General features: G+C 71.4%; 57 protein-coding genes and 1 pseudogene (2 of these 58 running past the window's edge). 41 read left to right on the top strand and 17 right to left on the bottom strand.

The window, feature by feature from the left end; translation table 11 throughout:
* The 3 genes from FY030_RS08080 to FY030_RS08070 all read left to right on the top strand — a co-directional run.
* Window positions 1-297: the 3' portion of an SRPBCC family protein gene (locus FY030_RS08080; RefSeq protein WP_158061065.1), read on the top strand. Its footprint begins 153 nt before the window's first position; only the last 297 of its 450 coding nucleotides appear in the window; its start codon lies beyond the left edge, outside the window; it ends in the stop codon at window positions 295-297.
* Window positions 298-467: 170 nt separating this feature from the next.
* Window positions 468-1,256 (top strand): DUF2029 domain-containing protein, encoded by a 789-nt coding sequence (locus tag FY030_RS08075; protein WP_202879681.1) that lies wholly within the window; start codon window positions 468-470, stop codon window positions 1,254-1,256.
* Window positions 1,257-1,326: 70 nt separating this feature from the next.
* On the top strand, window positions 1,327-2,676 hold the full coding sequence (locus FY030_RS08070) for a M20/M25/M40 family metallo-hydrolase (RefSeq protein ID WP_158061064.1): 1,350 nt from the start codon (window positions 1,327-1,329) through the stop codon (window positions 2,674-2,676).
* Between the two features lie 24 nt (window positions 2,677-2,700).
* Here FY030_RS08070 and FY030_RS08065 read toward each other — a convergent pair whose 3' ends face one another.
* Window positions 2,701-2,886 (bottom strand): DUF5703 family protein, encoded by a 186-nt coding sequence (locus FY030_RS08065; RefSeq protein WP_158061063.1) that lies wholly within the window; start codon window positions 2,884-2,886, stop codon window positions 2,701-2,703.
* Between the two features lie 126 nt (window positions 2,887-3,012).
* On the opposite strand from FY030_RS08065, the gene FY030_RS08060 reads away from it, so the two are divergent.
* The 7 genes and pseudogenes from FY030_RS08060 (at window position 3,013) to mshC (ending at window position 8,175) form a co-directional block, all read left to right on the top strand.
* A complete protein-coding gene (locus tag FY030_RS08060; protein ID WP_192498771.1) occupies window positions 3,013-3,438 on the top strand; it encodes a hypothetical protein in 426 nt (141 codons plus the stop codon).
* Window positions 3,439-3,441: 3 nt separating this feature from the next.
* Window positions 3,442-4,388, top strand: a pseudogene (locus tag FY030_RS16835) (LLM class flavin-dependent oxidoreductase).
* Complete coding sequence (locus tag FY030_RS16830; RefSeq protein WP_238348617.1) at window positions 4,340-4,483, top strand: hypothetical protein; 144 nt, start codon at window positions 4,340-4,342, stop codon at window positions 4,481-4,483. The pseudogene FY030_RS16835 and the gene FY030_RS16830 overlap by 49 nt, the downstream one beginning before the upstream one ends.
* Window positions 4,483-5,241 carry an MSMEG_4193 family putative phosphomutase gene (locus FY030_RS08045; protein WP_158061062.1) on the top strand — a complete coding sequence of 253 codons (759 nt, stop codon included), beginning with the start codon at window positions 4,483-4,485 and terminating at the stop codon, window positions 5,239-5,241. The genes FY030_RS16830 and FY030_RS08045 overlap by 1 nt, the downstream gene beginning before the upstream one ends.
* Window positions 5,242-5,245: 4 nt before the next feature.
* A complete protein-coding gene (locus FY030_RS08040) occupies window positions 5,246-5,803 on the top strand; it encodes a DUF3090 family protein (protein WP_158061061.1) in 558 nt (185 codons plus the stop codon).
* 4 nt (window positions 5,804-5,807) lie between these two features.
* Window positions 5,808-6,683 carry an SCO1664 family protein gene (locus tag FY030_RS08035; RefSeq protein ID WP_158061060.1) on the top strand — a complete coding sequence of 292 codons (876 nt, stop codon included), beginning with the start codon at window positions 5,808-5,810 and terminating at the stop codon, window positions 6,681-6,683.
* Between the two features lie 163 nt (window positions 6,684-6,846).
* Window positions 6,847-8,175: a cysteine--1-D-myo-inosityl 2-amino-2-deoxy-alpha-D-glucopyranoside ligase gene (gene mshC, locus FY030_RS08030; RefSeq protein ID WP_158061059.1), complete on the top strand. Its 1,329-nt coding sequence runs from the start codon at window positions 6,847-6,849 to the stop codon at window positions 8,173-8,175.
* Here the strand turns inward: mshC and FY030_RS08025 are convergent.
* Window positions 8,165-8,884: an HAD family hydrolase gene (locus tag FY030_RS08025; RefSeq protein ID WP_238348616.1), complete on the bottom strand. Its 720-nt coding sequence runs from the start codon at window positions 8,882-8,884 to the stop codon at window positions 8,165-8,167. The two genes, mshC and FY030_RS08025, sit on opposite strands and share 11 nt — an antisense overlap.
* Before the next feature lie 124 nt (window positions 8,885-9,008).
* On the opposite strand from FY030_RS08025, the gene FY030_RS08020 reads away from it, so the two are divergent.
* A complete protein-coding gene (locus FY030_RS08020) occupies window positions 9,009-9,863 on the top strand; it encodes a PAC2 family protein (protein ID WP_158061058.1) in 855 nt (284 codons plus the stop codon).
* 77 nt (window positions 9,864-9,940) lie between these two features.
* Here FY030_RS08020 and FY030_RS08015 read toward each other — a convergent pair whose 3' ends face one another.
* Window positions 9,941-10,741, bottom strand: a complete 801-nt coding sequence (locus FY030_RS08015) for a RecB family exonuclease (protein ID WP_238348656.1) — start codon at window positions 10,739-10,741, stop codon at window positions 9,941-9,943.
* A gap of 221 nt (window positions 10,742-10,962) precedes the next feature.
* Here FY030_RS08015 and FY030_RS08010 point away from each other — a divergent pair, with 221 nt between their 5' ends.
* The 3 genes from FY030_RS08010 to FY030_RS08000 all read left to right on the top strand — a co-directional run bounded on the left by FY030_RS08010 (window position 10,963) and on the right by FY030_RS08000 (window position 16,110).
* The gene (locus tag FY030_RS08010) at window positions 10,963-12,093 is read left to right on the top strand and encodes a site-2 protease family protein (protein WP_158061056.1); all 1,131 of its coding nucleotides are present in this window, start codon (window positions 10,963-10,965) and stop codon (window positions 12,091-12,093) included.
* A 9-nt stretch (window positions 12,094-12,102) separates the two neighbouring features.
* A complete protein-coding gene (locus tag FY030_RS08005) occupies window positions 12,103-13,125 on the top strand; it encodes a tRNA (adenine-N1)-methyltransferase (RefSeq protein ID WP_238348615.1) in 1,023 nt (340 codons plus the stop codon).
* Between the two features lie 168 nt (window positions 13,126-13,293).
* Complete coding sequence (locus FY030_RS08000) at window positions 13,294-16,110, top strand: M36 family metallopeptidase (protein WP_158061055.1); 2,817 nt, start codon at window positions 13,294-13,296, stop codon at window positions 16,108-16,110.
* A 94-nt stretch (window positions 16,111-16,204) separates the two neighbouring features.
* Here FY030_RS08000 and FY030_RS07995 read toward each other — a convergent pair whose 3' ends face one another.
* Window positions 16,205-16,693, bottom strand: a complete 489-nt coding sequence (locus FY030_RS07995; protein ID WP_158061054.1) for a pilus assembly protein N-terminal domain-containing protein — start codon at window positions 16,691-16,693, stop codon at window positions 16,205-16,207.
* Window positions 16,694-16,728: 35 nt separating this feature from the next.
* Here FY030_RS07995 and arc point away from each other — a divergent pair, with 35 nt between their 5' ends.
* Entirely contained in the window at window positions 16,729-18,405 is a 1,677-nt protein-coding gene (gene arc, locus FY030_RS07990) for a proteasome ATPase (protein ID WP_158061053.1), read from the top strand.
* Window positions 18,406-18,513: 108 nt separating this feature from the next.
* Here arc and FY030_RS07985 read toward each other — a convergent pair whose 3' ends face one another.
* Window positions 18,514-18,912, bottom strand: coding sequence for a DUF3054 domain-containing protein (locus FY030_RS07985; protein ID WP_202879785.1), 399 nt, complete (start codon window positions 18,910-18,912; stop codon window positions 18,514-18,516).
* Here FY030_RS07985 and FY030_RS07980 point away from each other — a divergent pair.
* The 7 genes from FY030_RS07980 (at window position 18,911) to FY030_RS07950 (ending at window position 26,320) form a co-directional block, all read left to right on the top strand.
* A complete protein-coding gene (locus tag FY030_RS07980) occupies window positions 18,911-20,968 on the top strand; it encodes an MFS transporter (protein WP_158061052.1) in 2,058 nt (685 codons plus the stop codon). The genes FY030_RS07985 and FY030_RS07980 overlap by 2 nt on opposite strands.
* The gene (locus FY030_RS07975) at window positions 20,958-21,497 is read left to right on the top strand and encodes a TetR/AcrR family transcriptional regulator (RefSeq protein ID WP_192498770.1); all 540 of its coding nucleotides are present in this window, start codon (window positions 20,958-20,960) and stop codon (window positions 21,495-21,497) included. The genes FY030_RS07980 and FY030_RS07975 overlap by 11 nt, the downstream gene beginning before the upstream one ends.
* Window positions 21,494-23,098: a depupylase/deamidase Dop gene (dop, locus tag FY030_RS07970; protein WP_337692496.1), complete on the top strand. Its 1,605-nt coding sequence runs from the start codon at window positions 21,494-21,496 to the stop codon at window positions 23,096-23,098. The genes FY030_RS07975 and dop overlap by 4 nt, the downstream gene beginning before the upstream one ends.
* Window positions 23,099-23,140: 42 nt before the next feature.
* Complete coding sequence (locus tag FY030_RS07965; protein ID WP_158061049.1) at window positions 23,141-23,341, top strand: ubiquitin-like protein Pup; 201 nt, start codon at window positions 23,141-23,143, stop codon at window positions 23,339-23,341.
* 6 nt (window positions 23,342-23,347) lie between these two features.
* On the top strand, window positions 23,348-24,745 hold the full coding sequence (pafA, locus tag FY030_RS07960) for a Pup--protein ligase (protein WP_158061048.1): 1,398 nt from the start codon (window positions 23,348-23,350) through the stop codon (window positions 24,743-24,745).
* A gap of 120 nt (window positions 24,746-24,865) precedes the next feature.
* A complete protein-coding gene (locus FY030_RS07955; protein WP_192498769.1) occupies window positions 24,866-25,873 on the top strand; it encodes an FKBP-type peptidyl-prolyl cis-trans isomerase in 1,008 nt (335 codons plus the stop codon).
* A 48-nt stretch (window positions 25,874-25,921) separates the two neighbouring features.
* Window positions 25,922-26,320, top strand: coding sequence for an FKBP-type peptidyl-prolyl cis-trans isomerase (locus tag FY030_RS07950; protein WP_158061046.1), 399 nt, complete (start codon window positions 25,922-25,924; stop codon window positions 26,318-26,320).
* 58 nt (window positions 26,321-26,378) lie between these two features.
* On the opposite strand, the gene glsA is transcribed toward FY030_RS07950, so the two are convergent.
* Window positions 26,379-27,317, bottom strand: coding sequence for a glutaminase A (gene glsA / locus FY030_RS07945; RefSeq protein ID WP_158061045.1), 939 nt, complete (start codon window positions 27,315-27,317; stop codon window positions 26,379-26,381).
* Between the two features lie 4 nt (window positions 27,318-27,321).
* The gene (locus FY030_RS07940; RefSeq protein ID WP_158061044.1) at window positions 27,322-28,479 is read right to left on the bottom strand and encodes a DUF3866 family protein; all 1,158 of its coding nucleotides are present in this window, start codon (window positions 28,477-28,479) and stop codon (window positions 27,322-27,324) included.
* 33 nt (window positions 28,480-28,512) lie between these two features.
* On the opposite strand from FY030_RS07940, the gene FY030_RS07935 reads away from it, so the two are divergent.
* The 7 genes from FY030_RS07935 (at window position 28,513) to FY030_RS07905 (ending at window position 36,588) form a co-directional block, all read left to right on the top strand.
* Window positions 28,513-29,622 carry a helix-turn-helix transcriptional regulator gene (locus FY030_RS07935; protein WP_158061043.1) on the top strand — a complete coding sequence of 370 codons (1,110 nt, stop codon included), beginning with the start codon at window positions 28,513-28,515 and terminating at the stop codon, window positions 29,620-29,622.
* Window positions 29,622-30,599, top strand: coding sequence for a helix-turn-helix transcriptional regulator (locus FY030_RS07930; RefSeq protein WP_158061042.1), 978 nt, complete (start codon window positions 29,622-29,624; stop codon window positions 30,597-30,599). Before FY030_RS07935 ends, FY030_RS07930 begins: the two co-directional genes overlap by 1 nt.
* A gap of 79 nt (window positions 30,600-30,678) precedes the next feature.
* Complete coding sequence (tatA, locus tag FY030_RS07925; protein WP_158061041.1) at window positions 30,679-30,987, top strand: Sec-independent protein translocase subunit TatA; 309 nt, start codon at window positions 30,679-30,681, stop codon at window positions 30,985-30,987.
* Window positions 30,988-31,062: 75 nt separating this feature from the next.
* Window positions 31,063-31,848, top strand: a complete 786-nt coding sequence (tatC, locus tag FY030_RS07920; RefSeq protein WP_158061040.1) for a twin-arginine translocase subunit TatC — start codon at window positions 31,063-31,065, stop codon at window positions 31,846-31,848.
* On the top strand, window positions 31,845-32,741 hold the full coding sequence (locus FY030_RS07915) for a diacylglycerol/lipid kinase family protein (RefSeq protein WP_158061039.1): 897 nt from the start codon (window positions 31,845-31,847) through the stop codon (window positions 32,739-32,741). Before tatC ends, FY030_RS07915 begins: the two co-directional genes overlap by 4 nt.
* Window positions 32,742-32,750: 9 nt before the next feature.
* On the top strand, window positions 32,751-35,756 hold the full coding sequence (locus FY030_RS07910) for a DEAD/DEAH box helicase (protein WP_158061038.1): 3,006 nt from the start codon (window positions 32,751-32,753) through the stop codon (window positions 35,754-35,756).
* A gap of 130 nt (window positions 35,757-35,886) precedes the next feature.
* Window positions 35,887-36,588: a phosphatase PAP2 family protein gene (locus FY030_RS07905; RefSeq protein WP_158061037.1), complete on the top strand. Its 702-nt coding sequence runs from the start codon at window positions 35,887-35,889 to the stop codon at window positions 36,586-36,588.
* Here the strand turns inward: FY030_RS07905 and FY030_RS07900 are convergent.
* Together FY030_RS07900 and FY030_RS07895 are read right to left on the bottom strand one after the other, a co-directional pair.
* On the bottom strand, window positions 36,513-37,061 hold the full coding sequence (locus tag FY030_RS07900) for a PH domain-containing protein (RefSeq protein ID WP_158061036.1): 549 nt from the start codon (window positions 37,059-37,061) through the stop codon (window positions 36,513-36,515). The two genes, FY030_RS07905 and FY030_RS07900, sit on opposite strands and share 76 nt — an antisense overlap.
* A gap of 46 nt (window positions 37,062-37,107) precedes the next feature.
* The gene (locus FY030_RS07895; RefSeq protein ID WP_158061035.1) at window positions 37,108-38,052 is read right to left on the bottom strand and encodes a 5'-3' exonuclease; all 945 of its coding nucleotides are present in this window, start codon (window positions 38,050-38,052) and stop codon (window positions 37,108-37,110) included.
* Window positions 38,053-38,089: 37 nt separating this feature from the next.
* On the opposite strand from FY030_RS07895, the gene FY030_RS07890 reads away from it, so the two are divergent.
* Window positions 38,090-38,494, top strand: a complete 405-nt coding sequence (locus FY030_RS07890; RefSeq protein WP_158061034.1) for a hypothetical protein — start codon at window positions 38,090-38,092, stop codon at window positions 38,492-38,494.
* An 18-nt stretch (window positions 38,495-38,512) separates the two neighbouring features.
* Window positions 38,513-38,974, top strand: a complete 462-nt coding sequence (locus FY030_RS07885) for an Lrp/AsnC family transcriptional regulator (protein WP_158062709.1) — start codon at window positions 38,513-38,515, stop codon at window positions 38,972-38,974.
* A gap of 25 nt (window positions 38,975-38,999) precedes the next feature.
* On the opposite strand, the gene FY030_RS07880 is transcribed toward FY030_RS07885, so the two are convergent.
* On the bottom strand, window positions 39,000-40,046 hold the full coding sequence (locus FY030_RS07880) for a S66 family peptidase (RefSeq protein WP_158061033.1): 1,047 nt from the start codon (window positions 40,044-40,046) through the stop codon (window positions 39,000-39,002).
* A gap of 66 nt (window positions 40,047-40,112) precedes the next feature.
* On the opposite strand from FY030_RS07880, the gene ybaK reads away from it, so the two are divergent.
* The gene (gene ybaK / locus FY030_RS07875; protein ID WP_158061032.1) at window positions 40,113-40,610 is read left to right on the top strand and encodes a Cys-tRNA(Pro) deacylase; all 498 of its coding nucleotides are present in this window, start codon (window positions 40,113-40,115) and stop codon (window positions 40,608-40,610) included.
* 56 nt (window positions 40,611-40,666) lie between these two features.
* On the opposite strand, the gene FY030_RS07870 is transcribed toward ybaK, so the two are convergent.
* A complete protein-coding gene (locus FY030_RS07870) occupies window positions 40,667-42,139 on the bottom strand; it encodes a KamA family radical SAM protein (protein WP_158061031.1) in 1,473 nt (490 codons plus the stop codon).
* Between the two features lie 82 nt (window positions 42,140-42,221).
* Between FY030_RS07870 and kdd the strand changes: the two genes are divergently transcribed.
* The 9 genes from kdd (at window position 42,222) to FY030_RS07825 (ending at window position 50,491) form a co-directional block, all read left to right on the top strand.
* A complete protein-coding gene (kdd, locus tag FY030_RS07865) occupies window positions 42,222-43,382 on the top strand; it encodes an L-erythro-3,5-diaminohexanoate dehydrogenase (protein ID WP_238348614.1) in 1,161 nt (386 codons plus the stop codon).
* A gap of 2 nt (window positions 43,383-43,384) precedes the next feature.
* Window positions 43,385-45,037, top strand: coding sequence for a lysine 5,6-aminomutase subunit alpha (gene kamD, locus FY030_RS07860; RefSeq protein WP_158061030.1), 1,653 nt, complete (start codon window positions 43,385-43,387; stop codon window positions 45,035-45,037).
* On the top strand, window positions 45,034-45,855 hold the full coding sequence (kamE, locus tag FY030_RS07855) for a lysine 5,6-aminomutase subunit beta (RefSeq protein ID WP_158061029.1): 822 nt from the start codon (window positions 45,034-45,036) through the stop codon (window positions 45,853-45,855). Before kamD ends, kamE begins: the two co-directional genes overlap by 4 nt.
* Window positions 45,852-46,268 (top strand): 3-aminobutyryl-CoA ammonia lyase, encoded by a 417-nt coding sequence (gene kal / locus FY030_RS07850; protein ID WP_158061028.1) that lies wholly within the window; start codon window positions 45,852-45,854, stop codon window positions 46,266-46,268. The genes kamE and kal overlap by 4 nt, the downstream gene beginning before the upstream one ends.
* 383 nt (window positions 46,269-46,651) lie before the next feature.
* A complete protein-coding gene (gene lnt, locus FY030_RS07845) occupies window positions 46,652-48,160 on the top strand; it encodes an apolipoprotein N-acyltransferase (RefSeq protein WP_158061027.1) in 1,509 nt (502 codons plus the stop codon).
* A gap of 16 nt (window positions 48,161-48,176) precedes the next feature.
* Entirely contained in the window at window positions 48,177-49,004 is an 828-nt protein-coding gene (locus FY030_RS07840; protein WP_238348613.1) for a polyprenol monophosphomannose synthase, read from the top strand.
* Window positions 49,001-49,552, top strand: a complete 552-nt coding sequence (locus FY030_RS07835) for an FxsA family protein (protein WP_158061026.1) — start codon at window positions 49,001-49,003, stop codon at window positions 49,550-49,552. Before FY030_RS07840 ends, FY030_RS07835 begins: the two co-directional genes overlap by 4 nt.
* Window positions 49,553-49,813: 261 nt before the next feature.
* The gene (locus FY030_RS07830; protein ID WP_158061025.1) at window positions 49,814-50,173 is read left to right on the top strand and encodes an RNA polymerase-binding protein RbpA; all 360 of its coding nucleotides are present in this window, start codon (window positions 49,814-49,816) and stop codon (window positions 50,171-50,173) included.
* Between the two features lie 135 nt (window positions 50,174-50,308).
* On the top strand, window positions 50,309-50,491 hold the full coding sequence (locus FY030_RS07825; protein WP_158061024.1) for a CsbD family protein: 183 nt from the start codon (window positions 50,309-50,311) through the stop codon (window positions 50,489-50,491).
* Between the two features lie 96 nt (window positions 50,492-50,587).
* On the opposite strand, the gene FY030_RS07820 is transcribed toward FY030_RS07825, so the two are convergent.
* The 6 genes from FY030_RS07820 to FY030_RS07795 all read right to left on the bottom strand — a co-directional run.
* Entirely contained in the window at window positions 50,588-52,258 is a 1,671-nt protein-coding gene (locus FY030_RS07820; protein WP_158061023.1) for an AI-2E family transporter, read from the bottom strand.
* A gap of 16 nt (window positions 52,259-52,274) precedes the next feature.
* Window positions 52,275-53,126 carry a D-hexose-6-phosphate mutarotase gene (locus tag FY030_RS07815; RefSeq protein ID WP_158061022.1) on the bottom strand — a complete coding sequence of 284 codons (852 nt, stop codon included), beginning with the start codon at window positions 53,124-53,126 and terminating at the stop codon, window positions 52,275-52,277.
* Window positions 53,127-53,135: 9 nt separating this feature from the next.
* A complete protein-coding gene (locus FY030_RS07810; RefSeq protein ID WP_238348612.1) occupies window positions 53,136-54,260 on the bottom strand; it encodes a YihY/virulence factor BrkB family protein in 1,125 nt (374 codons plus the stop codon).
* 104 nt (window positions 54,261-54,364) lie between these two features.
* The gene (locus FY030_RS07805) at window positions 54,365-54,760 is read right to left on the bottom strand and encodes a single-stranded DNA-binding protein (protein ID WP_158061021.1); all 396 of its coding nucleotides are present in this window, start codon (window positions 54,758-54,760) and stop codon (window positions 54,365-54,367) included.
* Between the two features lie 188 nt (window positions 54,761-54,948).
* Window positions 54,949-55,773, bottom strand: coding sequence for an aldo/keto reductase (locus tag FY030_RS07800; RefSeq protein WP_158061020.1), 825 nt, complete (start codon window positions 55,771-55,773; stop codon window positions 54,949-54,951).
* 37 nt (window positions 55,774-55,810) lie between these two features.
* A protein-coding gene (locus FY030_RS07795; protein ID WP_158061019.1) for an alpha/beta hydrolase crosses the window boundary here: on the bottom strand, window positions 55,811-55,922 show its 3' portion. It continues 779 nt past the right edge of the window; 112 of the gene's 891 nt are visible here — the last part of the coding sequence; its start codon lies off the right edge, out of view; the stop codon is at window positions 55,811-55,813.

Below are 55,922 nucleotides of genomic sequence, written 5' to 3'. Positions count from 1 at the left end.
GGTCCCATCGCGGTGACCTATCAGGGCAAGGGTCGCTTCTTGGAACGGGACGACGAGGCACGCCACGCCAAGATTGAAGGTGTCGGTCGCGGCCTGCGGGGCCTCGGCAACGCCACCGCAGTGGCTACGCTCGACCTGAGCGGTGAAGGAGAGGGCACCAAGGTCGACGTCATCACCGACCTGTCCATCACCGGCAAACCGGCCCAGTTCGGCCGGGGCGTCATGCAGTCGGTATCGGACAAGCTGCTCGGCCAGTTCGTCGCGTGCCTGGAGTCCAAGCTGACCGAGGGGGCCTGAGCAGGCTGCATTCGGGCGTAAGGTGTCATAAGTCCCCCGGAGTGCATCTCCGGGATGGGCCCCTACGGGTGGGGGGACGGGTTCACTCTGCGACGGAGCAGTAGCAGTGTGACGGTTGATGATAAGAGCCTGCTTTTCTGCAGGCTATTTCTCATCAGGACGGATCTCCCATGGACCAGACCAACGATAAGCCCGAGCAGCAGACGGGAGGGGGCGGCAAGGCCACCTCCGCGCGGGCAGGGGCTGGTTCCACGACCGCCCACGAGGGTGCCAGCGCAGTCGACGTGCGCACCGCACATGACGACCACTCGACCCAAGAGGCCTTCATCGGCACCGACCGCAGCCGCCGCTCCTCCAACGTGTCCTGGGGCGCCATCTTCGCTGGTGTCGTCACCTTCCTTGCCCTGACCGTGCTGTTGGGCATCGCGGCCGCCGCGATGGGGCTGCAGGGCTCGTCCGGGACGGCTGCCGGCATCTGGAGCGTCATCGCTCTGGTGGTCGCGCTGGCCGCTGCCGGTTATGTCGCCGGAGCACTGGCTGTCCGCGCGGGGCTGCTGCACGGTTTCCTCACCTGGGCCACCTCGATGCTGGCGGTGCTCGTCCTGGCCGGGTGGCTTGGCTCGAGCCTGCTCGGCGCGGTCGGCAACGTGGCTGGAACGGTCGCCGAGACCGTCTCCCAGGGCACCACGGTGACCAGCGAGGACGCCCAGGACGCCGCTGGTTCTGTGGACGAGCAGGACGTGGACGAAGCTCAGCAGCAGGCGGAGGACACTGCGCAGGACGCTCAGGACACCGTGGCCGAGTCCACCGACGACATCGCTGAGGGCGCATGGTGGGCCTTCGCCGGTGCGCTGCTCGGGGCGCTGATCGCCGCCTTCGCCGGCATGGCCGGGGCGCGCAGTGTCATCAACCGCGAGGAAGAGGCAGTGGTCGAGCACCGCGAGGTCTCTCGCAGCTGACCATCAGCCACTCCCTACGAGGGCCCGGACCGCGCACGCGGGCCGGGCCCTCACGGCATACCCTGACGGGATGAGCAGCGACGACGACCTGACCATGTCCACCACCGTCGAGGAGGAGGCGGTGCGGATCTGCAAGGAGCTCATCCGCATCGACACCAGCAACTACGGTGACGGCAGCGGGCCGGGGGAGCGGGAGGCGGCCGAGTATGTCGCTGGGCTGCTGCGGGAGGTCGGGCTGGAGCCACAGCTGACCGAGCCGGCCGACCATCCTGGCCGGACCAGCGTCGTGGTGCGCACGGAGGGGCGGGACCGCTCCCGGCCCGGCCTGGTGCTGCACGGCCATCTCGATGTCGTCCCTGCCGAGGCCAAGGACTGGTCGGTCGATCCGTTCGCGGCGGAGGAGAAGGACGGGATGATCTGGGGGCGCGGCGCCGTCGACATGAAGGACATGGTGGCGATGCTCATCGCCACCCTGCGCCAGCTGGCCCGGTCGGGCGAGAAGCCCCCGCGCGACATCGTGTGGGCATTCTTCGCCGACGAGGAGGCCGGGGGGATGAAGGGAGCCGGGCACGTCGTCGCCGAGCACCCCGAGTGGTTCGAGGGGTGCAGCGAGGCGATCAGCGAGGTGGGCGGCTTCTCGGTCACCCTGCCCGACCACGCGACCGGTGGGCCGACCCGGGCCTACCTGCTGCAGACCGCGGAGAAGGGGATCGCCTGGCTGCGTCTGCACGCGCACGGCCGCGCCGGTCACGGCTCGGTCCCGAACCCGGAGAACGCCATCGTCCGGCTCGCCGAGGCGATCGCCCGGATCAACGCCCACGAGTGGCCGCGGACCTACATCGCCTCGGTGCGCGAGCTCTTCGACGGCGTCGCCGGGATCACCGGGGAGGAATGGAGCGAGGAGACGCTCGAGCAGCTGCTCGGCAGGCTCGGCGGAGCGCGGCGCTTCGTCGAGGGCACGCTGCGGGACACCTCGAACTTCTCCATGCTCAACTCTGGTTACAAGATGAACGTCATCCCGCAGACCGCCTCGGCTTCGCTGGACTGCCGCTTCCTGCCCGGCCACGAGGAAGAGCTGCTCGCGACCATCCGGGAGCTGGCCGGGGAGCACGTCGAGGTGGAGATCGAGCACAAGGACGTCGCGCTGGAGGCGCCGACCAGCGGTGAGCTGGTGGACTCGATGAAGCGGGCGCTGCTCAAGGAGGACCCGGGCGCGCACGTGCTGCCCTACTGCCTGTCCGGCGGCACCGACAACAAGCACCTGTCGCGGCTGGGGATCACCGGTTATGGCTTCGCCCCGCTGCGGCTGCCCGAGGAGCTGGACTTCGTCGGGATGTTCCACGGCGTGGATGAGCGCGTGCCGGTGGACGCGATCCGGTTCGGCACCCGGGTGCTCGGACAGCTGATCGCGGACTGCTGAGCGCGCGGACCCCAGGGACTGCGTTTACGCGGTGCGCTGGACCCGGATGATCTTGCGGCGCAGGATCACCTTGCGCATGCCGCCCCAGAAGAGGCGCACGCGGAACAGCTCCCACCGCCCATACTCAGCGTGCTCGGTCAGGGCCTGGCGCACCTCCCCGCGACTCTGGTCGCGCTGGAAGGTGAGCTCCCGGTACTCGTACTCCACCATCGTGGCGCCAGCATAGGCATCTGCACCGGTTCTGGCAGCAGGCAGGCCGTGCGGGTATGCGGTGGCGTTGCGACATGGCTGGTAGGTGGCCTCCCACGGCCTGGCCAGAGGCGCTACGGTTCCAGCATGACCGACGACCCGCGCGCCGCCCTGTCCGCCCTCGTCGCCGCCCTGGAGACGCACCTGGAGACCGCAGCGGTGCGCCGCGGGGACAACGACCCGTCGGTGCTGGCCGCCTACGACCGGATCGTCGAGGCCTTCTCCGCCTACGACGACGCCCTCATGGACGCCTACGGCGAGGTCACCCCGCTGGTGGTCTACGGGGAGGATGAGGACGGGGGAGAGGTCGACCTCGACGACGAAGACGACGACGACCTCGACGACGAGGACGAAGACGACGAGGACGATGACCTCGACGACGAGGACGACGAGGATTTCGATGATGCTGACGAGGACGACGACGAGGATGACGACGATTTCGATGATGCTGACGAGGATGACGACGAGGAGTCCGATGACGAGGGCGACGTCGACGGCTCGGCGCGGGGCTGACCGGTGCGTCTAGGGCTGAGCTGCGGGTTCTGGGGTCAGGGCAGGGACGAGGAGAACCTCGAGCTTGTCCAGCGCGCCGACGAGCTGGGCGTGGACGTCGTCTGGGTGGCGGAAGCATACGGCCCGGACGCGGTGAGCATCCTCGCCTTCATCGCCGCACGGACGAGGCGGATCCAGATCGGCGCCGGCGTGCTGCAGATCCCGGCGCGCTCCCCAGCCGCGACCGCCATGGCGGCAGTCAGCCTGGACAGCCTCTCCGGCGGCCGCTTCCGCCTGGGCCTCGGGTCAGCGGCCCGCAGGTGTCCGAAGGGTGGCACGGGGTGCGCTTCGGCAGACCGCTGGGGCGCACGCGGGAGTACGTGCAGATCGTCCGCACGGCGCTCGCGCGGGAGTCGCTCACGCACGAGGGTGAGTTCTTCACCCTGCCCCTGCCCGACGGGCCCGGCAAGGCGCTCCGGCTGACCCACACCCATCGCGCCGACGTGCCGATCTACCTGGCCGCGGTCGGCCCGAAAAACCTCGAGCTGGCCGGGGCGATCGCCGACGGTTGGCTCGGCGTCTTCGTCGCACCCGGTTTCTTCCCCGAGCAGAAGGCGCACCTGGACGCGGGGCTGGCCGCCCGGCATACCCCGCCCTCCCGTCCGTTCCAGCGAGACGCGGTGGTGGCCCTGGCCGTCGGCGACGACGTGGAGGCGTGCGCGCGCGCCGTCAGTCCCTACCCCGCCCTTTACGTCGGGGGCATGGGCAGCCGGGAGCACAACTTCTACAACCAGCTCGCCTGCCGCATGGGCTACGAGGAGGAGGCGACGCGGGTGCAGCAGCTCTACCTGGAGCGCCGGTATGCCGATGCGGCCGCCGCCCTGCCCCCCAGTTCGTCGACGACACCAGCCTGCTCGGCGACGTGGACCGGATCGCCGACCGGATGCGGCGCTACCGCGACGCTGGCCTGACCACCCTGACCGTCTCACCATGGGGCGCCGACCTGGACGCGCGGATGGCCGGCCTTGAGGCGGCCGTCGAGGCGCACCGGCGGCTCGACGACTGATGGCCATCTGCATCTTGCTGCGGCACGGCCGCACCCGGGCCAACGCCGACGGCACCCTGGCCGGGTGGACCCCGGGCGTGGGGCTCGACGAGACGGGTCTGCAGCAGGCTCGGCGCGTGGGGGAGCGGCTCGCCGAGACCGCCCTGGCCGCGGTCGTCTCCAGCCCGCTGCAGCGCTGCGCCGAGACGGCCGCCGCGGTCGTCGCGGCCCAGCCTGCAGACCGGGTGGTGGCACGGCATACCGACGACCGGCTGGGGGAGGCGAGGTATGGGGCGTGGACCGGACGCCCCCTCGCCGAGCTGGCCACAGAGCCGCTGTGGCGACAGGTCCAGGATGCACCGTCCCAGGTGACCTTCCCTGGGCACGAGGAGTTCGAGCACGAGGCGATGGCGGATATGCAGGCTCGCGCCGTCGCCGCAGTGCAGGAGTGGGACGCCCGGCTGGAGGCTGAGCACGGGCCGGGCGCCGTCTGGGGGGCGGTCAGCCACGGCGACGTGATCAAGGCCATCCTGGCCCACACCCTGGCCACGTCCCTGGACGACTTCCAGCGCATCGTCGTTGACCCGGCGTCGCTGAGCATCGTGCACCGGACCAGCGCCCGGCCGTTCGTGCTGAGGATGAACGACACGGGCAGCGACCCCGTTGACCTGGCGGGCCTGGTGGCCCGGATCGCCGCCGGGGCCAGCGGTGACGCGGAGGTGGGCGGCGGCTCTGGTGGCTTGGGTCGTGGGGAGCAGTCCGCGGGCGACGTAGGCTGACGGTATGTCCCTGCACGTCTTCGACCCGCCGGACCGCTTCGTCGCCGGGAGTGTCGGGCCCCCTGGTGAGCGGACCTTCTTCCTGCAGGCCAGCGCGGACGGGCGGGTGGTGACCGTCTCCTTGGAGAAGGAGCAGGTGCGCCTGCTCGGCGAGTCGTTGGTGGAAATGCTCGACCAGGTGGCCGGGCCGGAGGGCAGCCCGGAGGCGGGGGAGCCGTTCGTGGACAACGCGCCGCTGGACACGCCATTCGACGACGACTTCCGGGTCCAGCGACTCTCCGTCGCCTGGGACGACGAGGTTGACCGAGTGGTCCTGGAGGCGCACGACCGGCCGGACCCCGAAGAGCTGGCGGCGCTCGAGGCCGAGGGGGAGGCGGAGCTGCCCTGGGGAGCACTGCCGCCGCAGTCGGTACGGGTCGTCCTGGCCCCTGCTGTCGCCCGCGCCTTCGCCGAGCGGTGCGCCAAGTCCATCGAGGGCGGGCGTCCGAACTGCCCCTTCTGCGGCCAGCCGCTGGACCCGCGCGGTCACATCTGCCCGCGCGCCAACGGCTACCGTCGCTGACGACGTGTCGGCCGACGACCACCCCCAGGAGTCGACAGAGTCCGAGGCGCTCGACGCCGCCGGCGTCTCGGATGAGGAGGCGCTGGACCTCCTGCGCTCGGCGACGATCGAGCCGGTCGGGGTCCTGACCCAAGCGTCGAACCTGACCCTGCTGGTCGACGTGCACGACGCGTTGGGGACCGCCACCGGCCACCGAGCTGTCTACAAGCCAATCCGGGGGGAACGACCCCTGCGTGACTTCCCGCTGGGCACCCTCGCGGCCCGGGAGGTGGCGGCATACCTTGTCTCCTGCACGGGCAGGTTCGAGATCGTGCCACCGACGGTGCTGCGGGACGGGCCACTGGGGGAGGGGTCGCTGCAGTGGTGGGTCGACCAGGACCCGGAGCGCTTGGCGGATCCTTCAGCTGGGTTGGTGGAGGTGCTACCGCCGGGGGACCTCGAGCCCGGGTGGCTGCCGGTCGTCACCGGGTCCGACGAGGAGGGGCACGAGGTCGTCGTCGCCCACGCCGACGACCCGCGGCTGCGCCGGATGGCTGTCCTGGACGCCCTGCTCAGCAACGCGGACCGCAAGGCCGCCCACCTGACGCTGGACCCGCGGGGCCGGTTGCGTGGGTTCGACCATGGCCTGTCGCTGCACGTGGAGGACAAGCTGCGCACGGTGCTGTGGGGATGGGCGGGCCAGCCGTTGGCCGCCGACGAAATGCGGGCCGTGGAAGCAGTGCTCGAGGGACTGAATGGCCAGCTGGGGGCTGAGCTGGCGCAGCTGCTGTCCGTGCCCGAGGTGGAGGCCCTGCGGGCGCGAGGTCTGGCCCTGACGGAAAGCGGTGCCTTCCCCGACCCGCCGGGGGACCGCTACCCCTTGCCGTGGCCCCTGTGGTGAGGCGACGCCAACAGGTTTGGCATGTTGCCCTCAGACGATCGGGCCCACCCGCACAGCACCCCATGCCCGGACACCCCGGCTGACACGACCCGAGACGACCCACCACCGTTCTAGACCAAGCCCGTTGGGTCACGACCAGCGGGACGAACTAGGCTCCCGGCTTGTGAAGAAGTGGTCGCCTACCGAGGTCTTGTCGCTGCCCGTCCCGCACCCCGGCACCGTGGTCCAGGTGCGCGACACCGCGCGAGGCGAGAAGGTGCCGGTCGGGGAGGGCAAGGAGGTGCGACTCTTCGTCTGCGGCATCACCCCCTACGACGCCACGCACATGGGCCATGCCGCGACCTACGTCACCTTCGACGTGCTCCAGCGGGTCTGGCGGGACGCCGGCCGCGAGGTGGTCTATGTGCAGAACGTCACCGACATTGACGAGCCGCTGCTCGAGCGGGCCGCGCGCGACGGCATCAACTGGGAGGACTTGGCCCACCGGGAGATCGAGCTGTTCTTCCGTGACATGGAGGCACTGCGGGTCCTGCCGCCGGCCCACTACGTCGGGGCGGTCGAGGGCATCCCGGACGACGTGGCCGCGGTGGAGCAGCTGGTGGCGGCAGGTGCGGCATACCCGGTCGAGGTGCCGGACACCGAGGCGACGGTGGACGGCGCTGCCCGCGTCGACCTCTATCTCGACCTGGCCCGGCAGCCCACCTTCGGTGCGGTCTCGGGGTGGACCCGCGCAGAGATGATGGAGGTCTTTGGTGACCGCGGCGGTGACCCCGACCGTGCCGGGAAGCGCCAGGCCCTGGACCCGCTGCTCTGGCGCGCGGGCCGTGCGGGCGAGCCGCACTGGCAGGGTGGCAGCCTGGGACGCGGCCGGCCGGGGTGGCACATCGAATGTTCGACGATCGCGCTGCGCTACCTGGGACCCGACTTCGACGTTCAGGGCGGGGGGACCGATCTGATCTTCCCGCATCACGAGATGAGTGCCGTCCAGGCCGAGGCCATCCACGGCCACGCCAGCTTCGCCAAGGCCTACGTGCACCAGGCCATGGTTGGCCTGGACGGCGAGAAGATGAGCAAGTCCAAGGGCAACCTGGTGCTCGTGTCCACGCTGCGGGCGGCGGGGGTCGATTCCATGGCGATCCGGTTGGCCCTGCTCGACCGGCACTACGGCGCGCCGTGGGACTGGACCGACGACCTGTTGGCCCAGGCACAGGACCGCCTCCGGGTATGGCGTGCCGCCGCCGGTCAGAGTGCAGCCGCTGGCGCGCAGGATGCCGGGGCCGTCGTCCGGGACGCCGCGCCGGCGGGCTCGGAACCGTCGGAGTTGGAGCTGACGACGCTGGCGCGGATGCGCGAGCGGCTGGCCGACGACCTGGACGCCCCGGGCGCCCTGGTGGCGGTGGACCGGTGGGCCCAGTGGGCCCACGAGGCGGACGTCCCCGGAAGCGGGCTGGTGCCGCTGGCGGTCGACTCGCTGCTCGGCGTCAGCCTCTGACGGTGAGGTGGCCGGTCGCCAGCCGGACCAGGTCCATGGCGCTGACCCCCGCCAAGCTGTCCAGCTGACGCGCTCCCGTCATCTGCGGGACCGCGACCGTGTGTGGGACGACGAGCGTCGGGACCCCTGCCGCCGTCGCAGACGCAGCGCCCGTGGGGGAGTCCTCGACCGCGATGCACTGCTCGGGGGCCACGCCGAGGCGAGCGGCCGCCTCGAGGTAGGGATCCGGGTGTGGCTTGCCCCGCGTCACCTGATCTCCAGTCACGACCGCGGTGAACGTGCCCTCCGGCAGGTGCTCGACGAGCACCTCCGCCAGAGGTGCCCACGACATCGTCACCAGGGCTGACGGCACCTGGGCCTGGGCCAGCTCGGTCAGCAGCGCGCGCGCCCCGGGCCGCCACGGCATGTGCTCCCGGGTGCGTCGCACGACGCCGGCAAGCAGCAGGTGCACGATCTCGTCGACGGTCCCGGTCACGGGGGTGCGGTCGAGGATCATCCGCGCCGACACGCGCAGGTCCTGGCCGACCAGGTCGTGAGCGTCCTCTTCGGTCCACACGCCCCCGGCCGCCTCGACGAGCGCATATTCCTCGGCGATCCAGTAGGGCTCGGTGTCGACGAGGGTCCCGTCCATGTCCCACAGCACCGCGGCCGGCAGACGGTCGGGGACGGGCTGGGCGGCAGGAGGCAGGTCTGGGCGGGGATGGCTCACGCAGCCACTCTAGGTGGAGTGCACCTCGCCGAAGTCGCCGCGGTCGGTGGCTGCACTGCTGTATCAGCCGGTGGTCGACGTAGGGTGGGGCCACCGGCACCGGCCGGTCCTGAAAGAGGTGCGGATGATCGAGCTGCAGGAGATCGGTGAGCTGCGGGACCCCATCGTGATCGCCGCGTTCGAAGGGTGGAACGACGCGGGGGAGTGCGCCTCCGCCGTGGTTGAGCACCTCGCCGAGGTGTGGGACGCAGAGGTGGTCGCCGCGATCGACCCTGAGGACTTCTACGACTTCCAGGTCAACCGGCCCCAGGTTGTCGCCGTCGACGGCCGCAGGATGATCCGCTGGCCCACCACCCGCATCCTGCTCGCCCGCAACACCCCCGTGGGGCGGGACATCCTCCTCGTGCGCGGTATCGAGCCGTCGGTGCGGTGGCGGACCTTCGCCGGAGACCTGCTGTCCTACCTCCTCGACCAGGGAGCACAGATGTTGATCGTGCTGGGTGGCCTGCTCGCCGACGTGCCGCATACCCGGCCGATCCCGGTCGGCCTGACCTCGGACGACGAGGACCTGCTCGAGGGCAGCGACGACATCGAGCGCAGCTCCTACGAGGGCCCCACGGGGATCGTCGGGGTGCTCGCCGACGAGGCCCGCCACCAGCACCTGCCCACTCTGTCGTGCTGGGCGGCCGTGCCGCACTACGCCGGCGGGGCCCCGTCGCCGAAAGCCTCGCTTGCCCTCCTCGGGCAGCTCGAGGAGATCCTCGACTGCGTCGTCGACGACGCCGCGATCAGCGAGGCCGCCCAGGCGTGGGAGCACGGGGTGGACCAGCTGGCCGACTCCGATGAGGAGGTCGCGGACTACGTCCGGCAGCTCGAGGAGGCCCAGGACACGGCCGACCTGCCAGAAGCCTCCGGCGACGCGATCGCTCGGGAGTTCGAGCGCTACCTGCGGCGTCGGGACGACGGAGCCGGGGGGTAGGTCGCGTAGAAGGTGACCGCGTCCTTGGGCGCAAGATCACGGGCGAGCAACCCGCCCCCGGCCTAGGGCCTGCAGACCTACTGGGGGCCGTCCTCCAACACTGCCACTGCCACGCGCCCGGCGGCGCGCGGGTCCAGCGCGCGCGACGAGGCGTCGGCCGGGAGCGGGGGAGGGGTGCCGCCGTAGGCCGGGCACGCGGCCTGGTGTGCACACCAGCGGCAGGCCCAGCTGGTCCGGGGCCTCCAGTCGCCGGTGGTCGCGGCCTGCTCGATCGCGGCCCACAGCGCGAGCACCTTGCGCTCCGTCGCCAGCAGCTCGGCCTCGGTCGGGTCGATCCACAACACCGTCTTGTCACGGGGGTAGACCAGCTGCAGCCGCGAGGGCATCACGCCCCGGCTGCGCCACAGGGCGAGGGCGTAGAACTTCAGCTGGAACAGCGCCCGGCCCTCGAACGTCTCCGACGGGGCCCGCCCGGTCTTGTAGTCCACCACCCGCAGGCGTCCGTCGGCCGCGACGTCCAACCGGTCGACGACCCCGCGGATGATCAACCCGTCCAGGTCGGCCTCCACATACAGCTCGGTCTCCTCCGGCTCGAGCAGAGTCGGGTCCTCGAGCTTGAACCAGTCCTGCACCAGGGTGTCCGCTGCCTCGACCGTCTCCTTCCGGATCAGCTCCGCCCACTCCGGGGACTCCAGGATCAGCCGCTCCCACTCGCCCGGGACCAACGCGACGGCGGCCTCGACGGTGCGCTCCGACGCGGGCAGGTCGAAGACTCGCTCCAGCACCGCGTGCACCAGCGTCCCCCTGGCCGCGGCGGAGCTGACCGGCTCGGGCAGCTGGTCGACGACCCGGAAGCGGTAGAGCAGCGGGCACTGCATGAAGTCCGCTGCGCGCGACGGCGAGAGGGCGCGGGCGACTCCGTCGCCGGACCCGCGGGTGGTGGCCTTGTCCTCGGCCTGGCCAGTGGTCTCCTCGTCGTCAGCCGCTCGGGTGGCGGACCCCGCACCGTCCACGACCACCTCCAGCTCCATATCTCGAGCCTAACCCGGGCGTCTGACACGGACGGGGAGAGCGGCGCGGGCGCTTAGGCTAGCGACCCATGAACACCACCCCGGGCTGGCGCATGGGCACCCTCTCCGGCATCCCGGTCTACTTGGGCCGCAGCTGGGTGCTCGTCGCACTGCTGCTGGTCGCCCTCTTCGGGCCGACCGTGCAACAGCTGCTGCCCGCGCTGGGGTGGTGGGCGTATGTCGTGGCCCTCGCCTTCGCGGTGCTGCTGCTCGTCTCCGTCCTGATCCACGAGGCGGCCCATGCCCTGGTCGCGCAGCGGGTCGGCTTTGGGGTGTCCCGGGTCGTGGCGGACTTCTGGGGCGGGCACACCGCACACGACGGGGCAGGAGGCACTCCTGCGCGCAGTGCCGCCGTCGCGGTCGTCGGACCCTTGTCCAACGCCATGCTGGCCGTTCTCGGCTGGTGGGGGGTGGCCGCCTTGACCAGCGGCTCCGGGCCCGGACTGCTGCCCGGGTCGGGCACGGGGGTCCTGGTGCTCCTGACGTATGCCTTCGCCTGGTCCAACACCTTCGTGGCGGTCTTCAACCTCGTCCCCTGCCTGCCCCTGGACGGGGGCTTCTTGCTGGAGGCGCTCGTCTGGAGGCTGTCGGGCAGCCGCCACCTGGGCACCCTCGTCGCGGGCTGGGCCGGGCGTCTGCTGGTGGTGCTGGTGGTCATCTGGGGGCTCTCACCGGTGCTGCAGGGGGAGCAGGTCGGCCTGCTGCGCATCGTCTGGGTGCTGCTCATCGGCGGCTTCCTGTGGCAAGGGGCGAGCCAGGCCATCCGCAGCGGGCGGCACGGTGCGGCGGCGGCCCGCCGCACGGTTGGTGAGGCCGCGCACCCTGTTGGCGTGGTCGGCTCCCGGTCCACCTTGGCGTCGGTGCCCTGGCACGAGCAGCGGCTGTGGGTGGTCCTGGACGGCCAGGGCCGGCCGGACGGCGTGGTGGACCCACCGAGCCTGCAGCGGGTCCCGCGGGCGGCCTGGCCCGACACCTCCGCCTCGGCGGTCGCGATCCGGCTGCCGGAAGGGTGGGCGGTCCCGCTCACCCCCGAGACCCGCCTGGACACCGTCATTGAGGTGATGCGCTCCACCGGCAGCGGCGTCATCGGCCTGCTCGACGAGCAGGGCCACCCCTGGGGCGTGGTGGTGGCCGACGACCTGGTGGGCACCCGCTCGTAGACTGTCCCGGTGACCCAGCCCACCGGAGCCGACCTGCGGCGCGGGCCTTTCCGGCCCGGAGACCGCGTCCAACTGACCGACCCCAAGGGGCGGCTGCACACCATCACCCTCGAGGCGGGCAAGAACTTCCACACCCACCGCGGACACCTGCGGCACGACGACCTCATCGGCGCCCCCGATGGCACGGTCGTGCGCCACTCCTCCGGCGCGGACTACCTGGCGCTGCGGCCACTGCTGTCCGACTATGTGCTGTCGATGCCACGTGGTGCCCAGGTCATCTACCCCAAGGACGCCGGTCAGATCGTCACCTACGCCGACATCTTCCCCGGGGCCACGGTCGTCGAGGCGGGGGTCGGGTCCGGGGCGCTGTCGCTGTCTCTGCTGCGCGCGGTCGGGGACGGCGGCCGGTTGCTGTCCTTCGAGCGGCGTGAGGACTTCGCCGACATCGCCAGGGCCAACGCTCGCGCCTTCTTCGGGCAGGACCACCCGGCCTGGACGGTGACCGTCGGTGACCTCGTCGAGGCACTCCCGCAGACCGTCGAGCCGGGCACCGTCGACCGTGTCGTGCTGGACATGCTCGCGCCCTGGGACTGTCTGGACGTGGTCGGGGACGCGCTGGTCCCCGGCGGCGTACTGATCTGCTACGTCGCCACCACCACCCAGCTCTCGCGCGTCGCCGAGACCGCGCGCCGCGTCGGTGGCTGGACCGAGCCACAGGCCTGGGAGTCGCTGGTGCGCGGGTGGCACCTCGAGGGTCTGTCCGTGCGTCCCGAGCACCGCATGCACGGGCACACCGGCTTCCTGCTCACCCTGCGCCGGCTCGCGCCCGACACCGAGGCCCCGCTGCGCAGGCGCAGGCCGGCGCCGGGTGCGTACGGTGAGGACTACACCCCGGTCGAGGACCAGGAGTGGAGCGCCGAGGACCTGGGGGAGCGGGCGGTGTCGGACAAGCGGCTGCGGCGCACCCGCCGCGATGCGGAGGCCACCGCGGCTCAGCGCGTGGACCCCGGACCCTCCCTGACCGACTCCTGACCAAACCCTGACCGACTCTTGACCCTTTTCTGACCTACCCGCTCGGCACGGACGCTACGGTCGAGAGACCCGGCAGCGCCCGCCGCCCCTGCTGATCGTCCCCCCGGGCTCTCCCCCTGAGCTGCCCTGGTGGGGCGGTGTCGCGCTGCCCCTCGAAAAGGAGCCTCTGTGCATCGTCGCACACCACTTCTTGCCGCAGCGCTCGGCATACCCATCTCGATGGCCATGCTCATCCCCGGTGGGGCGGTGGCCCTCCCGCAGCTGGAGCAGGAACAGCGCCTGCCCTCCTCGAGCGACTTCTTCCAGACCGAGCCCAGCGCGGACGCGGCGGAGAAGATCGCCTTCGACTTCCTGCGGCTCAAGGCGACCGACTACGGCGTGGCCGCTGCCGACCTGGCCGACCTGCAGGTCATGTCGCAGCACACCTCGGACCACAACGGCGTGACCTACGTCAACGTGGTGCAGCACCACCAGGGCCGTGAGGTCCTGGGCGGCGTCGCCACGGTGAGCGTCACGCAGGACGGGGTCGTCCTGCACGTCGCCGAGAACCTCGTCGGCGGCCTGCGGGAGGCCTCGGGCCGCGCCTCCCTGGACGCGCCCGCTGCCCTCGACGCTGCTGCGGAGGAGGTCGACCTGGCGCCGGAGGGCGCGCGGGTCGTCACCCAGAGCAGGGACGCGTCGCGGGCGACCACGATGTCCGGTGCTGGGATCTCCGAGGAGGAGATCCCCGCCCGTCTGGTCTGGCAGCCCACCGACGAGGGCCTGCGGCTGGCCTGGGAGGTCGTCATCGACGACGAGGAGTCCGCTCACCTGTGGCAGGTCACCGTCGACGCGCAGTCCGGTGAGGCCCTCGCCGTGGAGGACTGGACCGACCACGACCACGCCGGCCACCTGCACGGCCTGGCGCGCGACCCGATGGCCTTCGACGCCGCACACGCCCACCGGCTACCCGCCAGCGTCACCAACCCGGACGAGTACGGCACCCCGACGCCGGTCGAGGACGGCTCCAGCTACCGCGTCTTCGCCTTCCCCAAGGAGAGCCCGAACGACGGTGACCGTTCCATGGTGACCAACCCGGCCGACTCCGTCGGCTCGCCGTTCGGCTGGCACGACGTCACCGGCACCCCAGGCCCTGACTACACCACGACCCGTGGCAACAACGTCCACGCCTACACCGACCGGGACGCCAACAACGTGCCCGACCCAGGCAGCGACGCCGACGGTGGTCCCTCGCTGACCTTCGACTTCCCGTTGGATCTGGACGAGCACGCGATCAACTACGCCGACGCGGCCACGACCAACCTGTTCTACGCCAACAACGTCATCCACGACGTCCTCTTCCGCTACGGCTTCGACGAGGCCGCCGGCAACTTCCAGGTGACCAACTACACCGGCGAGGGCGTCGGTGGTGACGACGTGCGCGCCGAGGCCATGGACGCAGGTGGCGTGAACAACGCCAACTTCTCCACCCCGGCCATGGACGGAGGCCGCCCGCGGATGCAGATGTACCTGTGGCCCGGCGCCCAGTTCGGTATGCCGAACGGCGTCACCGTGGGCACGGGCGAGGACGCGACGACCTACGACGCGAACTTCGCCTTCTTCACGCCGGCCCCGACCAACGCCGGCCTGCCGGGGACCCCGGTCGTGATCGACGACACCTGCCTCCCCTTCGAGGCGCCGGGTGCCGTCGTGGTGACCGCGCGGACCACCGCGTGCGCGCCATACACGCAGGTCCGCCATGCGGAGGAGGGCGGCGCGCTGGCGGTGGTCATCAGCCATAACGCGGCCACGCCCGAGGGTGGGACGGCCCCGCGGCTATCCGGCTCGATGAACGAGCCGGTGGGCATCCCTGCCGTCTCGATCACCCAGGAGGACGGTGAGGCTCTTCGCGCCCAGCTCGCGAGCGGCGCCACCTCGGCCTCGGTGCACAAGATGGCCACCCACCCGGGCATCCGGGACGGTGACTACGAGAACGGCATCATCATCCACGAATACGGCCACGGGGTCTCCAACCGGCTGACCGGCGGTCCCAACATCAACTGCCTCTCCGGGCAGGAGCAGATGGGTGAGGGCTGGAGCGACTACCTGGCCATCACCATGCTGATGGACCCGACCGTGGACCGGCCGGAGGAGGCCCGCGGCATGGGCCCCTACGCCCTCTTCCAGGACGACCGCTCCGGCGGCGGCATCCGCCCGCGACCCTACTCGCGCAACATGGAGATCCAGCCGTTCACCTACGACCGGATCCAGACCGGTGGCTGGCTCGATGGCGCCACCCTGGCAACTCCGCACGGGGTCGGCCACGGCTGGGCCGCGGTCCTGTGGGACCTCAACTGGGACCTGGTCGACAAGCACGGTTTCGTCCCGAACCTCTACACCGAGTGGGACGCGGCCGGTAACACCCGCGGGCTGCAGTACGTCATGGACGGCATGAAGATGCAGGGCTGCCGACCTGGCTTCGTCGACGGCCGCAACGGCATCCTGGCCGCGACCGAGGCTCTCGGTGGCGAGGACACCTGCAACGTCTGGTCCACCTTCGCCCGCCGCGGACTGGGCTACAGCGCGGTCCAGGGCACCTCGGCCAACCGCGACGACAACGTCGAGGCCTTCGACGTGCCGCCGGCCTGCGAGGCCCCCGGCAGCGGCTTCGTCAGCCCGCTGTCCAACACGGAGCTGAACACCATCAAGGCCGGCAGCACCACCCCGGTGCGGTTCAGCCTTGACGGCTACCGGGGCGAGGACCCGCTGCGGGCCGCGCACTCGCCGATGATCCAGCAGATCGACTGCGACACCCGCGAGCCGCTGCAGTATGCGATCACGGTGCCGACCGAGACGACCGGCAACCGCGGGCTGAGCTACAGCCGGGGCCAGGACCGCTACCAGTACAACTGGAAGCCGTCCGCCAACCTCGCCGGCAGCTGCCAGCAGATGATCATCACCCTGGAGGACGGCACGCAGCACCGCGCCGACTTCCGCCTCCGGTGATCATCGGCTCGTCACGCTGAGGTTGCCTCAGGCCCCGTCCCGCCACCCGGCGGGGCGGGGCCTCTCGGTGTCCGCCCGATCGGACGGCTGCCGCTCAGTCCTCGACCGTCACGGCGAACTGGACCAGCTCGCCGTCGGGTCCCTCCACGGTGATGGTGGTCTCGCCCGCAGTGTGCGCGAGCACGGTGTACTCGGCGTAGCCGGGGTCGGCGAAGTGATCGACCGGCACCAGCTCCACGACTGCCGGGTCGGCCACCTCGGCGACGGCGTCCTGCCAGGGCGGGGTCAGGTGCATCGAGGCCTCGTCGCCGGGGGCCAGCCGCAGCACGGCACCGGCGTCATCGGGGGTGAGCACCTCACCCGGGCCCAGCGTGCGGGCCTCGTCGTCGGGCGAGGTAGCCCCTTGCCTGCTCGGGTCTTCCGGGGTCGTCGGGTCAGGGCTCTGGTCCACGCTGCCTCCTGCGGTGGCGTCGGGGGTGGCGTCCGGTGCGCCCCGCTCCCCGCCGCACCCGGAGAGCAGCGCGACGGCCAGCATCCCGGCGGTGAGGGCGGCCGGAGGTCGGAACTGGCGGCGACGCGTCATACCCTGGGAATCTACCCGTCCACTGAAGGAGCACGGTGAGCCTGTCGTCGCAGTCCACGAGCCCCGGCTCGTCCCCCCGCGAGCGCCATCTGCAGCAGCAGGTGCAGACGCTCACCACACGGCTGTCCGAGCTCAAGGCGCACAGCGACCAGCTTGGCACCACGCTGCAGTCCGCCCGGGACCAGATCCTCGGCCTGCGGGAAGATCTCGACGCCCTGGCCAGCCCGCCCCTGAGCATCGCCCAGGTGGTGGGCCTGGTCGGCGACGGCACCGTCGACGTGACGGTGGCAGGGCGGCGGATCCGCACCCGCATCTCCTCCGAGGTCGACACCGAAGAGCTGCGGCCGGGCCGCGAGGTGCTGCTCAACGAGGCCCAGTCCGTGGTCGGGGTGGGCAACTACGAGCGGGGCGGTGACGTGGTCGTCTGCAAGGAGCTGCTCGGGTCCGACCGGGTGGTCGTCCTGGTGCGGGGCGAGGACGAGCGGGTATGCCGTCGGGCCGGCTCCCTGCGGGAGGAGCCGGTGCGGGCGGGGGACGCGCTGCTGCTGGACCCGCGGACTGGGTTCGTCACCGAGCGGATCCCGCGCCCGGAGGTGGCCGAGCTGGTGCTGGAGGAGGTGCCGGACATCTCCTACGCCGACATCGGCGGGCTGTCGGGCCAGATCGAGCAGATCCAGGACGCGGTCGAGCTGCCGTTCCTGCACGCCGAGCTCTACGCCTCCCACCAGCTGCGCCCGCCCAAGGGCGTGCTGCTCTACGGCCCGCCCGGGTGCGGCAAGACGCTCATCGCCAAGGCCGTCGCCGCCTCGCTGGCCCGGCAGGCCGCCCAGCGGCGGGGGGAGGAGAACTCCCGCAGCTACTTCCTCAACATCAAGGGCCCCGAGCTGCTCAACAAATACGTCGGCGAGACCGAGCGGCACATCCGCCTCATCTTCCAGCGGGCGCGGGAGAAGTCGGCCGGCGGTGACCCGGTGGTGGTCTTCTTCGACGAGATGGAGTCACTCTTCCGCACCCGCGGATCCGGCGTCTCTTCCGACGTCGAGACCACGATCGTGCCGCAGCTGCTGGCCGAGATCGATGGCGTCGAGCGGCTGGACAACGTCATCGTCATCGGCGCCTCCAACCGCGAGGACATGATCGACCCGGCGATCCTGCGCCCGGGCCGGTTGGACGTGAAGATCAAGATCGAGCGGCCCGACGCCGAGGCTGCCCGCGACATCTTCGGCAAGTACCTCACCCCGGACGTGCCGCTGCACACCGCTGAGCTGGCCCGGCACGGCGGCGACCGGCAGGCGACGGTGGAGGCACTGATGGACGGCGTCGTGGAGCGGATGTACGCCGTCACCCCCGAGAACGCCTTCCTGGAGGTCACCTACGCCGGGGGCGACCGGGAGGTCCTCTACTTCAAGGACTTCGCCTCCGGGGCGATGATCCACAACATCGTCGACCGGGCCAAGAAGCTGGCGATCAAGGACCTGCTCACCACCGGGGAGGAGGGGCTGCGCGAGAGCCACCTGGAGCGGGCCTACCTCGATGAGTTCAAGGAGAACGAGGACCTGCCCAACACCACCAACCCCGATGACTGGGCCCGGATCTCCGGGCGCAAGGGCGAGCGGATCACCTACATCCGGACCCTTGTCGGCGACAGCTCCGGCACCCACCCCGGTCGCTCCGTGGACCCCGACGCGCGAGGCACGGGCCACTACCTCTAGATCTGGTTCGGGTACACACCCACCTGAACGCCCCCTCTCGCCCTGCCCGCGGGTCCGAGGTAGATCGGTGTCGCCATCGCGGCACTGGCCTACCTCACTTTGACCCGGTCATCCGGCCGAGCTCGCACGGCGGCGGAGGATGAGAGCCTCGACGGCACGCCAGCCGAGGAGACCGGCAAGCAGGACACCCGTGGCGACCAGCACGAAGGGGGCTGCCGTGCCCTCACCGGTGATCCAGCGCAGCAGCATGCCGATGACCAGAGCGCACGTGGCCACGATGAGGCCGTCGACCCACCAGCGGCGCATTGCAGGCGTATTCCGGAGCAGACAGAGCCAGCCCACGACGGTCCCGACGAGGAACGGCCACGCCGTCGTCAGGACCCCCACCGGCCCGAGCTCGAGATCGTGACTGGCCCGCCCGAGCGTGGCGAAGACGAGGACGACGAGCACATCGAGGCCGAGCTTGGTCATGTCGGCATCGTCGCACGCCGTACACTCGGTGAACATGCGTTCACCCCAGCCGGAGGCAACCCGGTCCGGCCCCTCCACCGGCCTCATCATCACGGTGCTGGCGCTGTGCGGCACCTTGGTCTCCCTCCAGCAGACCCTCGTCCTGCCCCTCCTGCCCGACTTCCCGGAGATCCTGGGGACGACGAGCGACAACGCCTCCTGGCTGGTCACCGTTACCCTGCTCACCGCTGCCGTGGGCACCCCGATCGTCTCGCGTCTGGCCGACATGTTCGGCAAGCGGCTCATGCTCATCGTCTGCATGTGGGCGGTGATCGTCGGCTCCCTGGTCGCCGCGCTGTCCGACAGCCTCTTCACCGTCATCCTGGGCCGCGGCCTGACCGGGCTGGGAGCCTGTCTGGTCCCCGTGGGGATCAGCATCATGCGCGACCACCTGCCCTCAGACCGGGTTGGTTCCGGCGTGGCGCTGATGTCGGCCACCCTGGGGATCGGGGGAGCGGTCGGGATGCCGCTGGCCGGGGTGATCTACGAGCGCTGGGACTGGCACACCCTCTTCTACGTCTCCGGTGGCTTCGCGGTCATCATGCTGGTCGCGGTCCACCTGGTCGTCCCCGAGTCGACGGTCAAGACCCGAGGTCGGTTCGACTACACCGGAGCGCTGCTGCTCTCCGTCGCCCTGACCTGCTTCCTGCTTGCGGTGAGCAAGGCTGGCACCTGGGGCTGGTTCTCGCCGCTGACGTTGACCCTGCTGGCGGTCGCCGGCCTCGTCCTGGCTGCCTGGGTGCCCTGGGAGCTGCGCACCGGCCAGCCGCTGGTCGACATCCGCACCTCCATCCGCCGCACGGTGCTGCTGACCAATGCCGCCTCGGTCCTCATCGGCTTCGCGATGTTCGCCAACTTCCTCACCTCCGCCCAGCAGGTGCAGATGCCGGTGGACACCGGCTACGGCTTCGGGATGTCGGTGACGGCGACCGGGCTGGCGCTCCTGCCGGCCGGTGTCCTGATGGTGGCCATGTCACCGGTCGCGGCGTCGATGATCCGGCGCTATGGACCCCGGGCGATCCTCATCGCCGGCGCCCTCATCATGGCGGTGGGCTTCATCGGCCGTGCGCTGCTGCACGGCTCCGTCCTGCAGGTCATGGTCACCTCGGGCATCGCCTCGCTCGGCACCGCGCTGGCCTTCGCCGCGATGCCGACGCTGATCATGCGGGCCGTCCCGATCACCGAGACCGCCTCCGCCAACGGGCTCAACACCTTGCTGCGCTCGATCGGCACCTCCTCGGCCTCGGCCATGGTGGCCGCTGTCTTCGCCGCCTCGATGATGACGACGGCCAGTGGTCAGATGGCGCCTTCGTTCAGCGCCTACCAGCTGGTGTTCTGGGCGGGAGCCGCAGCCTCCCTTGGGGGTGGGCTCATCGCGGCCTTCATCCGGCGGCCCGTGCGGGTGCGCGAGGAGCCGGGCTCCGGCCGCGAGCTGCCGGGACCCACCGGGGAGCGGGCCCAGGTCAAGCACGAGGGTCAGCTGCCCGAGCTGCTCGTGCGGGGCCGGGTCGTCGGTCCGCAGGGCCGGCCGCTGCGGCAGGCCGTGGCCACCGTCCTGCACCCCGACGGGCAGCACGTCGACTGGGGCCGCACCGACAACGACGGCAGCTACGTCCTGGCCCTGCCGGCGCCGGGCCGCTACCTGCTCGTGGTCTCGGCGGACGGCTGGGGCCCGCAGTCCAGCCTGTGTGACCTGGACGCCGGGGAGACCGACCCGATCACGATGACCCGGCGGCTGCTGCTCTCCGGCCACGTCATGGACAACGGCATGCCTCTTGGCGGGGTGCTGGTCTCGCTCATCCGCCACTCCGGGGAGTACGTCGCCACCACGCACGCCGATGAGACCGGTGCCTACGAGGTCGGCCTGCCCCCGCCCGGGCGCTACGTGCTCACGGTGGTCGACCACGCCTCGGGGCGCACTCGATCCCGCGCAGTCAACGTCTTCTCTACCTCGACCTCCCTCGACATCGACATCGAGACCGGCATTCCGCGTCCTGTCGAACGGACGGCCGCCGAGATCCCCGTGCCCGCCGGGGGCTCCCGTGGGCAGTGAGGAGCACGTCCTGCGCGAGGCCCGGCGGCTCTTCGGAGAGCGCGGGTATGCGGCGGTGACGATCCGGGAGGTGGCCCGGCGCGCCGGGGTCTCGCCCGCGCTGGTGATGAAGATCGCCGGCACCAAGGAACAGCTCTACGCCCTGGCTACTCCCTCCGAGCCCACGCCGCTGCCCGAGGGCGTGCCCATGGAGGGGCTGGGGGAGAAGCTCGTCAGCCGCATGCTCGACCGCCGCGACGAGGACACCGCCGAGCCGTGGCTGCGCGCGCTCTACCTGATCCAGGACGCGCCCGACCCGGCGACCGCCCGCGCCGAGTTCCGCGAGCGCTTTCTGGGCCGCTTCGACATGGAGACCGAGGATGACCGGCGGCACGCGGACCAGATGGCCTGCCTGCTCATCGGGCTGGCGGCCGGGCTGCGCTCCTTCGGGCTGCTCGAGCCGGGCACCACCGACCAGGAGGCGGTGGTGCGGGAGTACGGCGCCCTCGTCCAGAGCCTGCTCGACCGGATGGCAGGATCGAGGCTGTGAGCGTGCGCCGGGTGATGGGGATCGAGACCGAGTTCGGGATCACCAGCACCCAGCTGGACCGGCGCGGCACGCCGCTCTCGCCCATGCTGCTCTCGGCGCAGGTGGTGCGCGCGTATGCCGCAGGCTCCGCCGCGGGGGACGCGCTGCCCACCAGCGCCGGCTGGGACTACGCCGACGAGACCCCGCTGCGGGACGCCCGCGGGTTTGAGATGGCTCGCGCGCTGGCGGACCGGTCCCAGCTGACCGACGTTGATGACCCGGCGATCGCCAACACCGTGCTGTCCAACGGGGCCCGGTTCTACGTCGACCACGCGCATCCCGAGTACTCCGCGCCTGAGGTCACCTCTCCGCTGGCCGCCGTCCGCTTCGACCGGGCCGGGGAGCTGGTGGCCCTCCGCGCTCTGGAGACGCTGGCCGCCGACGGCCAGGAGGTGCGGCTCTACAAGAACAACGTGGACGGTAAGGGCGCCTCCTACGGCACCCATGAGAACTACCTGGTCCCGCGCTCGGTGCCCTTCGACCGCCTGGCCCGCCTGCTCATCCCCTTCCTCGTCGCCCGCCCGGTCATCGCCGGGGCCGGCCGGGTGGGGCTGGGCCAGGCCAGCGAGACCCCGGGCTTCCAGCTCTCCCAGCGGGCGGACTACCTCGAGGCCGAAGTCGGCCTGGAGACGACCCTGCGCCGGCCGATCGTCAACACCCGCGACGAGCCGCACGCCACCCCGCACCTGCATCGGCGCCTGCACGTCATCGTCGGCGACGCCACGATGGCCGACGTCACCACCTACCTGGCCATGGGCTCGCTCTCCCTCGTACTGCGGGTGATCGAGACCCACCCCGAGCTGCTGGAGGGTATGACGCTCGCCCACCCGGTCCGCTCAGCGCAGGTGGTCTCGCACGACCCGAGCCTGCGGGCCACGGTGCCGCTGGCCGACGGTCGGGAGCTGACCGGGCTGGACCTCGTCGAGGCGCACCTGCAGGCCGTCGAGCAGGCCCGTGACCAGGCCCTCGCGTCGGGGGATGAGCGATGGGCCGAGGAGCCGGGGCAGGGGAGCGCCTCGACTGACACCCAGACCACGTCTCAGGCCGGTACTGACGGCGTGCTGGCGCGCTGGCGAGAGGTGGTCGACGCCCTGCGGCGCGACCCGGCCGAGGCCGCCGGCCAGGTGGAGTGGGTCGCCAAGCACTCTTTGCTCGGCCGCTTCCGCCAGCGTGCCGGGGTGGGCTGGGATGACCCCAGGCTGGCCGCGATGGACATCCAGTGGCACGACCTGGACCCCGCCCGGGGGCTGGCCCAGAAGCTGCGCGCGGCCGGGCACCTGGAGCGGCTGGTCGAGGACGAGCAGATCACCACCGCGGTCACCGCACCCCCGGAGGACACCCGCGCTTGGTTCCGCGGTGAGTGCGTGCGCCGCTTCGGCCCACAGGGCGACGTGCGCGGCGCCTCGTGGGACTCGGTGACGCTGCTGGATGAGCGCCGACACGCCCGCCGGGTCCGGATCGACGAGCCGACCTCCGGCACGCGGGCCCAGGTCGGGCCGGTGCTGGCACGGCATACCCACACCGCCACCCTGTTGGGGGAACTGGCGAGCGAGGACGCCTAAGACCAGGCTGACCGCGGCCGGGTGGTCTGAGAGGATCGGGTCATGTCACAACAGCAGTTCGACCGTCGCCGCGACGACGCAGGGGGCGAGGCCCCGGAGCCGGAGGCACCGCCCGCCGCGCCTGCGGCACAGACCCAGGAGCGGGACGCCGCACTGGACTCCCTGCTCGATGAGATCGACGGGGTGCTGGAGAAGAACGCCTCGGAGTTCGTGCACGGCTTCGTGCAAAAGGGCGGGCAGTAGCCCTCCATGGACCGGCGCATCTTCGGGCTGGAGACCGAGTTCGGGGTCAACGCCACCTTTCGCTCCGGTGGCCGGCTCTCCCCGGAGGAGGTGGCCCGCTACCTGTTCCGCAAGGTGGTCGCCTGGGGCCGCTCCTCCAACGTCTTCTTGGCCAACGGGTCCCGGCTCTACCTCGACGTGGGCTCCCACCCGGAGTACGCCACGGCTGAGTGCGCGGACCTGCTCGACCTGGTCGCCCACGACCGGGCAGGTGAGCTGGTCGTCCAGGACCTCGCCGAGGATGCGGAGCGGCGGCTGGCCGAGGAGGGCATGCAGGCCAGCGTCTACGTGCTGAAGAACAACGTGGACTCCCGCGGCAACTCCTACGGTTCCCACGAGAACTACCTCATCGAGCGGACCGGGCGGCTGGAGCGGATCACCGACACCCTGGTGCCCTTCCTCGTCACCCGCCAGCTGGTCACCGGCGCCGGCCGGCTGCACGTGGTGGGGGAGCGGGCCACCTACCTGGTCTCCCAGCGGGCCGACCACATGTGGGAAGGGCTGTCCTCCGCGACGACCCGGTCCCGGCCGATCATCAACACCCGCGACGAGCCGCACGCCGACCCCGAGCGGTACCGTCGCCTGCACGTGATCGTCGGCGACTCCACGATGAGCCAGACCACCACCCTGCTGCGCGCGGGGACCACCGACCTGGTGCTGCGGATGCTCGAGGCGGGCACCATCGTCCCCGACTTCGCCCTGGCCAACCCGGTCCAGGCGATCCGAGACATCAGCCGGGACCCGACCGGTCGGGTCGCCGTCCCGCTCGCGTCGGGAGGGACGATCACCGCGCTGGGTATGCAGTCCACCCTGCTGGAGCTGGCCCGGCGCCACGCGCAGGGGGCCGGGATCGCCGACCAGAGCCCCCATCGCGAGGTGCTCGAGCTGTGGGAGCGTGGGCTGCACGCGATCGAGAGCGACCAGCTGCGCCTGGTCGACACCGAGATCGAGTGGGTGATGAAGCGGCGGCTGCTGGCTGAGTATGCCGACAAGCACGGCCTAGCCCCGCACGACGAGCGGCTGCAGCAGCTGGACCTGGTCTGGCACGACGTGCACCCGCAACGCGGTCTGGTGCGGATGCTGGAGCGCTCTGGCCGAGCCCGGACCGTGGTGTCCGATGAGCGGATCGCCCAGGCGATGGTCTCTCCCCCGCAGACGCGAGCGCGGCTGCGGGGCGACTTCGTCCGCGCAGCTCAGGACCACCGTCGCGACTTCACCGTCGACTGGGTGCACCTTAAGCTCAACGACGCCGCCCAGCGCACCCTGGTCTGCAAGGACCCCTTCGCCGCCGTCGACGCCCGCGTCGACCAGCTCATCGAGCACATCGCCACCTCTGAGTTGCCCGGCACGCCCCGCGGCGTGTGACCGAAGGGCTGACGCCACATACCGGCGCCTGCCCCTCCGGATGAGGCACGCACACGCAACGCCCAGATGCACGGGTTAGGCTTGCCCGGTTTGAGTCCCCCAGAAGCAAAGGATGCGCGCGTGCGCTCACCCCGACTCCGATTCCTCGCGGCTGCGGCTGCGCCGCTGGCCTTCCTGGCCGTGGCTGCCTGCAGCCCGGACTCCGGCGGTGCCGACGACTCCACGGCCACCTCGTCGCCCGAGGACGCCGCTGCGACCTCGGCCGGCCCGTCCCACGACCTGAACGACGTCGCGGTCGAGCAGCAGGACGGCGAGCCCGTGCTGAACTGGCACGGCGAGCCGCTGGCGGACGGCGACCTGCCCTTCGTGACCCAGCAGACGCAGTCCGAGCAGCTGCAGGCTGGGGACGGCGAGGAGATCGGTGCCGAGGACGATGTCCAGGTCCGCTACCTGGCCGTCAACGGCACCACCGGCGAGCAGATCGTCAGCACCTTCAGCACCGACGAGACGGTCACCCTCGACCTGACCGACGAGACCCTCCTCCCGGCGTTCCGGGACAACCTGCCGGGCACCACCGAGGGCGACAGCGTGCTCATGGCGCTGCCCGCGGAGGACGCCTTCGGTGAGTTCGGCAGCCAGGAGCTCGGGGTCGGCCCCGAGGACACGCTGCTGTTCTACATGGAGATCGTCGATTCCTATCCCATCGCCGGCGAGCCGGTCGACCCGGTCGAGGGCCTGCCGACGGTGGAGTCCGACGGCGAGACGCCGGCGGTCATCGACGTCGAGGGCGTCGAGGCACCCGATGAGCTCGTCGTCCAGCCGCTGGTCCAGGGCCAGGGGGCCGAGGTGGGGGAGGGCCAGACGGTCTTCGTCCACTACACCGGCGTCACGCTCTCCGACGGCGAGCAGTTCGACACCTCCTACAACCGCGGCCAACCGTTCAGCTTCCAGGTCGGCGCCGGTCAGGTCATCGACGGCTGGGACCAGGGCCTGATCGGGCAGAACGTCCGCTCCCAGGTGCTGCTGGTCATTCCGGCCGAGCAGGCCTACGGACCCAACCCGGAGGACCACCCGGAGCTCGGCGGTGAAGACCTCGTCTTCGTGGTCGACATCATTGCCGCGTATTGATCAACCCACCTCACCCCTTACCCTCACCAGAGCAGGAGAACACCAGCCATGACCGACTCCCCCTTCGGCCGCGTCCAGAAGGCCAAGCCCGAGATCGACTTCCCCGGTGACACCCCGCCCAGCGAGCTGGTCACGGAGGACATCGAGGTCGGCGAGGGCGCCGAGGCCACGGCCGGTGCGCAGATCTCGGCCCACTACGTCGGCGTCGCCTGGTCCACCGGCGAGGAGTTCGACGCGTCCTGGAACCGCGGGGAGCCGCTCGCCTTCACCGTCGGCGTCGGCCAGGTCATCCAGGGCTGGGACCAAGGCCTTCTCGGGATGAAGGTCGGCGGCCGGCGCAAGATCGTCATCCCGCCGCACCTGGGCTACGGCGACCGTGGGGCCGGTGGCGCCATCAAGGGCGGCGAGACGCTGATCTTCGTCGTGGACCTGATGGACGTGCGCTGACCGCCTGACCCGCCGGCGCCCCGCCCACGCGGCGGCCCCGCGCAGCCCGCGCCCCCCGTCACTCGTCCCGGTGGCGCGGGCGCAGGACGTGCAGGTCCAGGTCGACCGCGAGGTGCTCGAAGGCGACCTGGCCGCGGGTGGAGTTGCCGTGCTTGTCCAGCCGGGGGGAGTAGGTGGCGATCCCGCCCCGCCCCGGCACGGCGCCGACGATGCCGCCGCTGACACCGCTCTTGGCCGGGATGCCGACGGAGGAGACCCAGTCGCCGGCGGAGTCGTACATCCCGCACGTCAGCATCACCGACAGGACGTGCCGGGTGGCCTGCCGGGAGAGCACCCGCTCCTCGGTGCCCGGAACGACGCCGTCGTTGGCCAGCGTGGCGGCGATCCGGGCCAGCTCGACGGTGGACACGCGCAGGGCGCACTGCCGCGAGTAGCCGTCGACCACGTCGTGCGGGTCATCTGGCAACTCCGACAACGCCTTGACCATGTGCGCGATCCCCAGGTTGCGGTGCGCGTCGTCCATCTCCTGCCGATAGCTGTCCTCGTCCATCTCCAGCTCCCGGCCGGCCATCGCCGAGAGCAGTTCCCGGATCCGTGCGAAGCGGTGCTCGGCGTCATGACCGTCCACGAGGGAGTGTGCGGTGAGCGCCCCGGCGTTGATCATCGGGTTGGCCGGGCGGTTCTGGCCACCCTCCAGGCTGATCCGGTTGAACGCGTCCCCGGAGGGCTCGACGTCGATGTGGCGCAGCACCTCCTCCATGCCCACACAGTCGATCGCCAGTCCGTAGACCACGGCCTTGCTCAGCGACTGGATGGGGTAGTAGAACTCCGCGTCGCCGGCGGTGCAGACCTGCCCGTCGACGCCGACCACCGCGACGGCCAGCCTGTCGAGGTCGGCCTCGGCGTGCACGGGGAGCTCGTCCGGCTCACCGTCGTCGTCGTCGCGGACGCGGTCCAGGAGGTCGTCCAGATAGGCGGGCAGGTCGCGTGCGAACATCCCCTCACCCTAGGCGGGGCGACGGCGAGATGCGCACCGCGTGGCTGCCCGCGGCCGCTGCGGCCAGGAAAGCCGCAGTGTCCTCGTCCAGGCCACGGCCCATCGTCGACAACCGCACCGGGGTGTCCCGCAGGCGCTCGAGCAGACCATCGGTCGCGACCTCGACGAGTCGCAGGTGGGAGGCCGTGGCGACGAGCGCACCGGCCTGTCGATGGACCTGGTCCAGGCAGGCCCGTAGCTCGAGGGCGGTGCCAGGACCGGGGACGGGCACCACCAGGTCGGCCGGGCGGGTGAGCACCCGGCCATAGGCGGTCGCGCTGTGGTGGGACAGGCCGCGGTGCCGCCCCCGGGGGTCGGCCTGCGACACCCGCAGGGCCGCGACCGGGCGGCCGCCCAGCACGGCCGCGGCGTTCAGCGCCTCACCGGCGGCGACGCCCGAGAATCCCCACCGGGTGCCGGTGCCGAGGTTGCCCGGCCCCTGGACGACGACGGCGAGGTCGGCCTTGATGACGTGGCGGGCAGCGAGCAGGGCAGTGTGGACGGTGACGGCCTCGAGGTCGCCGCCGTAGGCCTGCCCGCAGGTGACCGTGGCGCTCAGCCAGCCTGCGTCGCGCAGGGTGGCGACCGAGCGGGAGAAGGCGAGGGGGAGCGCTCCGCCGTCCGTCATCACGTAGGCCACCGTGGGCGCCTCACGTCCCTCCTGCTCCGCCGCCAGGCGGACCCCGGCCACGATCGCCGGCAGCGAGCTGTGCAGGTCGGCGGCGACGACCGGCATCCCGTCGATCGAGTCGGCAGCCTCCAGCACCGCGTGGTGCTCGCCCTCAGGGTCGTCGACGCCCAGCACCATCGTCTGCAGGGGCGAGTAGCGCGCCTTGACCAGGTGGCCCGGGGCGTCGGGGTCGACCGCCCACCCGGCCGGCCACGCGGAAGGGCGGTCCGGAATCGCGGTCACCACGGCATACCCACCGGTGCCGAGGCCACGATCCAGCGCCGTGGTGTTGAGCAGCACCCGGTCGCCGGCCTCAGGCGTGCCGACGACGTCCACGTAGGCCAGGGCGGGGACGGTGGTGCCGTCCCCGGGAGTGATCTCGACCGAGACCGGGACGACGCCGGGCCAGCCCGCGAGGACCTCGCGCACGACACCCTGACGCCACCGGATCACCCGGCGATGGTAGCCGGGGTAGCCTCGGGGATCATGGCCCGTCCGTCCCCTGCCGCCGCGAAGACCGAGCGCCTCCTCAACCTGGTCATCGCGCTGCTGCACACCCGGCAGCCGCTGTCCCGCGCCCGGCTGCGCGAGGCCGTCCCGGACTACGCCGGCAGCAGCGACGAGGCCTTCGAGAGGATGTTCGAGCGGGACAAGGACGAGCTGCGCGCCCTCGGGGTGCCGCTGCGCACCGAGCCGATCGACCCGTTCTTCGACGACGAGCCGGGCTACCGGATCGACCAGCGAGAGTATGCCCTGCCCGAGATCGACTTCGCCCCCGACGAGGTGGCCGTGCTCGGGCTGGCCGCCCGCTCCTGGAGCCAGGCCAGCCTCGCCGGGCCGGCGGCCCAGGCGCTGCGCAAGCTGGAGGCGGCCGGGCTGGTCAAGGACGAGACCTCGGTGGCGGGGATCGAGCCGCTGCTGCATACCCGCGAGCCCGCCTTCGAGCCGGTCCGCGACGCGGTGCTCTCCCGGACCCCGTTGCGCTTCGACTACCGCGGCGGCAGCGGCGACCTGACCGAGCGGCACGTGCAGCCGTGGGGCCTGACCAGCTGGCATGGCCGCTGGTACCTCACCGCCCACGACCTCGACCGCGACGCCCCGCGGGTGTTCCGGCTGGACCGCATCGCCGGGACGCCCACGAAGGACGGGCGCAAAGGCGGGTATGACGCGCCCACCGGCCATGACGCGGCCGCGATGATCCGCAGCAGCGTGGGGGAGGAGGACGGCGAGACCACCACCGTGCGGCTGCTCGTCCGCGAGGGCACCGCAGCCTCCTTGCGGCGCCGCGGCCAGGTCGTGGCGGGGGGCCCCGACGCCAACCCCGACGCGGGCTCTGCCCCCGGGCCGGTCGCGGAGGGGTGGGACCTGCTGGACCTGCCCGTCGGCTCGCTCCCGGCCTTGGCTAAGGAGGTCTGCGGTGCCGGCCCGGACGTGGTGGTCGTGGCGCCCGAGGAGCTCCGCTCACTGGTCAGCCAGCGGCTGGAGACAGTGGCGCATGCGCACGGCCCGGGCGCCGGACCGGCGCCCGACGGTGCGGGCAGGGCTCACGATGCCCCTGGCACAGCTCGCGGTGGGCAGACGGGGGGCGTGCGCTGATGGTCACCTTCGAGAGCGCCACCTCGCGCGTGTCCCGCCTGCTCACGATGGTCCCGTGGCTGTTGAACCGGCAGGGGATCGACCTGGCCAGCGCGGCCGCCCAGCTGGGCGTGAGCGAGGACCAGGTGGTGGAGGACCTCGAGCTGCTGTTCGTCTGCGGCTTGCCGGGTCACTACCCGGACGACCTCATCGAGGCCTCCTGGGAAGACGGGCGGGTCTTCGTCGGCAACGCCGACACCATCGCCCGGCCGCTGCGGCTGGGCCGGGACGAGGCCCTGGCCCTCATCGTCGCGCTGCGGGCGCTGGCTGCGACCCCGGGCCTGACCGAGCACGAGGCGATCGACCGCGCGCTGGCCAAGCTTGAGGCGGCGGCCGGTGACGCGGCTGCATCCGCGGACCAGGTGCGGGTCGACCTGGACGCTCCCGTCGACCCGGCGCTGGCCGCCCGGATCCGCACCGGCCTGACCGAGCAGCGCCGGCTGCACCTGCGGTACACCTCAGCCAGCCGCGACGAGACCACCGAGCGCGACGTCGACCCGCTGCGGGTGCTCTCGGTGGACGGTTACTGGTACCTCGAGGCCTGGTGCCACCGGGCCCGGGGCGTGCGCACCTTCCGGCTGGACCGGGTCGAGGCGGTCGAGGTCCTCGACGAGCCCGCGGCACCGCCGCAGGACCTGGCCCCCCGCGACGTGGTGCCCGGCGTCTTCAAAGGTGACCCGCAGGACCTGCTGGTCACCCTCGAGCTGCAGCCCGCCGCAGCCTGGGTCGCCGAGAGCATCCCGTCGGAGCAGGTGGAACGGCGCGACGACGGGTCCACGGTGATGGTGCTGCGGGTGGCCGACCCGGCGTGGCTGCACCGGCTGGTCTGGCGCGAGGGCGGCGCGGTGCGGGTCGTGCATCCCCCCGCCGCGGTGGCTGCCGTGCGCGACGGGGCCGCCGCCGCGCTGGCCGGCCACGCGCAGCACACCGACCGCTAGACTGGTTGCTGCAGTACTCCTTCGTCCGTGCGCACCAGGTGGGCACACGCGCGAGCCCGACCGAGAGTGAGGAACGACCGTGGGTGGAATCCAGTTCTGGCACATCGTGGTCCTGATCGTCGCGTTCGTGCTCCTCTTCGGCTGGAAGAACCTGCCCAACGCCGCCCGATCCCTGGGTGAGTCGATGCGGGTCTTCAAGACCGAGGTGGACCACATGAAGGACGACAGCACCGCCCGCAAGGACCGCGGCGTCGTCGGGGGCGCGCCTGTGGACACCCCGGTCGCTCAGGGGCAGGTGGAGGACCCCTACCAAGACAGCGCCCAGGAGGAGTACCGCCGCATCCAGCGGCACGGCTCTGACGGCGACACCAGCGCCCCCCGCAGCTGACCCGGCTGCCGCAGGCGCACCGCATACCCCGACGTGGCCCGTACCCGAGGACGACGCAGACATCCCGAGGGACGGATGTCGCTCGCCGAGCACTTCCGGGAGCTGCGCAACCGGGTGGTCATCTCGGTCCTGGCCATCGGGGCCCTCTCCGTGCTCGGGTGGTACTGGTACGACCCGATCATCAACTTCATCAGCGCCCCTGTGGAGAACGTGCGTGACGCCGACGGCCAGCGCATCGTCACCCTCAACTTCGACAGCATCACCGGTGCGTTCGCCCTGCAGCTGCGCGTCTCGATCTTCACCGGCATCCTGGCGGCCAGCCCGGTGTGGCTCTGGCAGACCTGGGCCTTCCTCCTGCCCGGCCTGACGCCCAAGGAGAAGAGGATCGCACTCGGCTACTTCTTCTTCGCCATCCCGCTGTTCTTCGCCGGGGCCGGCATGGCCGCCTTCACCTTCCCCCGCCTCTACGCGATCCTGCTCAGCTTCGCGCCGGAGAGCTTCACCAACATCATGAGCGCCCCGGACTACCTCAACGTGGTGCTCTACTTCTGCCTGGCCTTCGGGCTGGCCTTCCTGCTGCCGGTGGTGCTGGTGGCGCTCAACCAGATCGGCATCCTGCCCGCCCAGACGATGCTCAAGGGCTGGCGGATCACCCTCTTCGGCATCCTCGTCTTCTCCGCAGTGATGACGCCTGACCCGAGCGCAGTGAGCATGTTGGCGATGGCCGCGCCCGTGTTCCTGCTCTACTGGTGCGCGGTCGCGGTCGCCTTCATCATGGAGCGACTGCGGGGGCGGCGCGGGGACGACCCTCGCGACCGCTACCGAGATCTGACACCCGATCAGGCGACCCCGCTGCGATGAGGTATGCCGTCGCCCACGGACGGCGCAGGAGGGGACCGGGTGGGTCCAGCGCCCGGGTGGGGGAGCAGGCCGTGGTCGCGCTGCGGGCCGGTGGACACGAGGTGACCGAGGTCGTCGCCGGGTCGCTGGCCCAGGCGCGGAGCGTCTGCGCCACGCTCCTGGCCGACGGGATCGACGTCCTGGTGGCGGTCGGAGGTGACGGCGTGGTGAGCATGGCCGCCGACCTGTGCGCCGGCACCTCGACGGCAGTCGCGATCCTGCCGGCGGGAACCGGAAACGACAACGCCCGCTCACTGGGCATCGAGCGCGGCGCGGGTGCCCTGGAGGTCCTGCTCGCGGATGACCGGCGCACGGTTGACACCCTGCACCTGCCCGAGCTCGACCGGCACGTGCTCTCCTCGGTCACCTCGGCCCTCGACGCCCGGATCTCCGACCGGGCCAACCGCTGGCCCCGGATCCTGGGCGCGACGACATACACCCTCTCGGCCCTGGTGGAGATCGCCCTGCTGCGCCGGCAGCCACCGCTGAACTACGTGCTCACCGTGGACGGCACGCCGCTGGCGCTGGAGACCCTGGTGGTCGTACCGGTCAACATGCCCTATCTCGGCGGTGGACTGCACATCTGCCCCGAGGCAGACCCGGCCGACGGGCTGCTGGACCTGGTGGTCATCCGACCGGTCCCGCCGCGTCAGGCGGTCCACCTGCTGCGCGCGGTCCGCGCCGGTCGGCTGGCCGACCACTCGGCGGTGACCGTCACCGGGGCCCGTGAGGTGCGCATCGAAGGGCCGGCCGACATCGTCGCCCAGGGGGACGGAGAGCCGCTGGCACCGCTGCCGCTGACCGTGCAGGTCGCGCCGTCGATCCTGCAGGTTGTCGCGCCTGCACTGACGTAGCCTTCCGGTATGTCCTCCCCGGCCGAACGCTTTGCTGCCGCCCGCGCCCGCACCGCCTGGGAGTCCACCGCGGCCGGCCGCTTCGCCGGGTCGCTGGGCTTCGCGCTCGACGACTTCCAGCTGACCGCCATCAAGGCGGTCCAAGAAGGCCACGGCGTGCTCGTCGCGGCACCGACCGGGGCCGGCAAGACGGTGGTGGGCGAGTTCGCGGTCGCGTTGGGTCTGGAGACCGGGCACAAGACGTTCTACACCACCCCGATCAAGGCGTTGTCGAACCAGAAGTACCACGACCTGGTGGCTCGGCACGGGGCTGCCAATGTGGGTTTGCTGACCGGCGACGCCTCGATCAATGGTGAGGCTCCGGTGGTGGTGATGACCACCGAGGTGCTGCGCAACATGATGTACTCCTCGTCCCCGACCCTGACCGGCCTGGGTTTTGTGGTCATGGACGAGGTCCACTACCTCGCGGACCGCTGGCGCGGCGCCGTCTGGGAGGAGGTCATCATCCACCTGCCGCCGTCGGTGCAGGTCATCTCGCTGTCGGCCACGGTGAGCAACGCGGAGGAGTTCGGCGACTGGCTGACCACCGTGCGCGGCGGCGAGACCGGATTGCAGACCCAGGTGATCGTCTCCGAGCACCGGCCGGTGCCGCTGTGGCAGCACATGATGGTCGGCCAGCAGCTCTTCGACCTCTTCGTCACCGACGGCTCCGGTGGTGGCACCGCGGATGTCGGTGGCACGACCCGGGTCAACCCCGAGCTGCTGCAGCGCATCACCTCGGCTGAGCGGGCCGCCCAGTCCGGGGGCTGGCGGAGGGCCGACGAAGGTGGCCCACGGGGCCGGCGCGGCGAGCCACGCGGGAGCCAACGAGGAGGCGGCCGCGATGGCGGCAGCGGCCGGAGCGGCGGGGGGCGTGGCCGGGGTGGACGCGACTCCCGTGAGGTCGGTCGAGGCGGACGCTCGGACCGTACCCGCGGTTACTCCGACGCCCGTGGCTACCGCGGCGACGACGGTGCCGTCCCGGCAGGCGGGGCACTGCCCGGCGGGGTGGCCAGCCGCACCCAGGTGATCGAGCGACTGGAGCGCGAAGGGCTGCTGCCGGCCATCACCTTCATCTTCAGCCGCGCCGGCTGCGACGCCGCGGTCCAGCAGCTGCTCGGCCGGGGCATGCGGCTGATCCCGGACCAGGAGAGCGTCGCGGTCCGCGACCTGGTCACCCGCCGCGTCGAGGCGGCCGCGGTCGACCCGCGCGACCTGGGCGTGCTGGGATACCACGACTTCGTCGAGGGCCTCTCCCGCGGATATGCCGCGCACCACGCCGGGATGCTGCCGCTGTTCCGGGAGATCGTCGAGGAGCTGTTCACCGCCGGTCGGGTGCGGGCCGTCTTCGCCACCGAAACCCTGGCCCTGGGCATCAACATGCCGGCCCGCACCGTGGTGCTGGAGAAGCTGGTGAAGTTCAACGGCGAAACCCACGCGCCGGTGACCCCGGCGGAGTACACCCAGCTCACCGGCCGGGCCGGCCGCCGCGGCATCGACATCGAGGGGCACGCAGTCGTGCTCTGGCGGCGTGGGATGGACCCGATGGACGTCGCCGGGCTGGCCTCGACCCGCACCTACCCATTGCGCAGCTCCTTCCGGCCCAGCTCCAACATGGCCGTCAACCTGGTCGCCCAGTACGGCCGGGAACGCGCCCACGAGCTGCTGCAGTCCTCCTTCGCCCAGTTCCAGGCCGACCGGTCGGTGGTCGGGCTGACGACGCAGGTGCGGGACAACAGCACCGCGCTGGAAGGGTATGCCGAGGCGATGGCCTGCGACCGCGGCGACTTCCGCGAGTACGGGCGCCTGCGTCACGAGCTGTCCGAGCTGGAGAAGAAGCAGGCCCGCCGGCGCCAGGCCGAGCGCCGCTCGGACATCGCCCAGGCGCTGGAGGAGCTGGAGCCGGGCCAGGTGATCCAGCTGGACGGGGGCCGGAAGGGGTCGATGGCGGTGGTGCTGCGCAGCCCCAAGGGTCGCTCGGCCGCCCCCGAGCTGAGCGTCATTACCTCCAACGGCAGCCTGCAACGGCTTGGCGTCGCGGGTTTCCGGGACGTTCCTGAGGTGATCGGCACGCTGCGCATCCCCGGACACTTCAACCCCCGCAGCCCCAAGGCGCGCAAGGACCTTGCCTCGGCCCTGCGCAGCAGCGTGCACGAGCACCCCTTCCCCGGCCCCTCCGACAGAACACGCGCAACGGCCCCTCAGGACACGCGAGAAGGCTCATCAGGACACGGGCGCAGCAACACCACCGCCCAGGTGGAGGAGCTGCGGGCGCGGCTGAAGGCACACCCCTGCCACAGCTGTCCCGACCGCGAGGACCATGCCCGGTGGGCAGCTCGCTGGTGGCAGCTGCGCAAGGAGACCGACGACCTGCAGCGGCGGGTGGCGCACCGCACCAACGCCGTCGCGAAGACCTTCGAGCGGATCTGCGACCTGCTGGCCGGCCTCGGTTACCTGACCGAGGACGGCCAGCAGGTGACGCCCCAGGGCGGGCGGTTGCGGCGCATCTACACCGAGCTCGACCTCGTCGTCGCCGAGTCGATCCGGCGGGGGGCCTGGGACCGACTCACCCCGGCCGACCTGGCCTCGGTCGTCTCGGCGATCATCCACGAGGCGCGCGGCGACGAGACGGCCGAGCCCCCGGTCCCCAGCGTCGAGGTGGCGGAGGCCCTGGGAGAGATGGCCGCGATCTGGCGCGAGGTGCAGGACGCCAAGCGGGAGCACGACCTCACTGGCGACCGTGAGCTGGACACTGGGATCACCTGGATGGTGCACCGCTGGGCCTCCGGCCGCGGGCTCGATGAGGTGCTGCGCGGAGGCGACCTGTCCGCCGGCGACTTCGTGCGACGCGCCAAGCAGGTCATCGACCTGCTCGGGCAGATCGCCCAGGCGGCGGACGGCGACCTGGCCCGCACCGCACGCAAAGCCTCCGACGCGGTCCTGCGCGGCGTGGTGGCCGCCGACCGGCTGGACTGACCGCATACCCGACCAGTGGGGCGAGCGGTCACCCGCCGCGCCCCGCCGTGGCTTGCTGTGTCACGCAGGCGGGCTGCACCACGTCACCCTGAGCCGTCCACCCAGCCTGCGTGTCTATCCTGATCCAGCTATGCCCGACCGCGACCACCCGCCGCCCGCGCTGCCCTGGGGACTCATCACCGTAGGAACCCTCGGGGTGCTCGGGCTCTACGCGGTGTTCGTGCTCAGCACCACCGGCCAGGCCTGGGACACCGCGGTGATGGACCGGGCCTCCGCCCGGCCCGGTTCCCGACGCCTCGCGGAGGCGATCGTCGAGGAGCTGGGTCCGATGCGGATGGTGCTGCTGTGCGGCATGGCGTGCCTCACCGGCCTGCTGCGGCACTGGCGCGTGGCGCTGGGCGCGGGCGTCGCCGTCATGGTGTGCCTGGCCGGGCCGCAGATCCTCAAGGCGACCCTGCCACGCCCGCAGCTGGCGGACCCCTGGCCGATGCCCAACTCTCTGCCCAGCGGACACACCGCTGCCGTCGCGGCGCTCGCCGTGGCGCTGGTGCTGGTGCTGCCCCTGGCCTGGCGGGGACTGGTGCTGCTGGTGGGCACCGGGGCCACGGCGCTCATGGGGGCGATGGTCGTCGTGCTCAGCTATCACCGGCCCAGCGACGTGCTGGCCTCGGCGTCCCTGGCCTTGGCCGCGTGGGGTGCCGGGTTGCTCGTGCAGGGCCGCTGGGCTGCGTCCACCCGGGCCGGGAGCGGGCCCGCTCAGCGGCGCCCCCGTGCGCGGGGCGGTTCGGTGGGCGGGTACTCCCCGTCGTCGGAACCGTCGTCGGCGTCGTAGAGCAGGTTGTGCAGCCGCACCTGGACGCTCTCCACCTGTGGGATGTCGTGCAGCACCATCCCTTGTTGCTGGGTGGCGTCGGAGATGACCAGCGTCCCGCACCCGAACATCCGGTCCAGGAGGCTCTTGTCCAGGGAGATGTCGTTGACGCGGTGCAGGGGGATGTCACGACCCTTGCGGTTGAGGATGCCGGTGCGGTGGGCGACCCGCCTGTTGGTGATGACGTAGCGCTCGGCGTTCCACACCAGGATGGGCAGCACGACAAGCCAGGCAGCCAGCGCCAAGGCGATGGCTCCGGCGATCCACATGACCACCGCGTAGTAGTCCTCCCCGCGCAGGAACCACCACAGGGCGACCAGGGCCACGACCAGCATGAGAGCGAGCAGCACCGGGCGCAGGATGGCCTTGACGTGGGTGCGCAGATTGAGGATGACCTGTTCGCCGTCGGCGAGGTTGCGGTCTTTCAGTCCCATGGCCGCATCATGGCACCTGACCGACCCCGGGGCAGGGAGGTCGCCGTCAGGGGCGGATATCGAGCGCGGTGAGCAGGCGGGACACCGGGCTGCCCAGGTCGTAGGACTCGATGAGCCGGTGCAGCGTCTCGGGGTCAGCGACCTTGCGAGGCAGGGTGAGCGGCACGTCGGGCAGCGGCGCGTCCTGCGCCACCAGCACGACTCGTGGCGCCACGTCGAGGTATGCCGTGCCCGCCTCCAGGTTGGCCCGCCGGGCCCCCTTCAGCCGCGGGTCGCCGGAGTCCACCGCGGCGCGCAGCGCGGCCAGGCTGCCGTAGTCGGCGAGCAGCTGGGCGGCGGTCTTCTCCCCGATGCCCTTGACGCCGGGCAGCCCGTCGCTGGTGTCGCCCCGCAGCATGGACATCTCGGCGTACGCCAGCCCGTTCGGGACGCCGTAGCGGGCCTGGAGGTCGACCTCGCGGATGATCTCGGCGTCGCGGACGCCCGTCTTGGCGGTGTAGATCACGCTGACGTCCGCGGCGTCGTCCACGAGCTGGAAAAGGTCCCGGTCGCCGGTCACCACGCCGATCGGCAGCCGCCCGTGGTGCGTCGCGGTGAGGGTGCCGATGACGTCATCGGCCTCATAGCCGGGGGAGCCGAGGACTGGCAGGCCGATCGCCTCCACGGTCTGGCGCAGGATCGGCACCTGCACCTCGAGCTCAGGTGGGGCCTCCTCCTTGTCCTGCGAACCCTGCACCAGCCGGTGGGCCTTGTAGGAAGCAATCGCGTCCACCCGGAACTGCGGCCGCCAGTCGTCGTCCCAGCAGCAGGCCAGGTGGGTGGGGGAGAAGCGGGTGGTGAGCGTGGCGATCATGTCCAGCAGCCCGCGGACCGCGTTGGTGGGCGTGCCGTCTGGCGCGGGGCGCTGGTCCTTGACGCCGAAGAAGGCCCGGAAGTAGAGGCTGGCCGTGTCCAGCAGGAGCAGGCGCGGCGCGGCGGGGGTCTGGCTCATGACGTCCCAGCGTAGTCCCGGGCGTTAACCTGACGGGGTGCCTGCCCTCGTCCGTCGTCTGCCCTGGGTGGCCCTTGCGCTGACCGTCCTCACGGCGACGCTGCTGCTCTTTGGGCCGTTGTGGGACGACCCGCGCGGTGAGAACCCGCTGGAGCGCCCGAGGGGGGTCGCGTGGGAGCAGGTGCTCCAGCTCTCGCTGCCCACGGTCATGGTGGCCGGTGCGCTGCTGGTGGCCCTGGCGCTCCCGCACAGCGTGGCGCTGGCCGGGGCAGGGGTGCTGGTCTTCACAGTGGCACTGGTGGTGGCCCCAGCTCCGCTGCCGGTGTGGTTCCTGCCGGCCCTGGTGGTCACCGCCGCGGCCGTCGCGCTGGCGTTCTGGCAGCAGCGGCAGGAAGCTCCGGCGCCGCGGGAGCCGGGCGTCGTGGCCGGTCGACGCCGCTAGGCTGACCCCATGTCCGTCCTGGAGCCGCTCGACCGTCACATCGTCCAGGTGCTGGCCGAGGAAGGGCGGATCAGCTTCGCCGACCTGGGCCGCCGCGTCGGGCTGTCCACCTCGGCCGTGCACCAGCGGGTCAAGAGGCTGGAGGAGAGGGAGATCATCACCGGCTACCGCGCGGTGGTCGACTACACGAAGGTCGGCCTGCCGCTGACGGCCCTGATGTCGATCACCCCGTTCGACCCGGCGGCTGAGGACGACGTGCCCGAGCGCCTCAACGACATCGAGGAGATCGTCGCCTGCTGGTCGGTCGCGGGGGACGAGAACTACGTCCTGCTCATTCGCGTCGGCCGCCCCCAGGACCTCGAGGAGCTCTTCGCGCGGATCCGCCAGCAGGCTTCCGTGGCCACCAACACGACGATCGTGCTGTCCACCCCCTGGGAGGACCGTCTGGGCCGGCTGCCCACGGAGGACTACGTGATCTAAACGCACCGACCGGCCGGGGGGAGCCTCACGCCAGGGTCTGGGTGATCGTCGACGCCTCGGGGGTATGCCGCACCGTCGCCAGCGCGCCGTTGACCAGCGGCAGGTGCGGGGCGACGTGCCCGCACTCCACGTCGGCGAGGATCGGCACCCCCAGGTCGCCGAGCGCGTCGAGCACGGCTTCGTCCTGGGTCAGCGTCGGGGCATCGGGGGCGGCCGTTCGCCCGACCAGCACGGCGTCAGCGCGGGTGAAGAAGCCCGCGAGACGCATGCCGTGCAGGTGCCGGCAGACGTCGAGCGCTCCCGCACCGGACACCTCGACGTACACGATCAGGCCCTCACCGCGGCCAGCGAGCGGGCTCGTGTCCAGGTAGCGGGTGCCGGCCAGGTGCGCGAGCGTCTCCACGCAGCCTCCGACGAGGCGGCCGGTGACCTCGACCTCCTCGCCGGCGCCGCCGGCCACGTCGTCCCCACCGGTGTCCAGCCGTCGCCAGGACCCCGACCGGCCCAGCTCGTAGGCGTCGACCCCGGGGTGCTCGGCGTAGTCCACGAACCCCTCACGCCACGCACGGGGCGAGGTCTGGGTGAAGGTGGCTCCCGGTGCCAGGGTGACGATGTCGAGCCAGTCCACCAGTCCCTCGGGGGCCCGGTAGGGCGTGTCCATCAGGTTGTTGCCGTGGACGCTTGCCCATCCGGTGAGCAGGGTCAACGGGGTGATGAGCGTGGCGATGTCGGAGAACCCGACCATCCAGGTCGGCTCGGCTTGCGCCAGGCGGTCCCAGTCCAGCAGCCGGATCAGATCGATCGCGGTCTCCCCGCCCCAGGGCGGCACCACGGCCCGCACCCGCGGGTCCAGCAGCATCCGCTCCAGCTCGGCCGCGCGGTCTGCGGCCGGGGCGCTGATGTGCGAAGAGCCGTCCATGCACCGGCCCACCTCGACCTCGAAGCCACGCTGCCGGACGGTGCGCACGGCCACGTCCAGCCGGGGCCGCAGCTCCGTCTGGACACCGCTGGACGGGCTGGTGACCCCGACGAGGTCACCCGGACGCAGGGGAGCGGGGAAGCGCAGTCGCATGCGCCCAGCCTAGGCATCCGCGGCGGCGCGCCGCAGATCCGTCTGCGCACCGCATACCCTGTGGCCGTGGCGAAGAAGAGGCAGGGCGGCGGAGGCACCCCCGCGACAGTGGCCCTGGACCGGGCGGGGATCGCCTACGAGACCCGCCCCTACGAGCACGACCCGGCCGCCCAGTCCTACGGGCTGGAAGCGGCGGAGGCGCTCGGGGTAGAGCCGGCACGGGTGTTCAAGACGCTGCTGGTCGACACCGACCAGGGCCTCGCCGTGGGGATCGTGCCGGTGGACACCACCGTGGACCTCAAGGCGGTTGCGGCTGCCGTGGGTGCCAAGAAGGCGACGATGGCTGATCCCCAGACGGCCGAGCGCACCACCGGCTACGTGGTGGGCGGCATCAGCCCCATCGGGCAGAAGAAGGCACTGCCCACCGTGCTCGACGACTCCGCCTCGACACACCCGACGGTGCTGGTCAGCGGCGGCAAGCGCGGGCTGGATCTGGAGCTGTCTCCGCAGGACCTGCTGACGATCACCCGCGGCCGGACGGCCCCGATCGCCCGCCGCGGCTGAGGCACCCCACCCGGCCACACCCGTGCCGCGTGCTCGCCCGCCAGAGGCAGTGCTGCTCAGGCCAGCTGGTCCACCGAGGCTTGGCGGGAGGCAGCGGCAGCCGCCAGCGCCTTCTCCTCCTGGGCGGCGGCGTCCTGGCCGTGCAGCTCGGCGGCGTGCTGGCGCCACCACTCCTGGCCGCTCGCGGGCAGGGTGTCGATCGGGTCGTAGTAGACGTATTCCGCGGAGGTGACGTCCACGTCCTCGGCCTCGATGGAGGTGCGGTAGTTCTTGCGCCAGTAGGAGATGCCGCGCTCGGTGTCGTAAGTGTCGGCCTGGTGCACCCAACGCTTGCCGACGAACGGCACGTCGCAGACGATCCGCGGGGTGGCGAAGCCGGGCAGGTAGCCCAGGATCGAGTGCTGCAGGTGCTGGGCGTGCGCCAGCGAGACCCGCCAGTGCTCGCTGAACGGGATCATGTCGCACATGTAGAAGTAGTACGGCGTGATCATCGCGTCGTCGGAGAGCGCGAAGCACAGGTCGAGCAGCTGGGTGGAGGTGTCGTTGACCCCCCGCATGAGCACGCCCTGGTTACGGACGTCACGGATGCCCGCGTCGAGCATCGCGCGGCTCGCCTGCGCCACCAGGGGCGTCACCGACTGGGCGGCGTTGACGTGGGTGTGGATTGCCAGGCCGACGCCGCGGGAGCGGGCCTTGGCCGCGACCCGGGCCACGCCCTCCACGGTGTCCGGGGCCAACCAGTGCTGGGGCATCCCCATCAGCGCCTTGGTAGCCAGCCGGATGTCCCGGATGGTGTCGATGTCCAGCAGCTTGTCCAGCCAGCCCTCAAGGTTCTTCCACGGCATGTTGGCCACGTCGCCGCCCGAGACGACGACGTCGCGCACGCCCTTGTTCTCCTGCAGGTAGTTGAGGATGGCGGTATGCCGGTCGACCGGCTTGCCGGCCAGCTTGAGCTTGGTGAACTGGGGCGTGGAGTTGCCGACCAGGTCCATCCGGGTGCAGTGGCCGCAGTACTGCGGGCAGGTCGGCAGCATCTCGGCGAGCACCTTGGTGGGGTAGCGGTGCGTCAGGCCCTCGGCGACCCACATGTCGTGCTCGTGCAGTGAGTCACGGGTGGAGTAGGGGTGGGACGCCCACTCGGTGAACCGGTCGGAGAAGACCGGCAGCATGTACCGGCGCACCGGGTCGGCGTAGAACGCGGCGGTGAACTCCGCACCGGCACGCGGCATCCGCCCGTCGGCCCAGGTGATCTCCGAGACCATGGTGTTCATCATCTGCGGGGGCACCAGCATCGACATGGTGGCCCGCAGCTGCTGGTCCTTCTCGAGGTCGGCGTAGAACTCCTCGCTGAGCAGGTCACCCATGAGGGCGCGCAGCTGCTTGAGGTTCTTGACGCAGTTGACCCGCTGCCACTGCACGTCGGCCCACTGCTCGGCGGTGACGTCGGCCCAGCCGGGGAGCCGGGTCCAGTCCGGCTCGACGAGCTCACGGCGCGCGTACAGGTAAGGCTGCTCGGTAGTCTGAGACATACGTGGCATGCTACGGACATCTTGCGGAGAAAGTGAACATCTGCAGGAAGATGTCTTGCCAAACATCCGATCAGGAGGATAGATGACGGCCGTGCCCGGCCACTCGCCCTTCGGGCTCCACCGCGTGCTAGAGCCCTCCGGGCCTGACGTCACGCTGCCCCAGGCGGCCCGGAGGCTGGACGCCTCGCCGGCGCTGGCCTGCGACGAGGTGCGCATCGACGTTGAGGTGCTCAACCTCGACGCCGCCTCTTACCGCCAGCTGCGGGAGAAGCACACCGACGCCGACGGCACCGTGCACGGCGCGGCGATCCGCGAGGAGGTGCTCTCGATCGTGGCGGTGCGGGGCAAGATGCAGAACCCGGTGACCGGCTCCGGCGGCATGCTCATCGGCACCGTGGCGGAGGTGGGGCCGCAGAGCACCCTGGGCCTGCAGGTGGGTGACCATGTGGCCACGCTCGTCTCACTCTCCCTGACCCCGCTCGTGATCTCCGATCGGCTGGAGCGCTGGGACGGGCTCTCCGAGCGCGTCCCCGCCGCCGGCCACGCGATCCTGTTCGGCCGCTCCATCGCCGCCGTGCTGCCCAACGATCTCGACGACGAGCTGGCGCTGATGGTGATGGACGTCTGCGGCGCCCCGGCGCTCACCCGCACCGTGGTGCAGGGGTATGTGGCCCGCGGCCACGCCCCCTCGGTGGCCGTGCTGGGGGCGGCCGGCAAGTCCGGCGCCCTGTCCCTGGCCGCCGCCCGCGACTCCGGAGCCTCCTGCACGGTCGGGGTCGTGCCGGTCGAGAGCGAAGCGCACCTGCTGCGTGCCTCGGCCCTGGCCGACGAGGTGGTCATCGCCGACGCACGCTCGCCCCTGGGGCTGGAGGGCGCAGTGCGCCAGGCCGGTGGTCCGGTGGACGTCACGGTCGTCTGCGTGGACGTCCCGGGCTGCGAGCAGCCAGCCCTGCTGGCCACCGCCCAGGGCGGCACGGTCATCTACTTCTCCATGGCCACCAACTTCGCTGCGGCTGCACTCGGTGCCGAGGGGCTCGCGTCCGACGTGACCATGCTCATCGGCAACGGCTACACACCGGGCCACGCCGACTACGCACTGGGGCTGATGCGGGCCGATCCGCGGGTCCGTGCGCTGTTCAAGACCCGGGTCGCCCAGCACGGGGCCCTCGTCCAGGACGGCGGGGCGGTCAGCGGCCGCTCCGAGGCCCCCTCCCGCACCGACGACCTACCCGTGGAGGCCTGAGCATGGCTGCGCGTAAGAACTCCGAGCTGGACACCAGCGCCACCACCGCCACCCTCCGTCCATCGCCGCCACCGCGGCTGGAGCTGGATGCGGCGACGGTCCGCAAGGCCCGCCGGTTATCGGCCAAACTCGGCCGGCCCGTCGTGGACCTGGCCGGTAGCCACACCACCGTCTCGGTCGAGCGGGCCACCCTACGGCTGGCCGGGCTGGCGGGCGCCGACCACGAGCGGGTCCCCTGGGTCAACCACCTCGTCGACGCCGTCCGGGACCAGGTCGGCCTCGAGCACGGCGTCAGCACCCCGGTATGGGACGCCCTGCGCCGCGACGAGGCGCCCGACCTGCTCACCCTGGCACAGAAGGCGTCGGCAGGGTCGGTGCGCTTCCGCATACCGGAGAAGAAGGGTGAGCGGACACCTGCCCGCCGCGCAGCCACCGCGGCCGTCCGGCCCGGACTGGCCAAGATCGACCGCCAGCGGGCCGCCCGCGACCGGCTCATCGCCCGGCTCGGCGATCCGGACCACCGACCGTGGATCTACCTCATCGTGGCCACCGGCGACATCTACGAGGACATGCCGCAGGCGCAGGCGGCGGCGCGGGCCGGGGCCGACGTCATCGCCGTCATCCGCTCCACCGGCCAGTCGCTGCTGGACTACGTGCCCGAGGGCGCGACCCGAGAAGGATTCGCTGGCACCTACGCCACCCAGGAGAACTTCCGCCTCATGCGCGGCGCCCTGGATGAGGTGAGCAAGGAGCTGGGCCGCTACGTGCGGCTGACCAACTACGCCTCCGGGTTGTGCATGCCGGAGATCGCCGCGCTGGCCGGCCTGGAGCGGCTGGACATGATGCTCAACGACTCGATGTACGGCATCCTCTTCCGCGACATCAACCCCATCCGCACCTTCGTCGACCAGCGCTTCTCCCGCCAGGTGCACGCCCGCGCCGGGATCATCATCAACACCGGCGAGGACAACTACCTCACCACTGCGGACGCGGTTGAAGCGGCGCACACGGTGACGGTGAGCCAGCTGATGAACGAGTACTTCGCCAGGGAGGCCGGCCTGCCCGATGAGCTCATGGGCCTGGGCCACGCCTTCGAGATCAACCCCGAGGTGCCCGAGAGCTTCCGGATGGAGCTGGCGCACGCGCTGCTGGCCCGTCAGCTCTTCCCGGACGCTCCGCTGAAGTGGATGCCGCCGACCAAGCACATGACCGGCGACATCTTCATGGGCTACCTGCTCGACGGCTTCTTCAACCTGGTGGGCGCGATGACCGGCCAGTCGATCCTGCTGGTTGGGATGATGACCGAGGCGGTCGTCACCCCCTGGCTGTCCGACCGGGACCTGGCTTTGCAGAATGTCCGCTACGTGCAACGCGCGGCCGGGGGCCTGACCGAGGACTTCCGCCCGCCGCCGGACGGGTTCATCCAGACCCGTGCGCGTCAGGTGCTCGGCGAGGCGGTCGACCTGCTGGAGAAGATCCTCGACGACCCCGCCGGGGACGCCGCCCGGGGGGTGCCGCTGCTGCAGGCCATCGCCGATGGGACCTTTGGGCACATGAAGCGCCCCGCCGACCGGGGCAAGGGCCTGGACGGGGTCGCCGCCCACGCCGAGGGCTACCACAACCCCGTGATCGAGCTGCTGGAGGAGGACCGATGAGCCAGGGTAGGCAGCCCGGCACGACCGCGGTGGACGGCAGCACGCCCGGGCCGGCCCCCACCCCGTCGGTGGTCCGCCCCTACGGCGACATGACCGGTGACGGGATGGTCCAGATGTCTTTCACCCTGCCCGTCCCGCACGACAAGCGGGCTGAGGGCGCCGCCCTGCAGCTGGCCGGCAAGATGGGCCTGGCGCCGGCGCTGCTGGTGCACGCCAAGGCGATCGGGACGGCGCACACCTTCTTCGTCGTCTACGGCTCGGTCACCCACCTGGTGGAGCTGGACAAGGTGCAGGTGGTGGAGCGCGACTTCCCGCTGCTGGCCGCCAAGGACGTCAACTCGGCGATCAAGCGGACGCTGCGCCGCCCGCTGGTGGTCGTGGGGGCCTGCATCGGCACCGACGCCCACACGGTGGGCATCGACGCGATCCTCAACATCAAGGGTTTCGCGGGGGAGAAGGGGCTGGAGTACTACTCCGAGATCCGCGTGGTGAACCTCGGTGCCCAGGTGCTGGTGCCCGAGCTGGTCGAGCGGACGATCGCCGAGCAGGCCGACGCGGTTCTCATCTCCCAGGTCGTGACCCAGCGCGACGCCCACATTCACAACACCACCCAGATGTCGGCGGCCTTCCGGGAGGCCTACCCGGCCGGCCGGGTGCCGCTGCTGATCGCGGGTGGGCCCCGCTTCGAGGAGGGCTCGGCGGGCGCTCTGGGCGTGGACCGGATCTTCGGCAAGGGCACCACCCCAGTGGAGGTCGCCTCATACCTCGTCCACGCCCTCTGCCGACCCGAGTCCCCGAGCGTCAAGGAGAAGTCATGACCGACCGGCCAACCCCCGCCTCCCACCCGGCCCAGGTGGGCATGGGCGTCACCCACGCCCGATACGTGCCCTACGCGCACGCCCACTACGCCGGCAACCTGGTGGATGGCGCCTACGGCCTGGGCCTGTTCGGCGACGTGGCCACCGAGCTGTGCATCCGCACCGACGGCGACGAGGGGCTCTTCGCCTCCTACTCCGACGTGCAGTTCCTGGCGCCGGTGCGGGCCGGGGACTGCCTGGAGGTCACCGCCACCCTGGTCCGGGTCGGCAGCCGGTCCCGGGAGATGGACTTCCAGGTGCGGGTCATGGCCCGGGGCAACCCGGAGCGCGGCGCCTCGGCGGCGGACGTCCTGGACCCGCCGGTCGTGGCGACCACGGCCCGTGGCACGGTCGTGGTGCCGCCGTCGGCCTGAGGGCGGCGTGTCTGCGACGACACGCCGAGGACCTGCCTGTGGGCATGGTCACCTTCGCCGGCGACACCGCGCCTTGACCTGCGCCGACGCGCATCTGCGCAGGTCAGAGGGCTGTTGACACCTGAGGGTCGCCCGGCCTAAGTTCGACGGGTCCCCGAAGGACGCCTCGGCGTGACCGAGGAGCCAGGGCCCCGCGCACCGAGTAGACAACGGGTCCGTGACGGCCACCAGTCGTCCCGGACCCGGCCCCAAAGGTGCCGGGGCCCGGCCATATCCGGGCCTGCGGGCGGGCCCTCGTCGGCATCCCCACCCGAGCACGTCGGCATCCTCCCCGGAACGGCCCGTGCCAGTCCGCATCCAGGACCACGACGTACCCTGGACGGGTGCTCCTGCCGCTCCGCCTCCTTCTCGCCGCACTGGGCGGCGTGGCGCTGCTGCTGGCCTTCCCGGGCTACGACATCTGGCCGCTGGCGATCGTCGGCTGCCTGTGCCTGGCGCTGGCCACCGCAGGGGCCAAGCTCTGGCAGGGTCTGCTGGCCGGTTTCGTGCTGGGGCTGACCTGGTACACCGCCATGTTCACCTGGGCCGGCACCTACGCGGGTCCGGCGCCGTGGCTGGCGATGAGCGTGGCCTCGGCCCTCTACCCGGCGGCCCTGGGCGGGCTGCTGGCTCTGCTGCAGCGCCGGGGGGCGGTGCGTCCCGTCGTCGGGGCCGCGGCCTGGGTGCTGATGGAGTATGCGCGCTCGGCCACCCCCTTCGGCGGCTTCCCCTGGGGGCGGCTCGCCTTCAGCCAGGGAGACTCCCCGCTGCTGGGTGCGGTCAGCTGGGTCTCCGTCCTGGGGTTGGGCTTCCTCGTGGCCCTTGTCGGTGGCCTGCTCGCCCTGAGCGTGCAGCGGCTCGTGCGCGGACGGGCTCTCAGCTCCCTGGGGTTCGCCGCGCTGGCGACGGCGCTGACCTTCGCACCCCTACTGCTCCCACGGCCCACCGACGGCCCGACCGTGCGGATCGCCGCCGTCCAGGGCGATCTGCCCACGGACTACACCCGCACGCTGAGCGCGGAGCGTGGGGCGATGCTGCAGCGCTACCTCGACCAGACGCAGGCCCTGGCCGGCGCGGTGGCCGACGGCGAGACTGCATACCCCGACCTGGTCCTCTGGCCCGAGGGCGCCAGCGACCTCGACCCCGTCTCCACCCGCAGCGGCCAGGAGGCGGTCGGGGCGATCCAGGAGGTCGTCGACACGGTCCAGGCCCCGCTGTTGTTCGGGGCGACCTCGCGCACGGCGGACGATGCGCCCCGCAATATGGTCTACCAGGTGGGCCCGGGGGAGGGGCTCGTCGCCGAGTACCAAAAGGTCTACCTGGCGCCGTTCGGCGAGTTCATGCCGCTGCGGCCGGTGATGCGCCACCTCTCGCCGTGGGTGGACCGGATCCCCGACTGGGACGCCGGGGCCGAGCCGGGGCTGCTGCCGGTGACCCTGCGCGACGGTCGCGAGATCGTCGTGGGGCTGGCCATCTGCTTCGAGAACGTCATGGACCAGGCCACCCGCGACCTTGCGCTCGGCGGGGCGGAGATCGTCGTCGTGCCGACCAGCAACGCGTGGTTCGGCGAGGGCCACCAGTCGGTGGAGCACCTCGGCATCTCCCGGGTCCGGGCCGTGGAGCTCGGCAGGTCGGTGGTGCACATCAGCAATGTGGGCGTTTCAGCGCTGATCACCCCGGACGGGCAGGTGCACGGGCAGACCGAGCTGTTCACCACCGACCTGGTCCAGGGCGATGTCCCGTTACGCACCGAGACCACGGCAGCGGTGCACATCGGCCCGTGGGTGCCCGTGGCAGCGGGGCTCGTCGTCCTGCTCGGGCTGCTCACCGTTCGCCGGGGGACCCGCCGGTGACGACTAGGCTGCCCAGGTGAGCTCCTCGGACCCCGCGCGTGCCTCCCTGGACGGCGTCTGCATCTGCGTGCCGACCTACAACGAGCGGACCACGCTACCCAAGATCGTGGCGCGGATCCGCAGCGCCGTCCCCGAGGCGGACGTCCTGGTCCTGGACGACAACAGCCCGGACGGCACCGGCGAGATCGCGGACCGGCTCGCGGGGCAGGACCCCCAGGTGCACGTCCTGCACCGGTCCGGCAAGCAGGGGCTGGGCCCGGCCTACCTGGCCGGCTTCGCGTGGGCGCAGGAGCGCGGGTATGACGTGGTCGTGCAGATCGACGCGGACGGGTCACACCAGCCGGAGCAGCTGCCGGACCTGCTGCACACCGCCGAGGTCACCGGGGCCGACCTGGTGATCGGCTCGCGCTGGGTCCCCGGCGGCTCCGTGCACAACTGGCCAGCCCACCGCCGGCTGCTCTCGGTTGGTGCCAACACCTACGCCCGCCTGGTGCTGGGCATCGCGGTGCGGGACTCGACCGCCGGGTTCCGGGTCTACCGGTTGGCCGCCCTGCGGCGGATGAACACCAGCGCTGTCGCCTCCCAGGGCTACTGCTTCCAGGTCGACCTCACCGTGCGGGCCCTCGAGGAAGGGCTGCACGTGGTGGAGGTGCCCATCGCGTTCGTCGAGCGTGAGGAGGGCACGTCGAAGATGAGCGATGCGATCGTGCGCGAGGCGATGGTGCGCGTCGGGGTATGGGGTGCCCGACGGCGAGCCGGCCAGGTGCGCAGGCTGGTCGGGGAACAGCGGGCCGCCTGGGACCGTTCCCGCTGGCAGACCCTACGAGGAGACGAGCACACATGAGCACCCCCGGACCGACGCCGCGCCGCCGCGGCGGCCTGCTGCGCTGGCTGCTGCTCGCGCTGGTGATCCTGCCCTTCGCCGAGGTCGCTGCGCTGGTCCTGGTCGGACGGACGATCGGCTTCTGGTGGACGTTGGGTGCGCTGGTCGCGGTGGCCGTGGTGGGCGTGCTCCTGGTCAGGCACGAGACGTCACGCACCTACAAGGCGCTGCAGGAGACGCTGAACTCGGGCAAGATGCCCGCCGACGAGGTGACCGACGCCATCCTGGTGATGATCGGTGGCTTCCTGCTCATCCTGCCGGGTTTCGTCAGCGACGCGGCGGGGCTGCTGCTGGTCCTGCCCTTCACCCGCCCCGTCGCGAGGCGGATGCTGCAGGCCTTCGTCGCCAGCCGGGCCGTCGCAGTCGTCGGTCCGGGCGCTCCGCCGCCGGCAGGCGGGGGAGCCCGCCGCAGCTCCGGCAGGGGCCAGGTGATCGAGGGAGAGGTCGTGGCCGAGCAGCAGGCACCCGGCACGCCCGAGGCCGGAGGGCCCCGCCAGCTCGACCGCTGACAGCCGACTCTTCACCCCGTCTGCCCGGCTCGGTTGGACCAGTTGACGCCTGCCCCGCTAGCATGGCATGTCAACCTCGCGTCGCCCCCCGGTGCAGTTCCCTGCCGCCGGTGCGCGCTACGCCGGGGAACATCAACACCTTCGCCGACGTTCACTACATGGGAACGCCTGCGGCACGGGCGCGGGTCCCGAACGTCGACATGACCGTCGACATGACCACGAGAACACCCGTGTCCTAGACACGAATGGGAGTGCACACACATGGCAGAGAGGTCCCTGCGCGGCACCAACCTGAGCTGGCTGTCCTTCGAGAGCGACGAGGGCGTCACCTTTAGCGAGCGGGCGATCAGCCGCTACGTCTGCCCCGACGGGCACGTCAGCGAGTTGCCGTTCTCCGTGGAGGCAGACATCCCGCCGCTATGGGAGTGCCGCTGTGGGCTTGACGCCAAGCTCGAGGACGGCCCCGAGCCCGAGGTGAAGGCCGGCAAGCCCCAGCGCACCCATTGGGACATGCTGCTGGAGCGCCGCTCCATCCCTGAGCTGGAGGAGCTGCTCGAGGAGCGGCTGGGCCTGCTGCGCGAGATGCGCGGCGAGAAGCCCTCGCGCCGGCGCAGCGCCTGATCCGACGCGCCTGCACGGGGCGTCGTCTGGCGCGTCCGGATGCCCGGCGACTCCCTCCGGCTCACTTCGAGTTGCGAGGTGCCACGGCTCGGGGGAGTGTTAAAACAGTTCATCCATCTACCGAAGGAGCACGACATGGGACTCGGTGACAAGATCTCCAACGCCGCACAGGATGCCAAGGGCAAGGCCAAGGAGGGCACCGGCAAGACCATCGACAACGAGCAGATGGAAGCCGAGGGCAAGACGGACCAGGTCTCCTCCAGCGCCAAGCAGGTCGGCGAGAACGTGAAGGATGGCTTCAAGGACGCCTCCCGCTGATCCTTCCTCTGGTCACCGGCCGAGGGCGGACGGCGACTGGAGCGCAGTAACGGGCACCCACCATCAGGTGGGTGCCCGTTACTGTGTCCGCCACACCTACCGTGGAGTCTCGGCGTCGTCCCCCGGGTGGTCGGACGGGGCCTTAGAGTTCGGCGGCTTGGCGGCCCGGGTCGCGCCGGGTTCCTTCTGAGGCTGGCCCTCGACCTGTTCGCGGTGATGGCGCACCTCGTTCTTCTGCCGCTCCAGGACGTCTGAGGGCGGGGCCAAGTGGGCCCCACCGTCGGCACCAGCGACCCGAGTCTGCTCGGCCACCTCTCCCGCTGAGACCTTGCCCTCTGAGACCTCGTCGTCGGAGTCTCCGCGACGCCGGATGGGGGCCAGCAACTTGTCGCGCAAGGAGGTCGCGAGCGCTGCGCCGGGCTGTGCGAACACGCGGGCGGCGCCGCGCTCGCCCTCGGCCTGCTCGAAGGCCTGCTGGGCCCGCAGCTGGAAGACGGGGGCGGTGCGTTCGGCCATCACCGCGGCGGCGCGGCCCTCGGAGGTGAGGATTTTGAGCTCTTCGGCCCGCACGGTGCCGGTGCGCAGGTCGAGGTGCTCGCTGCCGTAGCGGATGACGCTGACGAAGGCGGCCGTCACTGGCACCGCCAGGAACGCGCCGACGATCCCGAACCGGGTGGCCCCCGCTGCCACCACGAGCAGGATCAGGGCCGGGTGCAGGTCCATCGCCTTGCTCTGCAGCACGGGCTGCAACACATTGCCCTCGATCTGCTGCACCGCCAGCACGATGACGAGGACCCAGATCGCGGTCGTAAAGCCCTCGGAGACCAGAGCCACCAGGACCGCGAGAGACCCAGCGGTGAAGGCGCCGACGATCGGGATGAAGCCGGCGAAGAAGGTGATGATCGCCAGCACGAAGGCCATCGGCACCCCGAGAAGCAGTAGTCCCAGGCCGATGAAGATGGCATCGACCGCCGAGACGGCGGCCTGCGCCTTGAAGAAGCCGCCGACGGTCTTCCAGATGCGGGCGAATCCCTCGGTCAGGTGCATGCCCGCCGTGGGGCCGGCGACGCGGCGCACCCAGGGCCCGAACCGCTGACCGTCTTTGAGGATGAAGAAGGTGAAGACCAGGGTCATGACGATCGTCACCAGGATCGACCCGACCGTCATCGCTCCGCTGATCACGCCGCCGGCGATCTGGTTGGACTGCTCCTGCAGCCAGGTGGAGGCCTGGTCGACATAGTCGGTGACCTGCTCGTTCTGCAGGTTCAGCGGCGGTCCGGACAGCCACTCCAGCATCACCTGCAGCCCCTCGCCAGCCTGCTGGATGATGATCTGTCCCTGCTCGATGACCGTGGGGGCGATAGCCACGAAGACGCCGACGACCGCGGCCAAGGAGCCGATCAGCACGGTGAGGGCCGCCAGTGCGGATGGCCAGCCGTGGGCCTTGAGCCAGGTGGAGACCGGCCACAGGATGGTGGAGATGAGGATGGCCATGAGCACCGGCAGGACCCCGACCCACAGCTGCCCGACCAGCCACAGGAGGACCGCCAGCGCGGCGAGGACCAGCAGCAGGCGCCACGACCAGTTCGCGGCGCCCTTGAGACCGGCCAGGAGCAATGACCCACGGTCCACGCCGCTGCCGTCGTAGGTGGGGTGCGGTCCGGGTCCTTCGACCTCTACCGGGGACGGCACGACCTCGCGGCCGCCGATCTCCTCCTCGTCGATGCGTCGGCGTTCCTGCTCGCCCGTGCTGGTCTTCTCGCTCATCAGGTCCTCGGGTCTTTCATCGTCCGACAGGGTGGGTGCTCAAGGAGCACCCCAGGGTGCGGGTCTGGCCAGGCGTCACGGTCAGCGCCTGCTCTTTGGTCGCGGCGGTCTCCACGCAGACGAACCGGCGCCAGGACTCATCGGTGAGGTCGGAGGTGGTCGCGGCCTGCTCCGCCCATGGGTTCCACACCACCGTCTGAGCCGCGCCCCGCGGGCTCAGCTCCACCGCGCGGCCCCCGGCGTGGTCCTGGACCCTGACCGGTCCGCTGCGCTCGTAGACCCGGTCAGTCTCGCCCGTCAGCCGCACGGGCCCCTCCTGGCGTCGCCGTGACCCGGTCACCTTGTCCAGGTAGTCAGCGGTGTCGAGCCCCTCGATCTGCACCTGCTCGACGTCGCCGACCGCGACGTAGGTGTGCAGCGCCACCTCGACCTCGTAGGTCGATGGCCCCGGGTTGTGCGCCTGCAGCTCCAGGTGAAGCACGGGGCGCCCGGCACCAGAGGGGGAGAGGCGCACGGCATACCGCAGGTGGAAGGGGCCAGGGATCTGGTCGGCGCCTGGAGCGCTGACAACGTCGGTGTGCGACAGCTCCCAGGCCCAGATCTCCTCGCCCTGCGCGGTCGCCGGCCGCCACACCGCCGTGCGCACGACACCATGGCTGGGGGAGTGCTCCCCGTCCGGGCCGTCAGCGAACCACGGGAAGCAGATCGGCACCCCACCCCGGATGGCGTGGCTCCCGTCCAGCACCGCAGCCTCACTCAGCCAGAGCACCGGCTCCCCGTCGAGCTCCCAGGTGGCCAGGTGGGCCCCATGGTCATAGGCCATCAGCCGGGAACGACCATCGTCGTGCACGCGCGGTGTCAGGCTCATCGCACCACCTTATTGCCCCGAGGACCGGTCGGTGCGCTGCTCGCGCGCGAACCGCGGGTTGTGTGCGGGGATGAGCGAGCCGGTGACCTGGTGGTGGGGCCAGTCCAGGGTATGCGGCGCGCTCATCGTCACGTAGTTTGGCACCTCTTTGGCGTGCACGGTGTCGGGATGGACCGGGACGTGCGCCGCCGGTGGGTTGGCCGCCCAGGCCGCCACGAAGAGCAGCCACCGCAGCGCCAGGTTGAGCGTGAGCAGCAGGGTGGCCGCCGCGGCGAAGGTGGAGAACAGCGGACCGGCCGAGATGGCGCCGACCAGCGACGTGCCGCCGAGGCGCAGCAGGCCGAAACCGACGGCCCCGAGCACCATGCCTTGGCGCATGTCCGGCCACGGCACCCGGACCTTGCTGGTGACCCGGATGATGAGCCAGACCAGCAGGGCGTCCAGCACCGCGACCAGCAGCAGCGCGCCTACCGCCAGCAGCCAGCCGGTGACTGCGCTGCGCAGCCCCAACCAGGTCATGACGTTCTCCCCGAGCAGCGTCATCGCCGAGACGACCGCCGAGGAGCACAGGAAGGTGAGCGCGAGCAGGAAGAAGCCCCACAGGTCGATGACCTTGCCGCGCACGAACCGGATCGGGGCCCCGCCCAGGCCGAACATCTGCCGCACGGTGCGCCGCAGACCCGTCATCATCGCCAGTGCCGTCCAGACGATGACCACCGATGAGACCAACGTCGTCCATCCCCAGGTCCCGTCGCGAATGAGATGCTCGGCGGGGATCAGGCCTTCGTTGCGGCCGTTGTCGATGATGCCCGGGATGACCGAGTTGACCACGGCGATCACCTCGCCGACCAGCTCGGGTCGGTCCCCGAGGAAAGCCCGGGAGGTGTTGACCACGATCGTCAGCGCCGCGGTGAGCGAGAGCAAAGCGGTGAAGGTCACGCCGCCGGAGCCGAGGTTGCCCCAGGCCACGACGTAGCGCAGCACGGAGCGCACCAACCGGGGCTGGCGGCCGACGTCGAGCAGGTCGTACCACCGTTCTTGCACCCATCCCACGCGGCGGTCTTCCCGCATCCGGTCCCGAGCCTGGGCCGCACGCTGGCGGTTGCCGCGCGGGGGCTGCTCGGGGGTAGACATGGACCCATCCTGGGGCACCGGAGCCGGGAGCGTGACGGCAGGCCCGGGTCCGTCCGTCACGCCCGGTCGGCGTCACCCCAGGTCGACATCACGCCAGGTCGACATCACACCAGGTCGACGCGCCGGATCACGCTGGCCTCGACCTCGTAGCGCGAGACTCGGCCCGACCCGGTGCGGAAGAAGCGACGCCGCAGCGCCCCCGCGACCTGCACCCCGGCACCGTCCGGCAGGCGCAGGGCAGCGGCCCTGGCCCGGCCCGTCCAGCAGGCCACGTCGATGGTGTCGACCTGGGCGCGGGGCCGGTCGCCGGCCATCGGCTTCTTCGCGACCGTCTCCTTCCCGGTCCCGGCGTAGGCCCGGCCCCGGCGGGTCGGCCGGGGGACCACGACCCGCAGCTGCACCACCCGGTCACCGCTCGGCAGCTCACGCTCCGTGGGGTCCCCGCTGACCCTGCCGACCAGTTGCACCGCGTTGGCCGGTGCCACCTGCTCACGTCCCATCTTCCGACCTTGGACTCGCCGGGTGGGCCCGGGGAATGGCCGGCGCCAATCTGTGGACAACCCGGTAGTGCGCTAACCCGTGTGGACAGCCGGTTCCCGTAGCGGGTCGCGAGGTTGAGCTCACGCCCGCGACGCGCCCGCCGGCTCGATGTCCGGGCATCTGGTGCGCGCCCTGAGACGGCTACGGCTCACATCTCCTCGTGGGTGTCCGGGTCGCCACCCCACAGCCGCCCGTCGGGGCGGGCCAGGGCGCTGATCGCGGCGATCTCCTCGCCGGTCAGGCTGAACCCGTCCAGGTCCAGGTTGGTCCGCTGACGTTCCGGGGCGGCCGACTTCGGCAGCGGCATCACACCGCGCTCCAGGTGCCATCGCAGGATCACCTGGGCGGGCGTGACACCGTGCCGTGAGGCCGCTTGGGCAACGGGGGGAGCGTCATACTGAGCCTGCCCCTTGCCCAGGGGACTCCACGCCTGGGTGAGGACGCCGAGCTCCTGGTGCACCTGGACCAGGTGCTCCTGCGGGAAGAGCGGGTGGCACTCGATCTGATTGAGCACGGGCGCCTCTCCGGTCGCGGCCCTCACCTCACGCAGATGACCCTCGGTGTAGTTGCTGGTGCCCACGTGCCGCACCAGGCCGCGCTCGCGGCATTCGAGCAGGGCTTCCACCGCCTCGACGTAGCGAAGCCGGCGCGGGTTGGGCCAGTGCACAAGGATGACGTCGAGTTGCTCCACGCCGAGCGACTCCAGCGACTGCTCGACGCACGCGATCGCCTTGTCCCGTTCGTGCGCGCGGCCGGGAATTTTGCTGGCGAGCAGCACCTCAGAGCGGTCCAGGCCGCTGCGGCGCAGCGCCTCGCCGACCTCGTGCTCGTTCTCGTAGTTGGTGGCCGTGTCCAGGTAGCGGTAGCCCAGGTGCAGGGCCGACACGATCGCCTCGATGCCTTCCTCACCACGCAGGGGATAGGTGCCGAAGCCGACCTGGGGGAGCGGGGTGCCGTCGCGGAGGGTGTGCATGCTCCCGACGATATGTCCCGGGCCCGACGGCGTCAGGTCAAAGCAGGTGCCCGGCCAGGAAGTCCACCGCGCGGTCCAGGTGCGGTTGGATCGGGGTGCCGAGGAAGCAGTGGTCGGCGCCCGGCGTGATCTCCATGGTGCTGTCCACG

Source organism: Ornithinimicrobium pratense (assembly GCF_008843165.1).
Classification (GTDB): Bacteria; Actinomycetota; Actinomycetes; order Actinomycetales; family Dermatophilaceae; genus Ornithinicoccus; species Ornithinicoccus pratensis.
The sequence above is the reverse complement of the archived record's forward strand: the minus strand, read 5'-3'. Positions and strand labels throughout refer to the sequence as shown.

Bases quoted from the DNA above. Each gene is read 5' to 3' on its own strand.
- FY030_RS08075 (WP_202879681.1), top strand. From the start codon at position 468: ATGGACCAGACCAACGATAAGCCCGAGCAGCAGACGGGAGGGGGCGGC.
- FY030_RS08070 (WP_158061064.1), top strand. From the start codon at position 1,327: ATGAGCAGCGACGACGACCTGACCATGTCCACCACCGTCGAGGAGGAG.
- FY030_RS08065 (WP_158061063.1), bottom strand. From the start codon at position 2,886: ATGGTGGAGTACGAGTACCGGGAGCTCACCTTCCAGCGCGACCAGAGT.
- FY030_RS08060 (WP_192498771.1), top strand. From the start codon at position 3,013: ATGACCGACGACCCGCGCGCCGCCCTGTCCGCCCTCGTCGCCGCCCTG.
- FY030_RS08045 (WP_158061062.1), top strand. From the start codon at position 4,483: ATGGCCATCTGCATCTTGCTGCGGCACGGCCGCACCCGGGCCAACGCC.
- FY030_RS08040 (WP_158061061.1), top strand. From the start codon at position 5,246: ATGTCCCTGCACGTCTTCGACCCGCCGGACCGCTTCGTCGCCGGGAGT.
- FY030_RS08020 (WP_158061058.1), top strand. From the start codon at position 9,009: ATGATCGAGCTGCAGGAGATCGGTGAGCTGCGGGACCCCATCGTGATC.
- FY030_RS08015 (WP_238348656.1), bottom strand. From the start codon at position 10,741: ATGCAGTGCCCGCTGCTCTACCGCTTCCGGGTCGTCGACCAGCTGCCC.
- FY030_RS08010 (WP_158061056.1), top strand. From the start codon at position 10,963: ATGAACACCACCCCGGGCTGGCGCATGGGCACCCTCTCCGGCATCCCG.
- FY030_RS07995 (WP_158061054.1), bottom strand. From the start codon at position 16,693: ATGACGCGTCGCCGCCAGTTCCGACCTCCGGCCGCCCTCACCGCCGGG.
- FY030_RS07980 (WP_158061052.1), top strand. From the start codon at position 18,911: ATGCGTTCACCCCAGCCGGAGGCAACCCGGTCCGGCCCCTCCACCGGC.
- FY030_RS07985 (WP_202879785.1), bottom strand. From the start codon at position 18,912: ATGTTCACCGAGTGTACGGCGTGCGACGATGCCGACATGACCAAGCTC.
- FY030_RS07965 (WP_158061049.1), top strand. From the start codon at position 23,141: ATGTCACAACAGCAGTTCGACCGTCGCCGCGACGACGCAGGGGGCGAG.
- pafA (WP_158061048.1), top strand. From the start codon at position 23,348: ATGGACCGGCGCATCTTCGGGCTGGAGACCGAGTTCGGGGTCAACGCC.
- FY030_RS07950 (WP_158061046.1), top strand. From the start codon at position 25,922: ATGACCGACTCCCCCTTCGGCCGCGTCCAGAAGGCCAAGCCCGAGATC.
- glsA (WP_158061045.1), bottom strand. From the start codon at position 27,317: ATGTTCGCACGCGACCTGCCCGCCTATCTGGACGACCTCCTGGACCGC.
- FY030_RS07935 (WP_158061043.1), top strand. From the start codon at position 28,513: ATGGCCCGTCCGTCCCCTGCCGCCGCGAAGACCGAGCGCCTCCTCAAC.
- FY030_RS07930 (WP_158061042.1), top strand. From the start codon at position 29,622: ATGGTCACCTTCGAGAGCGCCACCTCGCGCGTGTCCCGCCTGCTCACG.
- tatC (WP_158061040.1), top strand. From the start codon at position 31,063: ATGTCGCTCGCCGAGCACTTCCGGGAGCTGCGCAACCGGGTGGTCATC.
- FY030_RS07915 (WP_158061039.1), top strand. From the start codon at position 31,845: ATGAGGTATGCCGTCGCCCACGGACGGCGCAGGAGGGGACCGGGTGGG.
- FY030_RS07910 (WP_158061038.1), top strand. From the start codon at position 32,751: ATGTCCTCCCCGGCCGAACGCTTTGCTGCCGCCCGCGCCCGCACCGCC.
- FY030_RS07905 (WP_158061037.1), top strand. From the start codon at position 35,887: ATGCCCGACCGCGACCACCCGCCGCCCGCGCTGCCCTGGGGACTCATC.
- FY030_RS07900 (WP_158061036.1), bottom strand. From the start codon at position 37,061: ATGGGACTGAAAGACCGCAACCTCGCCGACGGCGAACAGGTCATCCTC.
- FY030_RS07895 (WP_158061035.1), bottom strand. From the start codon at position 38,052: ATGAGCCAGACCCCCGCCGCGCCGCGCCTGCTCCTGCTGGACACGGCC.
- FY030_RS07880 (WP_158061033.1), bottom strand. From the start codon at position 40,046: ATGCGACTGCGCTTCCCCGCTCCCCTGCGTCCGGGTGACCTCGTCGGG.
- FY030_RS07870 (WP_158061031.1), bottom strand. From the start codon at position 42,139: ATGTCTCAGACTACCGAGCAGCCTTACCTGTACGCGCGCCGTGAGCTC.
- kdd (WP_238348614.1), top strand. From the start codon at position 42,222: ATGACGGCCGTGCCCGGCCACTCGCCCTTCGGGCTCCACCGCGTGCTA.
- kamD (WP_158061030.1), top strand. From the start codon at position 43,385: ATGGCTGCGCGTAAGAACTCCGAGCTGGACACCAGCGCCACCACCGCC.
- kamE (WP_158061029.1), top strand. From the start codon at position 45,034: ATGAGCCAGGGTAGGCAGCCCGGCACGACCGCGGTGGACGGCAGCACG.
- kal (WP_158061028.1), top strand. From the start codon at position 45,852: ATGACCGACCGGCCAACCCCCGCCTCCCACCCGGCCCAGGTGGGCATG.
- FY030_RS07835 (WP_158061026.1), top strand. From the start codon at position 49,001: ATGAGCACCCCCGGACCGACGCCGCGCCGCCGCGGCGGCCTGCTGCGC.
- FY030_RS07830 (WP_158061025.1), top strand. From the start codon at position 49,814: ATGGCAGAGAGGTCCCTGCGCGGCACCAACCTGAGCTGGCTGTCCTTC.
- FY030_RS07825 (WP_158061024.1), top strand. From the start codon at position 50,309: ATGGGACTCGGTGACAAGATCTCCAACGCCGCACAGGATGCCAAGGGC.
- FY030_RS07820 (WP_158061023.1), bottom strand. From the start codon at position 52,258: ATGAGCGAGAAGACCAGCACGGGCGAGCAGGAACGCCGACGCATCGAC.
- FY030_RS07815 (WP_158061022.1), bottom strand. From the start codon at position 53,126: ATGAGCCTGACACCGCGCGTGCACGACGATGGTCGTTCCCGGCTGATG.
- FY030_RS07810 (WP_238348612.1), bottom strand. From the start codon at position 54,260: ATGTCTACCCCCGAGCAGCCCCCGCGCGGCAACCGCCAGCGTGCGGCC.
- FY030_RS07805 (WP_158061021.1), bottom strand. From the start codon at position 54,760: ATGGGACGTGAGCAGGTGGCACCGGCCAACGCGGTGCAACTGGTCGGC.
- FY030_RS07800 (WP_158061020.1), bottom strand. From the start codon at position 55,773: ATGCACACCCTCCGCGACGGCACCCCGCTCCCCCAGGTCGGCTTCGGC.